We start from the raw sequence: 56,669 nt of genomic DNA on the forward strand, positions 1-56,669 counted from the left end.
GAGCGGACGCTCCCGTTCTCCGGCCTTTCGGCTTTCGCTCGGGGCGACGAGAAGAACATTAGCCCTTCTTCGTTCAGCCGGTCAAATCCGCGTTTCGCGTTCCTGACCAGCGGTAAAACATTCATCAGCGGCAATAGTCAGAGCTCACCCCTACGCCCGGCGAAGGGCAGAGAAATGCGTTCTTGACCATTTCCGAAGATGAAGGCCACCTACCTCGACACCGGCCGCTCACGCGTCCGTTGCTGTCCAGGTCCACCGGCCACCGAAGTGACTGGCGGAGGGCCTCGGAAAACATTACCGGCTCCGGTGTGGGAGTCCAGACCGGACGGGTGCGACGCCGGTCACAATCAGGCAACGACCGCCGCACCCGCCCGGTAGGCCGGGACCTCAGGCCTCCCCCATCACCAACCCCTCGATCGTGTGCTTCTGGCTGATCGGCTCGAGCTGGTCCACCACCGGGCAGACCAGGTGGTCACGAACCCTCTGCGGCAGCGCCTCCCAGTAGGGCCGGGTCACCGCCATGTCGTGCCGCTCGGCATTGCCGGCCCCCGGCGCGTCCACCCCCAGCACCAGCACCGGCCGGGCCTTGGACGAGGAGTTCTTGGTACCGCGGTGGACGGTCAGGGCCGAGCGCGCCGAGATGTCGCCCATCCGCGGGTACTTGCGCACGGCCCGCTCCGCGTAGCGGTCCCAGTCCGACCGGTCGGGAAACATGCCGTGCTTGAAGTTCTCCGCCCAGTCCCACTGGGTGCCCGGCGCGATCTCGAACGGGCCCATGTCCTCGTCGGTGTCCACCGCGGTCAGGTTGAAGGCCAGCGACGTGAGCCGTCCGCCCCGCCGGGTCTCGTCGGGCATCGGGAAGTCCCGGTGCCACGGCTGGTCCATCGCGCCGGCCAGCGGGACGTCGAACCCCAGCTCGATCACCTCGTACCGCGGACCGAGCACCGCCCGGCAGACCTGCCGTACCCAGGGGTGGTCGACCAGGTCGACGAAGCCCCGCATCTGCTCGGGGTGGATCTCGACGTAGTACCGCTTCGGGCCGCGACCCACGGCACCACCGGGCCGCGCCAGAGCCTCCTTGAAGGCGATGTCGATGTCCTCGCGCATCTGTTGCGCCCACTCCCGCGAGAACGCACCTTGTTTCGCCACGATCCCGTCGCCGTAGAGCGCCTCCACGATCGCCGTGGTCTCGCTGTCGGCGCCCTCCGGTACCGGAATCGTGGTGGGCCGCAGGCTGGACAGACTCTTGTTCACATCCTTGTGCACAGTCATCTCCTTATAGGAAACCGCCATCTGCCCCGGGGCAAGGGCAAGCGCTCCCAACGGTCAGATCCGGGCGGCGAACAGCGCCTGCACCCCCGCCGACCCCCGGAACTCGCGCAGGGCCAGTTCGGCGTGCCCCACCGAATACCCGTTGCCCACCAGCATGGTCACGTCGGCGGCGAGCGCCTCCGCCCCCAGCGCCGCGGCGCTGAACGAGGTGGCCATGGAGAAGAAGATGACAGTGCCCCGCTCGGCGGTGGCCAGGACGGCGCCGTGCTCGCACCCGGGCACGTCGACGCAGAGCACCGTGACGTCGGCGGGACCCCCTGCGGCCCGGACCTTCTCGGCCAGCAGCACGGGGTTGCGGGCATCGGCGACGACCACGGTGGTGGCCAGCGGCTGCGGGTCGAGGCGGGAGGCGGCGAGCAGGGCCTGCCGTTCTTCCGGCGAGCGCACCACCCCGATCCGGTGCGTGGCACCGGCCGAGCGGGCGGCGGCCAGTGACAACGACCCGCTCTTGCCGGCCGCCCCGATCACGCACACCACCGAGCCGGGCCGGGGGCTGCGGACCGGCTTGCGGCTGGAGACGACGGTCAGGTCGTCGTTGTCGGGCAGCACCCGCTCCGGGTAGCCGATCGTCATGCCCTTCACCGCCACCTCGCCGACCACGCGCGCGGTGAGCGACGGGGCGCCGCACACGTCGAACACCGCCAGCGCCTGCTCCGAGGGCAGGTCGTCGGGCAGGACCGCGGCGATCGAGCGGCCGAAGAGCACAGCCTGCCCGGAGCAGGGCACCTGTTCGGAGAGCCCGTCCCAGGCCGAAAGGTCGCTCAGTGCCAGCGGTGTGGCGGTCAGCGAGACCAGGGTGGCCACCTGCTGCCCCTGCTTCAGCCCCAGCGGTGACGTCGGCCCGACCTCGAGCACCGTCCCGATCAGCATCCCCCCGGACCCGGTGACCGGGTTGTGCATCTTCCCCCGTTCCTCGACGATCGAGCGCACCGCCTCGCGGATCGCGGCCCCGTCGCCGTCGTGCTCCTGGAACAGCTGGTGATAGCTCGCAGCGTCGAGGTTCAGCCGCTCCACGGCCAGCAGCACCTCGTCCTCCGCCACCGGCGACGTGGCGTCCAGACGCCACGCGGCCTGCGGCAGCACACCCTCCGGCTCGAGCACCCGATGCAGACCCAGCTCATGTCCCATGCTGAAAATCCTCCTGTCAAACTCTCCTGATCCAGCAAATTTTCTCTTACGATCTAGCGGTGACGGAACTCATGGCGGCAGAAATTCCGATCGCCCGGACGGCTCAGCCGTACCGGTACGAGCGGCGAGAGCTGGTCGAGCCGGACTGGACCCGCTTTCCAGGGTGGCGCAACGTCACCCCTGAGGAGTGGTCGAGCGCCCAGTGGCAGCGGGCGCACTGCGTGAAGTCGCTGAAGCAGCTGCACGAGGTGCTCGGATCGATGGCGCCGCCGGAGTTCTACGACGACGTGGCGCAGGACCAGCAGCGGTTCGCCACGATGTCGATGCTGCTGCCGCCGCAGATGCTGAACACCTTCCTCCCCCATGAGGCGAGCTGGCCGACGTCCAAAATTCTGACTGACCCGGTACGGCGCTACATGCTGCCCATGGCCTCCGACCGCCACCCTGTGTGGCCGAGTCACCCGATGGCGAGCCGGGATTCGCTGCACGAGCACGACATGTGGGTGGCCGAGGGCCTGACCCACCGCTACCCCACCAAGGTGCTGGCGGAACTCGTTCCCACCTGCCCCCAGTACTGCGGGCACTGCACACGGATGGACCTGGTGGGCACCTCGACCCCCACCGTCACCAAACTGCGGCTGGCAGGCAAGCCCGCCGATCGCTACGACGCGATGCTTGCCTACCTACGAAGCAATCCTGGGGTACGCGACGTGGTCGTCTCCGGAGGCGACGTCGCAAACGTCCCTTGGAAACAACTGGAGTCGTTCCTGACCCGGCTTCTGGAGATCGACTCGATCAAAGACGTCCGTCTGGCCACCAAGGCCCTCATGGGCCTACCTCAGCACTGGTTGCAGAAGGACGTCCTCGAGGGCGTCGAGCGGGTCGCCCGTCAGGCGCGTCGGCAGGGGGTGAGCCTGGCCGTGCATACCCACGTGAACACGGTGAACTCCGTGACGCCGCTGGTCGCCCAGGCGGCCCGCGCTCTGCTGGAAGCCGGCGTGCGCGACGTCCGTAATCAAGGGGTTCTGATGCGGGGCGTGAACGACTCCCCCGAAGCGCTGCTGGATCTCAGCTTCGCGCTGCTCGACGAAGCCATGATCACGCCGTACTACTTCTACATGTGCGACATGATCCCGGCCTCGGAGCACTGGCGGGTCTCCCTGTCGCAGGCCCAGGAACTGCAGCACGCGATCATGGGCTACCTACCGGGATTCGCCACCCCGCGCATCGTCTGCGACGTACCCCTGGTGGGTAAGCGCTGGGTGCACCAGGCGCACACCTACGACCAGGTGCACGGCATCTCCACCTGGACCAAGAACTACCGCACGTCGATCGAGGCCGCCGACGAGGAGGCCATCACCCGCGAGCACCCCTACTACGACCCCATCGACACGTTGCCGGAGTCGGGGCAGCAGTGGTGGGCCGCTCAGATCGACAGTGGGCGCGCCTCGTAGGGAGTGGACAGCACGATCGTGGTGCGGGTGCGTACCCCGGCCACCGCGCGGATCCGGGCGAGCAGTGCCTCCAGCGCGGCGGGCGTGGCCACCCGCACCTTGAGCAGGTAGTTCTCGTCGCCGGCGACCGAGTAGCAGGCCTCGATCTCGCTGATCGGGACCAGCCGCTCGGGCACGTCGTCGGGGGCCGAGTGGTCCAGCGGGGTGACCGACACGAACGCGGTGAGCGGGAGATCGACCGCCTCGGACTGGACCACCGCCGTGTAACCCCGGATGATGCCGCGCTGCTCCAGCCGCCGTACCCGCTGGTGCACCGCGGACGTGGACAGTCCGGTGGCACGCCCCAGGTCGGTGAAACTCATCCGGCCGTCCTGGGACAGGAGCCGGAGAATCTGTCGGTCGATCTCCTCCATCCGGCGAAGGCTACCGGCACGAACTGACTGGTGGCACAGGGTTTGTGTGCGGGTATCGACACATCGCTCAGCGTCACTCCCGCGGACCGCAGAAGGTGGCTCACAGCGATCGTCCATAGCATTCTCGTAACCACGGGAGGGATGGCAGGATCACCCTCGTGCCAGCATTCCCGGATCCTCGCCCCGAGCTGATGCTGCTCGACGCCGCGTCGCTCTACTTCCGTTCCTTCCACGGTGTGCCCGACTCCTTCACCGCCCCCGACGGCACCGTGGTCAACGCGGTCCGCGGATTCCTCGACTCGGTGGCCTACCTGGTCACCCTGCGCGGGCCGCAGCGCGTGGTGGCCTGCTGGGACAACGACTGGCGGCCGGCCTTCCGGGTCGCCGCGATCCCCTCCTACAAGGCGCACCGGGTGGCCAACCCGCGCACCAACACCGAGGAGGTCCCCGACCTGCTGGTGCCGCAGGTCCCGCTGATCGTCGAGGCGCTCGAACTGCTGGGCATCTGCCGGGTCGGCGCCGACGGCTACGAGGCCGACGACGTGATCGGCACCCTCACCGCCCGCCAGGTCTCCGCCGGGCGCGGTGAGGTGGACGTGGTCACCGGCGACCGGGACCTCTTCCAGCTTGCGGACGATGCGGCGCGGGTTCGCGTGCTGTACGTGGGTCGCGGGGTACGGAAGCTGGAAATGGTTGACGAGGCGTGGCTTTCGGCCAAGTACGGGGTCACCAGTGGGCCGATGTACGCCGAGATGGCCACCCTGCGGGGAGACCCGAGCGACGGCCTGCCGGGAGTGGCGGGCATCGGCGAGAAGACGGCCTCGGGCCTGCTCAAACGGTTCGGTTCGCTGAGCGCCCTGCGCGCAGCCGCCGCCGACCCCGCCTCCGACCTCTCCCCCGGGCAGCGCAAGAAGCTCGTCGAGGCCTCGGACTACCTGGAGGCCGCGCCGGCCGTGGTCACCGTGGCCCCCGACGCGCCCATCCCCGACCTCGACGACGAGCTGCCCTCCACGCCGCCCGATCACCAGGCCCTGGTGGCCTTCGCCGAGAAGTGGGGCGTGGAGAGCAGTGTCAGCCGGGTGGTTCAGGCGATGACCAAGGCCACCGCCTGAACCCTCTCAGGTGTGGGCTCAGGTGCGGGGCGGGCCGGCCGCGACGACGCCGCGGCTGACCGCCTCGACCGCCGCCCGGGCCGTCCTGACCAGGGCCGGGTCGTCGCTGGCCTGGGCGATCTGGCCGAGCAGGTCGATCACCTGCTTGCACCAGCGCACGAAGTCACCGGCGGCCAGGTCGGCGTCGCGCAGGACGGCCTGCAGCGGCTGCCCGCTCGCCCAGCGGTGGACCGCCCAGGTGATGCCCGCGTTCGGCTCGGGAGTGACGTCCAGCTTGTGGGCGCGCTCCTCGTCGTCCAGGTTGGACCAGATCCGGGTCATCGTGTCGAGCGCCACCGCCGGAGCGCCCTTCGGGATCCGCGGGGTGAGACCCTGCTCGTCGCGCCGGGACTCGTAGACCACGGCGCTGACCACGGCGGTGAGACCGGGCACGTCCAGGTCCTTCCAGACGCCCTTGCGCAGGCACTCCGAGACCAGCAGGTCCGACTCGGAGTAGATCCGGCGCAGTTGCTCACCGGCCGGGGTGACCTTGTCACCGGCCAGGTAACCGCGCTCGCTGAGCAGGTCGCAGACCCGGTCGAAGACCCGCGCGATGGTGTTCGTGCGGCCCTCGATCCGGCGGACCAGCGCATCCGTCTCGCGCTTGAGCCGGAAGTACCGCTCGGCCCAGCGGGCGTGGTCCTCCCGGTCGGCGCAGCCGTGGCAGGGGTGGGTGCGCAACTGGCGGCGCAGCCGGTTCAGCTCCTCGTCGTCGTTGTCCGCCTTGGCCTTCTTCGGGCGCTGCCGGCTGACCACGTCGTCGTCGTGCCTCATCGCCCCCAGCGCATTACGCACCGAGGAGGCCAGGTCGCGGCGGTTGGCGGCGTCGCGGCCGTTGAAGTTCTTCGGCACGGTGATCCGGGTGGTGGCCTCGACCGGGACGGGCACGTCCATCAGCGACAGCCGGCGCACCTGGCGCTCGATGGTCAGGATCGACGGACGAGGGCCCTCCAGGCTGTTCCCTCCGGCGACACCGGGGTCGAGCACGACCGCCCAGCCGGGCTTACGCCCGCCCGGCACCCGGATCACGTCGCCCTTGCGCAGCCGCTCCAGAGAACCGATGACGTCGGCGCGCTGGTCCCGGGAGGCGTTGCGGGACAGCTGGGTCTCCCGTTCGCCGATCTTGCGCCGCAGGTTGGCGTACTCCCTGAAGTCGCCCAGGTGGCACTCCATCGCCCCGGCGTAACCCTCGAGCGCCTCTTCCTGCTTGCGCGCCTGCTTGGCCAGCCCGACCACCGCACGGTCGGCCTGGAACTGGGCGAACGACGTCTCCAGGATCTCCCGGGCCCGCGAGCGGCCGACCTGGCTGACCAGGTTCACCGCCATGTTGTAGGTGGGCCGGAAGCTGGAGCGCAGCGGGAACGTCCGGGTGGAGGCCAGACCGCCGACCACCTCCGGGTCGAGCCCGGGCTGCCAGAGCACCACCGCGTGGCCCTCGACGTCGATGCCGCGCCGCCCGGCCCGCCCGGTGAGCTGGGTGTACTCCCCCGGCGTGATGTCGGCGTGGGTCTCGCCGTTCCACTTGACCAGCTTCTCCAGCACTACGCTGCGGGCCGGCATGTTGATGCCCAGGGCCAGCGTCTCGGTGGCGAAGACGGCCTTGACCAGGCCGCGGGTGAACAGTTCCTCCACGACCTCCTTGAAGGCCGGGAGCAGGCCGGCGTGGTGGGCGGCAACCCCGCGGCTGAGCGCCTCGGCCCATTCCCAGTAGCCGAGCACGGCCAGGTCCTCGTCCGGGATGTCGGCGGTGCGCGACTCGACCACGTGCCGGATCTCGGTGCGCTCCTCCGGCGAGGTCAGGCGGATGCCGGAGTACAGGCACTGCTGCACCGCGGCGTCGCAGCCGGCCCGGCTGAAGATGAAGGTGATGGCCGGCAGCAGCCCGGCGTTGTCGAGGGCGTTGATCACCTCGATCCGGCTGGGGGTGGCGTTGGGCCGCCGACCGCCCCGGGCGAACGTGCCCCGGCTCTTGGACCCCCGGGCCGTGGTGCTGCCCCCGCGCCGGCCGCCGGCTCCCTGGAACTGCCGTTCGCGCCGGTTGGCGTCGCGGGTGATCTGCAGCAGCTCCGGGTTCAGGCCGTCGTCCGACTGCCCCTCGGCGAAGAGGTCGTACAGCTGCCGGTTGGCCATGATGTGCTGCCACAGCGGCACCGGGCGGTCCTCCGAGACCACCACCTCGGTGTTGCCGCGCACGGTGTCCAGCCAGGCGCCGAACTCCTCGGCGTTGCTCACCGTGGCCGACAGGCTGACCAGCAGCACGTCGTCGGGCAGGTGGATGATCACCTCTTCCCAGACCGCGCCGCGGAACCGGTCGGCCAGGTAGTGGACCTCGTCCATCACCACGTAGGCCAGGCCGTCGAGGGCGTCGGAGTCGGCGTAGAGCATGTTGCGCAGCACCTCGGTGGTCATCACCACCACCGGGGCGTCGGCGTTGATCGCGGTGTCCCCGGTGAGCAGGCCGACGTTCTCGGCGCCGTGCATCCGGGCCAGGTCGGCGTACTTCTGGTTGCTCAGGGCCTTGATCGGCGTGGTGTAGAACGCCTTGCGCCCGGCGTCCAGCGCCAAGAAGACGGCGAACTCGCCGACCACGGTCTTGCCCGAACCCGTGGGGGCGGCCACCAGCACCCCCCGCCCGTCGGCCAGGGCCTCGCAGGCGTCGATCTGGAACGGGTCAAGGTCGAACGGGTACCGGGCCCGGAAGCGGTTGAGCGGGGTTTTCGCCTCCTCGTTGCGCTTGCGAGACGCGGCAAATCGTTCGGCAGGCGACGTCACCCCGCTTACGCTACCCGCCGGTGCTCGGGAGCGAGAACCGGTATGGCACCCGGCCCCGCTCCCGGCCGCAATCTGTGCTCGGCCAGGGCGCGTTCGTAAGTCGCTGCCGTAGCGAGGAGGTGCCCGGCAGCAGGCATGGACTTACAAGACACGACCTAACTGCGGTCGAGCGGTTCCGGCGCGTCGATCGGCGAGCTGCCCTCGTCCGCACCACTGTTGCCGCCCAGCGGGCTGGCCTCGTCGTCGCCCAGGCCGAACACCGGGTCGTCGGCACGCCGTTTCGCCCGGCGACGGTCGAAGAACAGGCTGACGAACACCGACGCCACGTACAGGCCGACCAGCGGCAGCGCCATGATGATCATCTGCACCGCGTCCGGCGAGGGCGAGACGATCGCCGCGAACAGGAAGGCGAAGAACACCGCGATCCGCCAGTGCTTGCCCATCACCCGGCCGCTGACGATGCCCATCAGGTTCAGCCCGACCAGGAACAGCGGCAGCAGGAAGGCCACGCCGAGGGCGAGGATGAGACGCCCAGCGAAGGTGATCACGGTGCCCGCGTCGGGCTGGTTGAGCGAGCCCTCCAGCGCGAACTCGGCACCGAAGGCCACCGCCTTGGGCAGCACCAGGATGGCGACCCAGACCCCGGACAGGAACAGCGGGACCGCGAACGCGACGAACCACAGCGAGGTGCGGCGTTCCTTCTTGGTCAGGCCCGGGGTGATGAACGCCCAGAGCTCGTAGAGCCAGACCGGGCTGGAGATCACCAGCCCGATGTAGACCGCGACCTTGACCTTGATGTTGAAGGCGTCGGCGATCGCCCGGTAGGTCAGCGTGACGTCCTGACCGTGCTCGGAGGCCTCTTTCAGCGGGCCGATGATGAGGTTGTCCATCACCGGCTCGTACAGGAACCACCCGGCGACAGCACCGAGCACCATCGCGACCACGGCGATGGTGACCCGGCGGCGCAGCTCGGCCAGGTGCTCCCGCAGGGACATCCGGCCCTCGGGGTTCTTCGGACGCCGACTCGGCTTGGACGGCTTGGTCACCGCCACCGGCGGTCAGTTCCTCTCAACAGCAGGGATCGGACGGTACGGCGCAGCTCAGGCGTCGTGCCGGGCCTGGTAGCCGGGCTCCTCGCGCTGCTGCTGGGGCGACATCACGCGGCCCTCCATCGGCGTCTCGCCGGCCTGCAGGGCGTCGGCCTGGCGGCGCAGCTCGTCGGCCTGGGCCTTACGGCGCGCGGCCTCGTCGTCGTTGTCGTCGTCCTTCATCTGCTTGATCTCGGACTTGAAGATCCGCATGGAACGACCGATGCCGCGCGCGGCGTCGGGGAGACGGCGGCTGCCGAACAGGATCACCAGCACGAGGATCATGATGATGATGTGCGAAGGCTCTTTCAGAAAGCCCATGAGCTGTTCCTTCCACTGAACCCGCAGCGCACATTTTGCCCAACGGTCGGTGTCATCGTACGCGGTAGCCGCCCTGCCCGGCAGACCCCCGTTTGCCAGGCAGGCTACCGTTTCCCGCCGCGTCGGCCGGAGTTCGCCCGTCGCGCCAGGAAGCGTTCCTGCCTCAGCTCCAACGGATCGGTGAACACCGCCGGTTCCCGGTCCCGCGACTGGCCCGCCTCGGCGACCTGGTCGAGTTTCGTGCTGATCTCGGCGAACCGGTCGGACGCGGTGGACAGTTCGCCCAGCAGCGCCATCGCCTTGCGCCACAGGCCGAGGCCGAGCACTGCGAGCACACCGGCGGCGGCCAGCACGAGAACGACCCAGACCAGGACCCACCACCACACCGACACCCGGTCAGCCTACTGGTTCGGGTGGGGCAAAAGCCGAAACCGGGCCACCCGTCGTACAGGGGGACCCGGTCGCGGACCAGAACTGCTGCCTCAGGCCGCCGTCTCCGGCGCCTGGGCCCGCGGGCGTGGCCCCTGGGCGGCGGCCGCCGCCGCCAGGAGATCCGCCTGCTCCAGCCAGAGAGCGAAGTCCAACACGTCGTCGTAGTTCAGTGTCGGCCCCTCGTGCTCCTCGAGCACCTCGGCCGGCACGTTCCACGGCTCTGCGACCACCCCACCGGAGATGAGCAGGGCGACCACGTCCCTGCCGGCCGGCTTGCGCACCTCCTCGTGGCACGTGGTGCAGATGAAGGCGTAGTAGGACCAGCTCTTCACGGAGCAGACGACGAGACGCACCTGATGCGGGGTCAACTCAACATCACCGCAGCTCGGGCACGACGCCTTGATCGTCGTCATTTGCGATCCACCTCCAGCAGAGCCGCCATTCATCGTCGAGGGGTTCTTCGGCCACGGCCCGCAACTCCTTAACAGCCGACAGTAATGCCTAGGCCGCCTCGGTGACGCGGGGCGCATCTCTCGTGCTGCGCGTGTCGTTCCGGCGCGGATCGCCACCACCCGGTCGGCCCAGCGCCCCGCCCCGGCCCTGATCTGCACGAAAGGCCATCTATCGGCTCCCGGCCGCACCTCGCGGTATCCGGTGCCAGCCCGTCGGCGGCCCCTCGGACGGCTCAATCTTGATCACGCAAAGTAACTACTTGGGTGAGCCGGGCGCGTCCTCGTCGTAGGCCGCCAGCGCCGCCGAGGCGGAGGCCAGCACCTCGTTGGCCAGCCCGGGCGGCGAGACGATCCGCCCCGCCCCGCCCAGCCGCAGCACCAGCCGCGGGATCCAGTCCGGCGCCGCCACCCGCAGCACCACCCGCAGCCGCCCGCCGGGCAGCTCCTCGGTCTCTTCCACCGGGTAGTACTCGGCCACCCAGCGGCCCCGGGGCTCGACCTCCAGCGTGACCACCAGGTCGTCCGGCGAGGGGGTGAAGAGCTGCTCGTCGCCGGCCCGGGACACCGCCTCGGGCGGAGGGGTGCCGTCCTGTTCGAGCAGGCGCAGCCCGGCCACCCGGTCGAAGCGGAAAAGCCGCACCCCCTCGGCCCGGTGGCACCAGGCCTCCAGGTACCAGCGACCGTCCACGCTGGTGACCTGCATCGGGTCCACGTCCCGCTCGGTGATCTCGTCGCGGGTGGGCACCAGGTAACGCAGCCGCAGCCGGCGGCGCAGGCGCAGCGCCTCGCGGGCGGTGCGCAGGTTCTCCTCCGAGGCGCTGCCGCCCGAGGTCAGGTCGATGTCCAGCCGGTTCGCGGCGGAGACCGCGTCCTGCGCCGCGGCCGACAGCTTGACCAGCGCCGAGTCGACCGCCCGCCGGTCGCCCGGGTCGTTCACGTCGCCCAGGTCGGCCAGCGTGCGCAGCCCGGCGATCAGCGCGATCGCCTCGTCCGGGTCCAGCCGTAACGGCCGGGCGATCGCGTCGGCGTTGCTCAGGTAGATCCGCCCGCTGTCCCACTCGGCCGAGATCAGGTCGTCGGGCATGTGCCCGGGCGTACCGCAGACGAACAGCAGCTCGAGGTCGCGCACCAGCTGCGGCTCGGTGATCTTGAAGTGCCGGGCGGCCTCGCCCAGCTCGACCCCGGGCCGGTTCAGCAGCCAGGGGACCATGGTGAGCAGACGCGACAAGCGCGCGGTGGCAGCAACCGCGCTCATCCCACTCTCACCTGCCCCGCCGTCAGGTCGGTGCGTGCCCCGGCCTGGGCCGCGGCCGCCCCCCGCAGCAGGCGGACCACCTCGGCACGCAGATCGGCCGGCTGCACCGCCACCGCATCGGGCCCCAGCCCGGCCAGCGACTGCGCCAGCATGCCCGCGTCGCCGATCCGGATCTGCAGCTCGTCCCACCCGGGCCGGTCCGCCGCCGGGATCGAGGCCACCGACGCCCGGCGAACCCCGGCGCCGCGCCCGGCGCGCAGCAGCACGGTGGCGATGCGGTCGTCGGCGGGCGGCACGTGCTTGCCGATCATCGACTGCGCGTCCAGGTCCTCGGGGATCTCGTAGGTGCCGGCCCGACCGCGGCGCTTCACGTCGCTCTCGATCCGTGAGAGCCGGAACACCCGCGACGCCCCGCGCCCCCGGTCCCGGCCGATCAGGTACCAGCGGCCGTTGCGGCTGGCCACCGACCAGGGCTCCACCTCGCGCACCGCGGCCTCGCCGTTCGGCTTGCGGTAGGTGAAGGTGACCGCCTGCCGGTCGCGGGTAGCCGCGTACAACGGGCCGAAGGCCGGCTCGGCGGTGCGGATCCGCGGCTCCAGGCCGGCCATGTCCTCGTCGGTGTCCACGCCGAGCGCGGTGAGCTTGGTCAGCGCCCGGGCGGCCGGGCCGGCCAGGCTCGCCTGCTGCCAGACCCGGCTGGCCAGGCCGACCACGGCCAGTTCCTGCGCGTCCAGCTCGATCGGCGGCAGGGCGTAGTCGTCCCGGTCGATCCGGTAGCCCGGCTCGTCGTCGAACCAGCGCTCGTCGGTGCCGGTGACCACCGGGATGCCGAGGTCGCGCAGGTCTTCCTTGTCGCGCTCGAACATCCGGTCGAAGGCCTCGGCGGTGTCGCAGTCGGCGTACTGCGGTACGGCGGCCCGGATCTGCTCCTTGGTCAGCCACCGACGGGTGGCCGCGAGGCAGATCACCAGATTGAGCAGCCGCTCGGTACGCCGCGAGGACACCGCACCCACGCTACCCGAGCGCAGCTCCCGGCAAGGACTCCACGGCCGGACTTGAAGGTAAGGTCACGCGCGTGATCCTGTGGCGAGAGGGCCGTGTCACGTCCGAACGACGCGAATGGGACGGAGCGGTCGAGTACGAGGCCGAGGTGTACTCGGCCGGCGTCTGGACGGCCTGCCGGGCGCTGGTCTACCCGTCGCTGGTCGGCCGGCCGGTACCGGGGCAGCGGGTCCTGCTGAACACCACGGCGCTGGAGCGAGGTCTGGGCACCGGGGGCTACGCCCTGGTCGCCGCGATCCTCGACGAGCTTCCGCCTGATCCTCGGCGCGGCCCCGGGCACCTGGTCAAGGCGCGTTACACGCCGCTGCAGGCGATGGTGCTGGGCGTCGACGAGCAGGAGTCGCCGCACCACGAGGTGCTCGCCGAGGCCGACGACCTGCTGGGGATGCCGGTGGTGGTCGCCGACCTGCACAGCTCCCTGCCGGCGATCCTGGCGGGGCTGCGCCAGGCGGCCCCCTCGGCCCGCGTCGCCTACGTCATGACTGACGGCGGCGCACTGCCGGCCTGGTTCTCCCGCACCATCGCCGGCCTGCGGCACGCCGGCTGGCTGGACACCTGCATCACGGTGGGGCAGGCCTTCGGGGGTGACCTGGAAGCGGTCAGCGTGCACACCGGCCTCCTCGCCGCCCGTCATGTGGCTCAGGTCGACGTGGCGATCGTCAGTCAGGGGCCGGGAAACCTGGGCACCGGCACGAAATGGGGTTTCTCCGGGGTCCAGGCCGGCGAGGTGCTCAACGCTGCGGCGGTACTGAAAGGGCGTCCGGTGGCCACGCTGCGGGTCTCCGGCGCAGATGCCCGCGAGCGGCACCGCGGCGTCTCGCACCACTCGCTCACTGCTTACGGACGGGTGGCGCTGGTGAGCGCGGACGTGGTGGTTCCCGACTTCAGTGGCTTTGAGGACGGGGTGGGCCCGGTTCTCGGGGGCAACCCCGAGTCGGCGCCGGTCGGGGACAACGCTCCTACTCCCCTGGCCGAGCTCGCTCCCCTGATCGACCGCCAGGTGGCAGGCCTCTTCGCGCCCGCCGGTCTGCACCGCGAGGTGCGCGTTGGCGTGGACGGCCTGATGGACGCACTCCGCGAGTGCCCCGTGGGCCTTTCCACGATGGGCCGCAATCTGGCCGCCGATCCGGCCGCGTTCCTGGCTGCGGCCGCGGCCGGGCGGCACGCAGGGGTTCTGCTCAACAGCTGACCGGCTCTGCTGTTGCCCCATGGCCTGGGGCAACAGTGGGGCTCCTTCTTGGCTGACAGCCTGTTATCGCAAGCAGGAGTGAGGCCGGACCGGCGGGACCGGAGCAGGCCAACGCAGGCGTGGGACGGGCCAGCGCGGGCTGAGGCAGGCAGGCGGGTGGGCCTGGCCGGGCAGGCGTGGATCGGAGCAGGCCAACGCGGGCTGGGACTGGGCCGGCGCGGGCTCAGCCAGCGCGGGCTGAGGCGGGGGGCGGGCTGCTGGGGCGAGCTGCTAGGGCAGCAGAACGCGAAGCGCCCCTCGCCGGACGGCGAGGGGCGCTTCGAGCAGCTGGGATCAGCGGGCGTCGACGAGGTCCACGACGAAGATCAGGGTCTCGTTCGGGCCGATCGCGCCACCGGCGCCGCGGGAGCCGTAGGCCATCTCCGGCGGGATCACCAGGCGACGACGGCCGCCCACGCGCATGCCGGCGATGCCCTGGTCCCAGCCGGCGATGACCTGGCCGACGCCGAGACGGAACTTCAGCGGCTCGCCGCGGTTCCAGGAGGCGTCGAACTCCTCGCCCGACGAGAACGCCACACCCACGTAGTGGGCCGTGACCGTGTTGCCCGCGGTGGCCTCCTGGCCCTCGCCGACGATCTCGTCGGTGATCGTGAGCGTGGTCGGCGGTTCGCCCTCGGGGAACTCGATCTCCGGACGCTGGCGCTCGAGACTCATTGTTTCTCCTTAGTTGCTTCACTCGGCCCGGTGGCCGGGCCGAGGCTAGGACATCGGCGGCGCGCGATGTGTCAGGCCAGGCTCAAGAGCGGCTCAGACACCTCGCGGCGCGCACTCAGCCGGTGGCGTCGAGGATGTCGACGACGAAGACCAGCGTGTCGGTGCCCTTGATGCCGGCGTCGGGCTGGCCCTCGGCCCCGTAGCCCTCGTCCGGCGGGACCACCAGCATGACCTGGCTGCCGACCCGCTTGCCGACCAGCCCCTTGTCCCACCCGGAGATGACCCGGCCCGCACCGATCGCGAAGCTCGCCGGGGCACCGTTCTTCCAGGAGGAGTCGAAGGCCTTGCCGCCCGGCCAGATCACGCCGGTGTAGTGCACCGAGATGGTCTGGCCCTTCTCGACCTTCTTGCCCTTGCCGTTGATCAGCGGCTGCACGACCAGCGAGTCCGGCGCGGCACCGTCGGGCACCGTGATCGTCGGCTCGCCGGTCTTGCTGTCGAGCTTGACCGTGGGCAGGCCCTTCTTGGTCACCTTCACCGGGTCGCCGGTGGCGCGCTTGAGCACGTCGGCGGCGCCCTCGATGTCGACCACGAAGACCAGGGTGTCGGTCGGCCCGATGCCCGCGGACGAGACCCCGGAGGTGCCGTAGCCGTCGTCCGGCGGGATCGTGATCAGCATCCGCGAGCCGATGTTGGCGCCCACCAGGCCGGTGACGAAGCCCTTGATCAGCTGGCCGTCCTCCAGGGTGAAGGCGGCCGGCCCGCTGTCGTACGAACTGTCGAAGGTCTCACCGTCGGCACCGTTGATGCCCACGTAGTTGACCGTGACCCGCTGCCCCGCCTCGACCTTCTCACCGTCTCCCGGGGAGATCACCTTGGGCGTGGTCTTGTCCGTCGAGAACGGCGCCGGGACCTCGACCTTCGGGGTCTCGCCGAACTTGCCGGTGACCTCGATCGCGTTGATGTCGGTGGAGGTCTGGTCGGCGGGCTTGTTCCCGCCCCCCTCCGAGGAGGAGTCGGAGCATCCGGAGACCACGGCCGCAGCGGCTACGAGAACCGCACCGGCCCGCAACAGGGCTTTGCGTGAGAGCACGTTCGACCTTCGTCGTGGGAACGGGACGGCGAACACCCTAGGGCATTTTCCTGAGCGTGGAAGATGCCTCGCGTCGCCCGCGGCCACGGGCGCAGTCCGGTCCCGCGCGCCTCGCGGCGGGACCGGACCCGCCTCACATGCTCTGGATCAGCCGCTCGACCCGCTCGTCGACCGAACGGAACGGGTCCTTGCACAGCACCGTGCGCTGGGCCTGGTCGTTCAGCTTCAGGTGCACCCAGTCGACGGTGAAGTCGCGACGCCGCTCCTGGGCCCGGCGGACGAAGTCGCCGCGCAGCTTGGCCCGGGTGGTCTGCGGCGGCACCGACGTGGCCTCGAAGACCTCGATGTCGGCCCCGACCCGCTCCACCATGCCCTTCTTCATCAGCAGGTAGTGCAGTCCGCGTTCCCGGTGAATGTCGTGGTAGGCCAGATCGATCCGGGCGATCCGGGGCGACGACAGCGGCAGGCCGTGCTTGGCCCGGTAGCGCTCGATCAGCCGGTGCTTGATCACCCAGTCGAGCTCGCGGTCGACCAGCGACAGGTCGCCGGTGGAGATCGCCCGCAGCCCGCGCTCCCAGAGGTCGAGGACCCGCTTCACCGTGTCGGTCTGCAGGCCCCGGCTCTCCACGAAGTCCTTGGCCCGGGCCAGGTACTCCTCCTGGATCTCCAGCGCGGTGGCCTCCCGGCCGTTGGCCAGGCGGACCTTGCGCCGGCCGGTGAGGTCGTGGCTGATCTCGCGGATCGCCCGGATCGGGTTCTCCAGCGTGTGGTCGCGCAGCACCACCCCGGCCTCGATCATCCGCAGCACCAGGTCGGTGGCGCCGACCTTGAGCATCGTGGTGGTCTCGGACATGTTCGAGTCGCCGACGATGACGTGCAGGCGCCGGTAGCGCTCGGCGTCGGAGTGCGGCTCGTCGCGGGTGTTGATGATCGGCCGCGACCGGGTGGTGGCGCTGGAGACGCCCTCCCAGATGTGGTCGGCCCGCTGCGAGAGGCAGTAGACCGCGCCCCGCGGGGTCTGCAGCACCTTGCCCGCCCCGACCAGGATCTGCCGGGTGACCAGGAACGGGATCAGGATGTCGGACATCCGCCCGAACTCACCGTGCCGCGAGACCAGGTAGTTCTCGTGGCAGCCGTAGGAGTTGCCGGCCGAGTCGGTGTTGTTCTTGAACAGGAAGACGTCGCCGGCGATGCCCTCTTCGTGCAGCCGGCGCTCGGCGTCGACCTGCAGACCCTCGAGGATCCGCTCGCCGGCCCGGTCGTGGACGACCAGGTGCCGCACGTCGTCGCACTCGGGGGTGGCGTACTCGGGGTGCGAACCGACGTCGAGGTACAGCCGGGCACCGTTGCGGAGGAAGACATTGCTGGAGCGGCCCCAGGAGACGACCTTCCGGAACAGGTAACGCGCCACCTCGTCGGGCGACAGCTTGCGCTGCCCCTCGAAGGCGCACGTAACCCCGTATTCCGTCTCCAGCCCGAAGATTCGGCGGTCCATTCCCTTACTGTAGGTGCCTTCTCGCCCATTGGCACCAGTGTGCGGCATTGCATTGACCGCGGATTCGCCCGGATCGTCCGCGGGGAAACGGGGCAGGTCGCTGCCGGGCCCGGCGAGCCCCCTCCCGCCGGGACCGAACGGCAGCGATCCGGTCATGCCTCGGTTCCGCCCGAACTCTCGTGGGGGTGGCCGGGTTGCTGGTCCGGCTCGGTCGAGACCGGGTCACCGGGCTCGGGGGCCGGGGCGGGCGCGGCCGGCGGCGTCTGGTCGCCGGTGAGCGTGTCGTGCGCCCCGGGCCGGGCGTCGTCGCTGCTGGGGACGTCGGTGGTCGGGTCGTCGGGGGCCAGCAGGGCCTCCAGCAGCGGACCGCCCAGGCGGCGGAAGGCCCGCCGTGGACGGGCCCGGTCGAGCACCGCCACCTCGAGCCGGTCGCTGGTCAGGGTGCGGTCGCTGCCGTTGGTGCTGTCGCGGGCCAGCATCTCGACCGCCAGGGTCAGCGCCGCCGACAACGTCAGACCCGGCCGCCAGCGCTCCTGCATGCCCGTGGAGATGGTGTCGGCCTGACCGCCCATCACCACGAAACCCTGCTCGTCGGCCACGGATCCGTCGTAGGTGAGCCGGTAGATCTGGTCGCCGTCGGGGGTCCGGCCGACCTCGGCGACCGCGATCTCCACCTCCATCGGCTTGGAGTCCTGGGTGAACACGTTGCCGAGGATCTGGGCGTAGGCGTTGGCCAGGCCCCGGGCCGTCACGTCGCTGCGGTCGTAGGAGTACCCGCGCAGGTCGGCGTAGCGCACCCCGGCCACCCGCAGGTTCTCGAACTCGTTGTAGCGGCCCGCCGCGGCGAACGCCATCCGGTCGTAGATCTCGCTGATCTTGTGCAGCGAGCGGGAGGCGTTCTCGGCGACGAAGGCGATGCCGTTGTCGTACTGCAGCACGATGACCGGGCGGCCCCGGGCGATGTTGCGCCGGGCGTAGTCCGCCCGGTCTTTCATCTGCTGCTCGGGCGGGACGTAGAAGGGCATGCTCATCGGGCGTCGCCTCGCTCGGTCAGGGCCTGGAAGGCGGCTTCGGTCTCGTCCTGGCCGAGCCTGCGGTAGCCCTCGGCGTCGACCACCGCGACCACCGGGTAGATCCGCCGGGCAACGTCCGAGCCGCCGGTGGCCGAGTCGTCGTCGGCCGCGTCCTGCAGGGCCTCCAGCACCACCGAGACCGCCTCACCGGCGTCGAGTCCGGGACGCCAGCGCTTCTTCAGCGAGCCCTTGGCGAACAGCGAGCCGGAGCCGGTGCTCTGGTAGCTGTGCTCCTCGAACCGGGCGCCGCTGACGTCGTAGCTGAAGATCCGCCCGACGTTGCGGTCCAGGTCGTAGCCGGCGTACAGCGGCACCACGGCCAGGCCCTGCATGGCCAGCGGCAGGTTGCCGCGCAGCATGGTGGCCAGCCGGTTGGCCTTGCCGTCGAGGGACATCAGGGCGCCCTCGATCTTCTCGTAGTGCTCCAGCTCGACCTGGAACAGCTTGATCATCTCGATCGCCGGGCCGACCGCCCCGGAGATCCCGACGACGCTGTAGTCGTCGGCCGGGTAGACCTTTTCCATCTCCCGGTGGGCGATGTAGTTGCCCGACGTGGCCCGGCGGTCGCCACCCATCACGACCCCGCCGTCGAAGGTGACGGTGACGATGGTGGTGGCGTGCGGGAGTTCGGGCATCACGGCTCCGGCGGGCAGGCTCCGGCCCGGGAGGAGATGGTCGGCGTGGGCGGCGAGGAAGTCTGTGAAAGAGGAGTTGCCCGGGGTGAAGAACGCCTCCGGCAACCGCCCTTCACGGAAGGGATCGGCAGCAGTCACGGGCGAAACCCTATCCAGACGGGCGACGTTCGCTCACCGGGAAGACCGCAGAAGTTTTCCGCGTGCGGCGAACGTCGGTGGTGGTCGGCGGCGGCAGCGGGGGTGGGCCGGGCCGGGCCCGGTCCACCCCGGAGAGCTGCCGTCACTGGCCGCCCTTCTGAACGAATCCCTTGACGAACTCCTCGGCGTTGCTCTCCAGGACGTCGTCGATCTCGTCGAGGATCGCGTCCACGTCGGCATCCGTGGTCTGGGCGGCGGGAGCCGCGGGCGGGGCCTCGGGGGCCGCGTCGTCGGCGGGCTCTTCGTCGCGTCGGGTCGGGCGCTGCTGTTCCTGGCCGGCCATGACTGCCTCCTGCGCTCTGAATGAGTGCACTTCCTTGCAGTGATCCTAGGCATGCGTCCGCGATTTCGGCGCGTGCCATTGCCCACTACTGCGAAGTTTTACTCTCCCGACAACGTGTGACGGCCCGGATTCACTCCGCCGCCAGCGCGTCGACCAGTTCGGCGGCCGTCTCGCAGCGCTGCAGCAGGGCCTCCACGTGTTCCCGGGTGCCGCGGGAGGGGTCGAGGGTGGGCACCCGCTGCAGGGCGCCCCGGCCCGGGATGTCGAAGATCACCGAGTCCCAGGAGGCGGCCGCGATGTTGTCGCCGTAGCGGGCCAGGCAGCGGCCGCGGAAGTAGGCCCGGGTGTCGTGCGGCGGCTCGTGCACCGCCTCGGCGATCTCCGCGTCGGTGACCACCCGCTCGACCTGCCCGCGCGAGAGGAGCCGGTGGTACAGCCCCTTCTCCGGCCGCACGTCGGCGTACTGCAGGTCGATCAGCTGCAGCCGGGCCGCGTCCCAGTTCAGGCCCTCGCGGTTGCGGAACCCCTCGAGCAGGCGCAGCTTGGCCACCCAGTCCAGCTCGCGGGCGCAGAGCATCGGGTCCTGGCCCAGCCGGGTCAGGATGCTCTCCCACCGGTTCAGGACGTCGGTGGTCGCCTCGTCGGCGTCGTCGCCGTAGCGGTCGGCCACGTAGGCGCTGGCCTGCTCGAAGAACAGCCACTGCAGTTCCACGGCGGTCATCGAGCGGCCGTCGCGCAGGGTCAGGTGCTGCTTGAGCGTGGGGTCGTGGGAGATGTCGTGCAGGGTGCCCACCGGGCGCTCCACCGACAGGTCCTGGGTGAACGCCGCGTCCTCGATCATCTGCAGCACCAGGTTGGTGGTGCCGACCTTGAGCAGCGTGGCCACCTCGCACAGGTTGGCGTCGCCGATGATCACGTGCAGCCGGCGGAAGCGGTCGGCGCTGGCGTGCGGCTCGTCGCGGGTGTTGATGATCGGCCGCTTGAGCGTGGTCTCCAGCCCCACCTCGACCTCGAAGAAGTCGGCCCGCTGGGAGATCTGGAAGCCGGTGCCGGTGCCGTCCTGGCCCCGGCCGACCCGGCCGGCGCCGGTGAACACCTGCCGGGTGACGAAGAACGGGGTGAGGTGGCGGACCACGTCGGCGAACGGCGTGGAGCGGCGCATCAGGTAGTTCTCGTGGGTGCCGTAGGAGGCGCCCTTGTTGTCGGTGTTGTTCTTGTAGAGGTTCACCTCGCCCAGACCGGGATTGGCGGCGATCCGCCGGCAGGCCTCGAGCATCACCTGCTCGCCCGCCTTGTCCCAGAGCACCACGTCGCGCGGGCTGGTGACCTCGGGCGAGGAGTACTCGGGGTGGGCGTGGTCGACGTAGAGCCGGGCGCCGTTGGTCAGGATCACGTTGGCCAGCCCCGGGTCCTCCGGGGCGTCGGTGAGCTGGCTGGAGTGGGCGCTCTCCCGGGTGATCTCCCAGCCCCGCGCGTCGCGCAGCGGCGCCTCGTCCTCGTAGTCCCAGCGGGCCCGGCCCGCCCGGCTGCCCAGCGGCGCCGCGTACGCGTTGACCACCTGCGACGACATCAGCATGGCGTTCGCCGCGGGGTCGCCGGGGGCGGAGACCCCGTACTCGGTCTCGATCCCCATCACCCGGCGCGCGCTCATCGGTGCCCCGCCCGGGGTCCGGCCTTGGTACCGCTCATCCAGCCCGTCATGCAGCCAGCCTAGGCTGGCTGTCGAGGACGGGCCCCTCCGGCACGGGTGGGCGCGGGCCGGAGGCGGGTTCGGGCGGGTTCCTCACGGGTTAGGGTCAGTCGAACCACGCTCTACGACTACTGTGCGGCGGTACGAGTCGCGGTGCGTGAACTGTGCGGGCACCGGCGACCGGAGAACCGCCTGCGGCCGAACCCGGTGCCGTCGAGCACGAAGAAGGAGCCTCCCGGTCATGATCCCCTCCCCCACCCGGCAGAACCCGCGCGCGCTGGCCGTGGCTGCCCTCGCCGACCTGGCCTGTGTCCTGGTCTTCGTCACCATCGGCCGCAACTCCCACGAGGAGGGCCTCACCCTGTCCGGCGTCCTCGACACCGGCTGGCCGTTCTGGCTGGGCGTGGTCGGCGGCTACGTGGGCGTGGTGGCCTTCCGGCTGGCCCCGGCCAGCCTGACCGGCGCCGCGATGGTGCTGTTCAAGACCCTGCTCGTGGGCATGGTCCTGCGCAACGTGGTCCAGACCGAGGGCACGCCCACCTCGTTCGTCGTGGTCGCCTCGCTCTTCCTGGCCGCCACCCTGGTGGGCTGGCGGGTGGCCGCGCGGATGCTGGCGATGCGCCAGATCCGCACCTCCACGCGCGCGCTGCAGCCGGAACGGGTTTCCTGACCCCCCCCGAACCGGCGCTCACGAACGTCCTCAAACAAAACTGCTCCGGCCGGCCCACCTCGCACGAGGTGAGCCGGCCGGAACCGTTGTCGGACGTGCCCTACAGGTACTGACCGGTGTTGGCCACCGTGTCGATCGTGCGGCCGGGCTCGGTGCCCTGCTTGCCCTGGATGATCGTGCGGATGTAGACGATCCGCTCACCCTTCTTGCCGGAGATCCGGGCCCAGTCGTCCGGGTTGGTGGTGTTCGGCAGGTCCTCCGACTCCTTGAACTCGTCCACGCAGGCCTGGAGCAGGTGCTCCAGGCGGATACCGCGCTGGCCGAAGTCGAGGAAGTTCTTGATCGCCGCCTTCTTCGCCCGGTCGACGATGTTCTGGATCACCGCACCGGAGTTGAAGTCCTTGAAGTACAGGATCTCCTTGTCGCCGTTGGCGTAGGTGACCTCGAGGAACTGGTTCTCCTCGGACTCCGCGTACATCCGCTCGACCGTGCGCAGGATCATCGCCTCGACCGTGGCGTTGCGCGAGCCGCCGTTGGCGTCCAGGTCGTCCGGGTGCAGCGGGAGGTCCTCGGTGAGGTACTTGGTGAAGATGTCCTTCGCGCCCTCGGCGTCGGGCCGCTGCACCTTGATCTTCACGTCCAGCCGGCCCGGGCGCAGGATCGCCGGGTCGATCATGTCCTCCCGGTTGGAGGCGCCGATCACGATCACGTTCTCGAGCCGCTCGACACCGTCGATCTCGGAGAGCAGCTGGGGGACGATCGTGGTCTCCACGTCGCTGGAGACCCCGGAACCGCGGGTGCGGAACAGCGACTCCATCTCGTCGAAGAACACCACCACCGGGGTGCCCTCGGAGGCCTTGTCGCGGGCCCGGCTGAAGATCAGCCGGATGTGCCGCTCGGTCTCGCCGACGTACTTGTTCAGCAGCTCCGGGCCCTTGACGTTGAGGAAGTAGGACTTCGAGTCCTTCTGCCCCCGGGCCTCGGCCGCTTTCTTGGCCAGCGAGCGCGCCACCGCCTTGGCGATCAGGGTCTTGCCGCAGCCGGGAGGGCCGTACAGCAGGACCCCCTTCGGCGGCTTGAGCCCGTGCTCCTTGTACAGCTCGGGGTGCAGGAACGGGAGTTCCACGGCGTCGCGGATGTTCGCGATCTGCGGGCCGAGGCCACCGATGTCGGAGTAGTCGATGTCCGGGACCTCTTCGAGGACCAGTTCCTCGACCTCGGCCCTGGGCACCTTCTCGTAGGCGAAACCGGCCCGCGGGTCCATCGTCAGCGCGTCGCCGACCTTGAGCCTGACCTCGGGGTCACGCAGCGAGCCGGCCAGGTGCACGACCCGCTCCTCGTCGGCGTGCGCGACCACCAGGGCGCGCCGGCCCTCGTCGAGGATCTCCTTGAGGATGACGATCTCGCCGGTCTGCTCGAAGGCCCGGGCCGCGACCACGTTGAACGCCTCGTTGAGCATCAGCTCCTGGCCCTCGACGAGCTCCTCGACGTCGATCGAGGGGCTCAGCGCGACCCGCATCTTGCGGCCGGAACTGATCACCTCGACCGTGCCGTCCTCGGCCGGGCCGACGTAGACGCCGAAGGTGTTGGGCGGCTGGGCGAGCCGGTCCACCTCGGCCTTGAGCTGGACGATCTGCTCACGCGCGTCGCGCAGGGTGCTCGCGAGGCGCTCGTTCTGGGATCCGAGCTGGTTCACCTGGGCCCGGAGGCGGTCGATCTCGTCGCCCGCCGCCCCTGGAATCCGCGCTGCCGAGAGACGCTCGACCTCCTGCTGGAGGCGAACGATCTCGCGACGAAGCGCGGTCTCGTCAAGGCCGTACCCGCTGCTGTGGTCGGTCATGGCGGTAACCCTCCCGTCCGGCGCAAGGTCGATGACTCGACCCTAGCCCGCCTGCACACCTAACGGCGTGGCGGCGTAAATCCATCCACGAGATGAAATCTCGTGCCCGGCCCACTCCGTCGGCGACCGGGAAAGGAGCATCCTGACACGTTCGGAGTGACAATGGGTGGCTCAATCGTCACCGAGACTTCCACTGCCGGACAGCCAAGGTGACGCAGATCTCCTCCCCTGTTCTCCCGACCGGCCAGGACCGCTCCTTGGACCGACCTTTACCCGCGAACGGCGAAAAATCCAGTCCGGGAAGCCATCAATTAGCAGGATCGAAACCTGGACGCGGGTCGTCGTCGTGTTCCGCGGCGGGGTCGGTGTCCAGATCTTCCTGCAGCGCAACCAGCTCCGACGGCGTGTTGGTGACCTCGCGCCGCACCTTGCGCACCTTCTTGTCGGACACCGGGCGCTCGCCGAGGTCGTCGGCGGTCCACTCGCCCCAGGCCTCGGAGACACCGGCCTCGCCCTCGGAGGCGGCCTTGGCCGGACGCCGGCGACGGGCCGGCGCGGTGAGCCCGTCGGCCATCCGCCGGGTGGTGAGCAGGAAGCCGGTGTGACCGACCATGCGGTGCTGCGGGCGCACCGCCAGCCCCTCGAGGTGCCAGCCGCGCACCATCGACTCCCAGGCCTGCGGCTCGGTGAAACGGCCGTCGGCGCGCAGGGCCTCGGCGGTGCGGGAGAGCTGGGTGGCGGTGGCCACGTAACAGATCAGCACGCCACCGGGCACGAGCGCCTTGGCCACCGCCTCGAGGCAGTCCCAGGGGGCCAGCAGGTCGAGCACGAACCGGTCGGCGTCGGTCTCCACCACGTCGGTGGCCACGTCACCCACGGTGATCTGCCAGGCCGGGTGCTCACCGCCGAAGAAGGTCTCGATGTTGGCCCTGGCGATGTCGGCGAAGTCTTCGCGGCGCTCGTAGGAGTGCACCAGGCCGGTGTCGCCCACGGCCCTGAGCAGCGACATGGTCAGGGCGCCGGACCCAACACCGGCCTCGATGACCCGGGCCCCGGGGAAGATGTCGGCCATCTGCACGATCTGGCCGGAGTCTTTCGGGTACACCACGGCGGCACCGCGCGGCATCGACAGAACGTAGTCGGCCAGCAGCGGGCGCAGCGCCAGGTACTCGACCCCGGCGGTGTTGCGCACGACCGAGCCGTCGGGCTGCCCGATCAGCTCCTCGTGGCGGAAGTACCCGCGGTGGGTGTGGAACTGCTTGCCCGGGGCGAGGGTGATCGTGTGCAGCCGGCCCTTGGGGTCGGTGAGCTGCACCCGGTCACCTTCCCGGAACGGGCCCCGGCGGTGTTCGGCGCCGGTCGGGGCGGGGGGTGCTTCGGTCATGAGGAGCGAGTCTATGGGCGGTGCGGGGGTGGGTGGTGCCGGGTGCCCGGGGGGCTGTTTTTGTTTGAGGACGTTTGTCAGCCCGCCTTCAGGGGGCGACGAAGCGGGCCACGTCTTCCCAGTCGAGAACGCCGACCACCACCTCGTCGGGGCCGAGCACGGCGTAACGGGCGGACGGGGCGTCCTGCAGGGCCTGGATCAGCGACTGCCCGGCCAGGCCGGTGGTGAGCACCGCACCGTCGGGCAGGGCCTCGGCCACCGCGTTGGCCCCGACCTCCTCGGCCCGGGCAGCGGGCACCCCGGCCGCCGCGTGCTCGTCGACGATCGCCGCCGGCCGGCCGTACACGTCGAGCACCACCACGGCCGTGGCCCCGGCCCCGGCAGCCGACATCAGGGCCCCGGCCACCGTGGCGTTGGAGGGGACGGCGACGGCGGGCTGCAACAGGTCGTCGATCAGCGCCGCCTCGGCCCGGATGTTCCAGCGCGCCGCCTCGACCGCCTGCCCGGCCCCGCGCCAGAGCAGGAAACCGACCAGGACCAGCCAGACCGCGCTGCTCATCCGGTGCTCGCCGGTGGCCACCGACCAGGCCGCGTAGACCACCGTGCCGACCGCGACGACCCGCCCGGCGTTACCCGCGAACACGGCTGCCACCAGGCGATTGCCGCTGATCCGCCAGACCACGCCCTCGACCACCCGGCCGCCGTCGAGCGGCAGGCCGGGCAGGGCGTTGAACACTGCGACGACCAGGTTCGAGGTGGCGGTGGCGGCGAGCAGCAGCCGGGCCACCGAGCCGGGCTCGGCCTGCTCCATCGCCCGGTCGGCGCCGAGCGCGATCAGCAGGTTGGACAGCGGGCCGACGACGGCCACCACGATCGCCCGCCAGGGCGAGGCCGAGGGTGCGTCGAAGGCGGTGTGACCGCCCCACAGGTCCAGGACGATGGCCGTGGCCGGGGTGCCGGTGGCGGCCGCCGCCACGGCGTGCGCGGCCTCGTGCACGAACACGCTGAGCAGCAGGATCAGGGCGAAGACGAGGGCGATGACGTAGGTGAGCGGACCGGTCACGTCCACCCAGGCGCGCACGGTGGGGGCGAACAGCGCGGTCATCACCACGGCGATCAGGAACCAGGACGGGCGCAGGTAGACCGGCACCGGGCCGACCCGGCCCAGGCGGATCCCCGACTCGGTGCGCACGGCCTCGTCGGCCGCGCTCATCGTCGCCGCACGTTCGGCGGGGACGGGTGCGGGTGCCGGATCTGCCCACCGGGCCCGGGATTGCTCACAAGGCAGATGTTAGGGCAGGCCGGGCGGGCGCTCACCGGGACATTCCGGACGCCGGGCGCGGGCTCGGTGAACTGTCGGACCCCACGTCTAGGGTCTTCGTATGGCCGCCGCCCTGTCCCCCTCCCGGGCCTCCGACTTCATGCAGTGCCCTCTGCTCTACCGCTTCCGCGTGGTCGACCGTCTGCCCGAGCGTCCCAGCCCCGCTGCCCTGCGCGGCACGGTGGTGCACACCGTGCTGGAGAGCCTGTTCGACCTGCCCGCCGAGCAGCGCACGCTCCAGGCCGCGCGGGATCTGCTGCAGCCTTCCTGGGAGAAGGTGCTGGCCGAGCGGCCCGAGGCGGCGCAGTTGTTCGGGGGGCCGGGCCCGGGTGGTGACGAGCAAGTTGGCGCGGACGGCGAAGAGCGGGCCCGCACGGGCAGCGAAGAGCAGGCCCGCACGGGCGGCCAAGAGCAGGCCGGGACGGGTTCGCAAGACCATAGTGCTGGTTCCGGGGGTGGCGAGGGCTCAGTGGGGCCGGCGAGTGGGGGACGGCCAGCTGAGCAGACCTCTGAGCAGACCTTGGAGCAGACCTCGGAGCAGTCCTCGGAGCAGCCCGCTCTGAGCGGCGACGGGTCCGGGCGGCCGGCAGTGGAAGCAGCCGGGCAAGCACCCGGGCAAGCACCCGAGGAAGCACCCGAGGAAGCACCTGGGGAAGCACGCGGGGAAGCACGCGGGGAAGCAGCCGGGGGCGGCGAGAACCAGGAGAGGCCGGGGGCCCAGGCCGACCTGGAGGCCTGGCTGGCCTCGGCGTCGGAGCTGATCGGCCGCTGGTTCGCCCTGGAGGACCCGACCCGTCTGGAGCCGGCCGACCGCGAGCTCTACATCGAGACCACCCTCGACAACGACCTGGTGCTGCGCGGTTACGTGGACCGGCTCGACGTGGCGGCCGACGGCCGGCTGCGGGTGGTCGACTACAAGACCGGCCGCTCCCCCGGCGAGGCGTTCGAGGCCAAGGCCCTGTTCCAGATGAAGTTCTACGCCCTGGTGCTCTGGCGCACCCGCGGCCGCCTGCCCACCGTGCTGCAGCTGGTCTACCTGGGCAACGGCGAGATCCTGCGCTACGAACCCGACGAGCAGGACCTGCTCGCCGTAGAACGCAAGGTCAAGGCCCTGTGGGAGGCGATCGCCCTGGCCGCCGAGACCGGCGACTGGCGCCCCTCCCCCAGCCGCCTGTGCACCTGGTGCGACCACCACGCCCTCTGCCCCGCCAAGGGCGGCACCCCGCCGCCCATCCCGCCCGAGGCCCGGACCCGGGTGCTGGGCATCACGCCGGAAGAGCCGGAGCAGCCGGTCGGGTCGGAGGAGCCGAAGCAGCCAGTCGAGTCGGAGGAGCCGAAGCAGCCAGTCGAGTCGGAGGAGCCGAAGCAGCCAGTCGAGTCGGAGGAGCCGAAGCAGCCAGTCGAGTCGGAGGAGCCGAAGCAGCCAGTCGCGTAGGGCGCGAGCGAGCAGGGGGCGAGCGAGGGCGCGGCGTACCAGTCTCCCGATTCCGCCAGCCGCCAGCCGCCAGCCGCCAGCCGCCAGCCGCCAGCCGCCAGCCGCCAGCCGCATTGTCCGGACGGCTGCTCGCTCCGGACACAGACGTTCCGAAGCCGCTTCCGCCTTCCCTCCCCGTGCCCCCTCCCCGTGCCCCTCCCGTGCCCTCCCCGGGCCATCTCGTCCTCTGGTTCCCAGGCCCGCCCCCGGCCGTCCCGCATCTCCATCCCCGGCCCATCCGTGCCCAAGGGCCGCCGACGTCGGGTCCCCGGCCACGGGCGTCCGTCAATTCAGGGTTTGGACGGCACCCCACGAGATCCCCTGATCCCGGCCGCACGCTGCTGAGCTGCCCCTACCGGCGTCCCGGAGCCGAGCCGGCCGACCGGTAATTCCCGGCCCGGCCCACCTCCCGGATGACAAAATGTCCGCCGACCGGTGGACGACCCCTGGCCCGGTACGGAGCAAGATCGGGGTTGTACTCAGGGTGGAACCCGAGGTGAGGGGGCTCATGCCTCGGGCGTAATTGGATCACTGCCGGGACGCGCTCGCCGCGGCCCGGCCGAGGTCGGCGTCGCAAGGCGCCTTCGGCCGGCTCGGACCGGTGATCTCTGGGGGGATACGGAGTCCCCATGCTGTGCAGTCCGACGACTCAGGGGAGAACACGGTGGGAACCGAAGCGATCGCGAGAGCGGTTGATCTGCAGAAGATTTACGGTACGGGCGAGGCACAGGTCAAGGCTCTGCGGGGGGTCAGCGTCGACTTCGGCCGGGGTGAGATGACGGCCATCATGGGCCCCTCCGGGTCCGGCAAGTCCACCCTCATGCACTGCATGGCCGCCCTCGACCGGCCCACCGACGGCGAGGTCGAGATCGACGGGGTGCGGGTGCGGGGGCTGAAGGACAAGGCGCTGACGCAGTTGCGGCGGGACCGGCTGGGTTTCATCTTCCAGTCGTTCAACCTGGTGCCCACGCTGACCGCCAAGGAGAACATCACGCTGCCGCTGGACATCGCCGGGCGCAAGGTCGACCAGGAGTGGTTCGACCGGGTGGTCGACACCGTCGGTCTGCGCGACCGGCTGAGCCACCGCCCCACCGAGCTCTCCGGCGGCCAGCAGCAGCGCGTCGCCTGCGCCCGGGCCCTGGTCAGCCGCCCGGCGATCGTCTTCGCCGACGAGCCGACCGGCAACCTGGACTCGCGGGCCAGCGCCGAGATCCTCTCGTTCCTGCAGAACTCGGTGCGCGAGTTCGGCCAGTCGATCGTGATCGTCACGCACGACCCGGTCGCGGCCGGGTACGCCGACCGCGTGCTGTTCCTGGCCGACGGCGAGATCGTCGACGAGATGGCGGCGCCGACGGCCGACAAGGTCCTCGAGCGGATGCGGGGCTTCGACGCCGTTGGGCGGCGTAGCTGACATGCTCAAGGTCACCGTCAAGGGAATCTTCACCCACCGGCTGCGTTTCGCGCTCACCGCGCTGGCCGTCTGCCTGGGGGTGGCGCTGGTCGCGGGCACGCTGGTGCTCAGCGGCAGCATCAACCGCACGTTCGACGGCATCGTCGAGCAGACCTCGGCCGGCACCGACGTGCAGGTGCGCGGGGCCGAGCTGGAGACCACCACGTTCGACGGCACCCGGCAGCGCGAGCCGCTGCCGCTGTCGTTGCGCGAACAGCTGCAGGCGGTGGACGGGGTCGAGCGGGTGGCGGCCGACATGGGCGGCACCGCGATCCTGGTCGGCGAGGACGGCACCGCAGCCCGCAACGGCGGCGCCCCCAACCTGGGCTTCGCCTACTACCCCGACGACCCGGTGGTCGAGCTGACCGACGGTCGCGGCCCGGAGAAGAAGGGCGAGGTGCTCGTCGAGAACACCACGCTCGAGCTGGCCGGCCTGAAGGTCGGGGACACCACGCGGGCGCTGATCCAGAACGACCCGCAGGACGTCACCATCACCGGCTCGTTCGACTTCGGCTCCGGTCTGGCCGGCGCCACCCTGGTGCTGCTGGACGAGCAGACCGCGATCGACACCTGGGCGCCCGACGGGAAGGTGCCCTCGTTCACCCTGGGCGCCGACGACGGGGTCAGCCAGGAGCAGCTGCGCGACGCCGTGTCCTCGGTGATCCCGGCCGGCGCCGAGGCGATCACCGGCTCCGAGTACTACGACGAGCAGAAGGACGCGGTCGCCTCGGGGATCGGCTTCATCACCACGTTCCTGCTGGTCTTCGCCTCGATCGCGGTGTTCGTGGGCGCGTTCATCATCGCCAACACGTTCTCCATGCTGGTCGCCCAGCGCACCCGGGAACTGGCCCTGCTGCGGGCGGTCGGGGCCTCCCGCGGTCAGGTGCTGCGGGTGGTGCTCGGTGAGGCGGCGATCCTCGGCCTGGTCGGCTCGCTGATCGGCCTCGGTCTGGGCGTGCTGCTCGCGGCCGGGCTGCAGGCTCTGGTCGAGACCTTCGGCCTGGAGATCACCGGTGGTCTGCCGGTCAGCGTGAACACGGTCGTGATCAGCCTGCTGGTGGGCCTGGTGGTGACCATGCTGTCGGCGGTGATGCCGGCTCTGCGCGCCGCCAAGGTGCCGCCGATGGCTGCGCTGCGCGACGACGCGCAGGTGCCTCCGGGCGGGGTGCTGCGGCGCGGCATCATCGGCCTGGTGCTGGTGCTGCTCGGTTTCGCCGCGGTGCTGCCGAGTTCGCTGGGTGACGAGCCGAACTGGCCGCTGATCGGCCTGGGCGCCGCTCTGCTGCTGCTCGGCCTGCTGGTGGCCGCGCCGTGGCTGACCCGCCCGGTGGTCCGGCTGGTGGCGGCGCCGTACACCCGGATCTACGGCACCGTCGGCCGGCTGGCCCGGGAGAACGCGCTGCGCAACCCGCGCCGCACGGCGACCACGGCCAGTGCGCTGATGATCGGCCTGGCCCTGATGTCGAGCGTCGGGGTGTTCGCCTCCTCGGCCAACGCCAGCGTGGCGGAGGCGGTGGAGACCGACCTGTCGGCCGACTACGTGCTGAGCACCGGCGGGGCGAGCGTCATCCCCACCACGGTGGCCGACGAGGTCGAGAAGCTCTCCGGGGTCACCTCGGTGGCCACCGTGCGGGACGTGCCGATGCAGATCGACGGCGACGGGGTCTACGCGGTCGCCGCCGAGGCCCGCGCGATCAGCGAGAACATCAAGGTCCAGGTGAACGCGGGCTCGCTGGACGCGCTCGACTCCGGTCAGGTGGTGATCAGCCAGAGCATCGCCGACGACCGGGGCTGGAAGGTCGGCGACCAGCTGCCCCCGGCCGACATCGGCACCCAGGTCGGTCAGGAACTGACCGTCGGCGGGATCATCGAGGACTCGCTGCCGCTGGACAACGCCCAGGTGCTCTTCCCGATGGAGCTGTACTCCGAGGCGGTCCCCCCGGCTCAGCAGGGTGACTTCCTGCTCTACGTGAAGTCCGACGGGGCCGACTCCGCCGGGCTGCGCGAGGAGCTGACCAAGACCGTCGAGCCGTTCCTGGTGGTCTCGGTGCAGGACGGCGAGGAGTTCGCCGACGCCCAGGCGGCGCAGATCAACCAACTGCTCTACCTGATCTACGCCCTGCTCGCGCTGAGCGTGCTGATCGCGGTGCTGGGCATCGTGAACACCCTGGCCCTGTCGGTGTTCGAGCGCACCCGGGAGATCGGGCTGCTGCGGGCCGTCGGGATGAGCCGGCGTCAGCTGCGGCGGATGATCAGCGCCGAGTCGGTCAGCACCGCGGTGTTCGGTGCGGTGCTGGGCATGGCGCTGGGCCTGGTGCTAGGGCTGGTGCTGCAGCGGGCCCTGGTTTCCCAGGGGCTGGAGACGCTGTCCATCCCGTGGGCGACGCTGGTGGTCGTCCTGGTCGCCTCGGCGATCGCCGGGATGTTCGCGGCGATCATGCCGGCCTGGCGCGCGGTGCGCCTGGACGTGCTGCGGGCCATCACCGCCGAGTAACCCGACCACCGATGGACGTCCGCCCGCCCCGATCGGGGCGGGCGGACGTCCATTGTTCGAAGTTTTTCAGGAGAGCAACTGGCCCAGGTCCTTGGCACTCCAGCCGGCCAGGGTCTCGACCACCGTGCGGCCGGGGCCCTCGGGCACCGGCACCAGATGCTGCACGGCCAGCACGGGAACCCCGGCGGCCTCGGCCGAGGCGATCCCGGTCAGGCTGTCCTCGATGGCCACGCACTGGGCCGGGGCCAGCCCGAGCAGCTCGGCGCCCTTCAGGTAGGGCTCCGGGTGCGGCTTGCCCCGGGTGACCTCGTCTCCGGTGACCAGGAACCGGAAGAACGAGCCGGGCAGGGTGCCGACGATCGCCTCGGCCATCTCCCGGTACGACATGGTGACCAGGGCGCAGGGCACGCCCAGTTCGTTGAGCTCGGTGAGCAGCTCGCGGGCGCCGGGCCGCCAGGGCACCTCCACGGCGATCCGCCGCACCACCCCGGTGGTGAGCCGGTCGATGATCTCCTCGGCGGGCAGGGTGACACCGCCGTGCTCCTGGATGTAGTGCGCCGAGTCGATCAGCGCGTTGCCGATCAGGTTGTGCGCGTGCTCGTCGGACCAGGTGCCGCCGAACTCGGAGACCAGCAGGTGCTCCTCGGCCATCCAGTACGGCTCGGTGTCGACCAGGGTCCCGTCCATGTCCCACAGCACCGCCGCGGGCAGGCCGGAAGCCCTGAGGTCGGCGGGGTGGGCGGGAGCGGAGGGGTTCGGCTGGGGGGAACGGCTGTCGTTCACGATGCTGTGGTTCTCGCCTCTGGGGGTGGACGGTGCGCGGACGCGGCCGAGCCGGATTCTTCGGCGAGTCTAGAGCGTTGGGGACAGCCATCCGCAGGAGAGCCCGGGCGCCCTTAGGCTGGGGGCCGCGACGGGCCCACCGGGCCCACCGGCTGCCGGATGACGAAGACGACGAAGATGTGAGCGAGGAGAAGGCGTGACGGATCTGTCGGGCGTGCCGCCGCTGCGGGACCCCGTGATGGTGGCTGCCTTCGAGGGCTGGAACGACGCGGGCGAGGCCGCCAGCGGGGCGATGGCGCACCTGGAGAAGGTCTGGGGGGCGCAGAGCGTCGGCGAGCTGGATCCCGAGGAGTACCACGACTTCCAGGTGAACCGGCCCAGCGTGGGCGTGGACGAGGACGGCCGGCGCTCGATCACCTGGCCCACCACCCGCCTGTACTGGGCGCGGCCGCCGGGGGCGAGCCGGGACGTGGTGATCGTGCGCGGGATCGAGCCGTCGATGCGCTGGCGCCGCTTCGTCGGGGAGGTGCTGCAGTACGCCGACGACCTCAAGGTCGGCACCCTGATCACGCTGGGCGCGCTGCTGGCCGACGTGCCGCACACCCGGCCGATCCCGGTGACCACCACCAGCGACGACGAGCGGCTGCTGGACAAGCTGGCGGTGGAGCCCTCCCGGTACGAGGGCCCGACCGGGATCGTGGGGGTGCTGCAGGACACGGCGACCAAGGCCGGGCTGCCCAGCCTCTCGCTGTGGGCGGCGGTGCCGCACTACGTGGGGCAGTCCCCCTCGCCCAAGGCCACGCTGGCCCTGCTGCGGCGGATCGAGGACGTGCTCGACGTCACCGTCCCGCTGGGCGACCTGCCCGAGGACGCGCGGGCCTGGGAGCGCGGGGTGGACGAACTGGCCGAGGAGGACACCGAGATCGGCGAGTACGTGCGCCAGCTGGAGCAGGCGAAGGACACGGCCGACCTGCCGGAGGCCAGCGGCGAGGCGATCGCCAAGGAGTTCGAGCGGTACCTGCGCCGGCGGGACCCGGGTGACGAGGGTCCCAAGCCCGGCATGATGTGAGAACAGGAAAGGCCCGCTGCGGCGGGCCTTTCCTGCGTTCAGCTGCTCAGAAGCGCACGCCGAGGAGGGCGTCGACGGTACGCCCCACCAGACCGGGGGCAGCATCCACCGAGGTGTCCCCGCCGAGCGTCGCATCCACCCAGGCGTCGACCGCGGCCAGGGCCTCAGGCGCGTTCAGGTCGGTGCCGATGGCCTGGCGTACGGCGGCCAGCACCGGCTCCGGGTCGGCGCCCTCCTGCCGGGACATCGCGTCCTTCCAGCGCTCGAGCCGGGTCTGCGCGGCGCTGAGGTTCTCGTCGGTCCAGTCCCAGCTGGTGCGGTAGTGGTGGGCCAGCAGGGCCAGGCGGATCACCTGGGGATCCACGCCGGCCTCGCGCAGCTTGGACACGAACACCAGGTTGCCCCGGGACTTGCTCATCTTCTCGCCGTCCAGGCGGACCATGCCGGCGTGGGCGTAGTGCTGGGCGAACGGCGCCTGGCCGGTGATCACCTGGCCGTGCGAGGCGCTCATCTCGTGGTGCGGGAAGAGCAGGTCGTCTCCCCCGGCCTGCACGTCGAAGCCCATCCCGAGGTGCTCCAGGGCGATCGAGGCGCACTCGATGTGCCAGCCCGGCCGCCCGGCACCCAGGGTCTCGCCCTCCCACGAGGGCTCGCCCTCACGGGCCACCCTCCAGAGCAGAGCGTCCAACGGATGACGTTTGCCCGCCCGGTCGGGGTCTCCGCCACGCTCGGCGAAGGTGACCCGGGCCTCGTCGTCGGACAGCCGGGCCACCCGGCCGAAGTCCGGGTCGGTGGTGACGTCGAAGTACACGTCCTGCGCGCCCGGGTGCAGCGCGTCGGGCGTGGGCACCAGGTAGGCCTTGCCCGCCTTGACCAGGTTCTGCACCGCGTCGACGACCAGTGGGATCGCCTCCACCGCGGTCATGAACACCCGGGGGGCGAGGACGCCCAGGGCGATCATGTCGTCCTTGAAGCGCTCGGTCTCCCGGTCGGCCAGGGCCCGCCAGTCGTCGCCGGTGGCGTTCGCGCGCTCCAGCAGCGGGTCGTCCACGTCGGTGACGTTCTGCACGTAGAAGACCTCGTGCCCGGCGTCCCGCCAGGCGCGGTTGAGCAGGTCGAAGGCCACGTAGGTGGACGCGTGCCCGATGTGGGTGGCGTCGTAGGGGGTGATCCCGCAGACGTAGATGCGGGCCTCACCATCGGGCTGCGTGGTGACCAGCTGCCGCTCGGCGGAGTCGAAGATGCGGACCGGGGCACCGGTGCCGGGCAGACGGGGGACGGCGGGAGAAGGCCAGGGGATCACGTCCGGAGCCTAACCGACACCCCGCGGGCCTGTCTGTGCAGGTCCCGGGCGGGTTTTGGGAATAAAACGCAGTTCGTCAGAAGGGTGGCCAGGGGATCGCGGCCCAGTCTCCCGGCGGCTTCGGGAACCGGCCCCGACGCAGCAGCTGAGCGGCCCGCCGGGCGGTCCGGTCGATCTCGTCGCCCTCCAGCAGACCGGCCAGGACCGTGCGCAGCTCACCGTCGCCGGTGAGGTCGGTCACCAGGGCGTCGAGAAGCTCACAGGCCTCTTCGCCGAGCCTTTCACCCGCCCAGCCCCACAGCACGGTGCGCAGCTTGTCGTCCAGGTTGAAGGTGAGGCCGTGGTCGACGCCGTAGAGCCGGCCGTCGGTGCCGCGCAGGATGTGCCCGCCCTTGCGGTCGGTGTTGTTGGCCACCGCGTCGAACAGGGCGATCCGCCGCAGCCCGGGATCGTCGGCGTGGGCCAGGACCACCGGGTCGCCGGCCGCGTCCTCGGCCACCAGCACGCGCTTCCAGTCCTGAGGCAGCGCCTCGGGGGCCACCACGTCGACCACCCCCGCACCCGGCTCCCCCATCACCGGCTCGACCGCCAGCGGCAGGCCGCCCAGGCCGGTGGCCGGCTCGTGGTCGGCGGGCGCGTTGATCCACAGCTGCACGCTGCCCGGGCCGAACGGGCCCTCGCGCAGCACGGTGGGCGGGACCACGTCCAGGCCGGTGTGCGCGGACAGCACGTAGCTGGCCGTCTCGCGCAGGCCCAGGGTGCGGGAAGGGAAGTCCCACAGCGGCTTCTCGCCCGAGATCGGCTTGTACACGCAGCCGGTGGCCACCCCGTCCAGGCTCACCGCCGCGTAGAGCGTGGCGTTGCTGGCCCCGGCGATCCGGCCCTGGATCTCCAGTTCGCCCTCGGCCAGCAGCTTGAGCAGTTCCGGCTCTTCCATCCGCGCGATCAGCGCCGGTACCCGTTCGCCCGGGGGCAGATGTGCCCCTCCGGATCCAGCGGGAACGTGCAGAACGGGCAGGGCGGGCGGCCGGCGCCGACCACCGCCAGGGCGCGCTTGGCGAAGGCCCGCGCGGCGGCCCCGGCCAGCGAGACCCGCAGCACCGCCCCCTCGGCGTCCTCGTCGTTGTCGGGCAGCTCGTCCTCGTCCTCGTTGAGGTTCTCGCCCGCCTCGAAGCACTCGATGACGACCCGCTCGAGCTCGCCGTCCCAGGCCAGGCTCATCGTGCCGACCCGGAACTCCTCCTCGATCGGGGTGTCCAGCGGGGCCGTGTCCTCGGTGCGGGTGGGCGCCAGGGCGGGCACGGTGGCGTTGCCCTGGCTGCGGCGCAGCACCTCGTCGAGCAGTTCGTCGACCCGTTCGGCCAGCACCGACACCTGCTGCTTCTCGAGCTGCACGGTGGTCAGCCGGTTACCGGCCCGGGCCTGGAGGAAGAAGGTGCGGGACCCGGGCTGGCCCGTCGTCCCCGCGACGAACCGGTCCGGCGACTCGTACTCGTACACCTGGCGCGGCATGAGGCGACCCTATGACTTTCCGGTCGCGCTCGCCGCACCGCCGCTGCCGCCGCCGACCGCGGCGTCCGACTCGGCCAGGCCCTCCTGCCCCGCCGGCGGCGGAACCGGCACCAGAGCAGCCAGATCCACGCCGGAGTCGTTGACCCGTACGGCGAACGGGCGCAGCGGTGTGAAACGGATCACGGAGACCGAGCAGGGGTCGACCACCAGCCGCTGGAACTGGTCGAGGTGCATGCCGAGGGCGTCGGCCAGGATCGCCTTGATCACGTCGCCGTGCGAGACCGCCAGCCACATCGCGTGCTCGCCGAACTCCTCGGCGACCCGGGCGTCGTACTCGCGGACCGCGGCGACCGCCCGGTGCTGCATGTCGGGCATCGACTCGCCGTCGGGGCCCGGGAACGTCATGGCCGAGGGATGCGCCTGGACCACCGGCCAGAGCTTCTCCTGGGCCAGTTCCTTCAGCGGGCGGCCGGTCCAGTCGCCGTAGTGGCACTCGCCCAGGCGGTCGTCGGTGAGCAGCGCCGGGCCGTCGGGTCCCAGCAGCGCCGAGGCGGTCTCCTGGCAGCGCTGCAGCGGGCTGGCCACGGCGAGCCGGAGGGGGATCTTCTCGAGCCGGGCGGCGAGGGTGCGGGCCTGGGCCTGACCGGTCTCGTCGAGACCGACGCCGGGGGTCCAGCCGGCCAGGACGCCGGAGGCGTTGGCCGCCGTGCGGCCGTGGCGGACCAGGAGAACTGTGGGCACGGGTAGAGCCTAGTTCGCCCCTTGGGGCAGGCGCCGCCGGGCACTGCTGCACGCTAAGTTGGCCGTTTATGGAGCAGCGCTACGTGGGCCGCACCGGTCTGCGTGTCTCCAGGCTGGGCCTGGGCACCATGACGTGGGGCCGGGAGACCGATCCGGACGAGGCGGCCGACCAGCTGAGAGATTTTCTCGAGGCCGGCGGGACACTGGTCGACGTGGGCAGCCGCTACGGCGCCGGGGCCTGCGAGGAGACGCTGGGCAAGCTGCACCAGGCCCACGGGGTGCGCGAGGAACTGGTGATCTCGGCCAAGGCCGTGGTGCCGCTGCACCGCCAGGGCCCCGACCTCTCCCGCCGTTCCCTGCTCGCCGCCCTCGACGCGTCGCTGAACCGGCTGGCCACCGACCACGTGGATCTGTGGACGGCGCCGGGCTGGAGTTCCGCGGTGCCGCTCGAGGAGACGCTGTCGGCCCTGGAGACCGCCGTGCGCTCGGGCCGGGCCCGCTACGCCGGGGTGGCCAACGTCGACTCCTGGCAGGCGGCGCTCGCCGCCACCGGGGGGCAGCCCCTGGCCGCCGTGCACACCGAGTACTCCCTGGTGCAGCGCCAGGCCGAGAACGAACTCATCCCCGCCAGCCAGCACCTGGGCCTGGGGGTGATCGGCTGGTCCCCGCTCGGCCGGGGCGTGCTCACCGGCAAGTACCGGCACGGCACCCCGGCCGACTCGCGCGCGGCCTCGGCGCACCTGGCCCAGTTCGTCGAGCCCTACCTCGACCGCTCGTCCCGCCGGATCACCGATGCGGTGATCGCGGCGGCCGACGGCCTGGGCTTCTCCCCGCTGGAGATCTCGCTGGCCTGGGCCCGCGACCGCCCCGGCATCAGCTCGGTGCTGCTCGGGGCGCGCACCGGGGCCCAGCTGCGGCAGGCCCTGGGCAGTGAGGACGTGCAGCTGCCGGTCGAGATCCTGGGCGTGCTCGACGAGGTCTCGCTCTCAGCCCTGTGATCGAGGTGGACCGGGTGGTTCCCGGTGAGCTGGGCCACCCGGTCCGCCTCGTCAGACCCTCGTCAGACCCCGGCGGGGAGGCTGAACTCGCCGCTCTCCGGTTCCAGCACCCGCACCTCGGCGGCGCCGATGTCGAAGAACATGCCGACCAGCTCGAGCCGGCCGGCCTCCACCCGGCGGCGCACCAGCGGGTGTTCCATCAGGTGGCGGAGCTGGACGACAACGTTGACCTCGGCCAGCCGGGCAACGTCGTCGGTGCCCGCCTGGGCCCGGAACGCGCTCAGCGACTCCTCGGCGTGGGCGAGCCAGCCCGGTAAGGCCCCCTCAGCCTCGGCCGACGGCTCCAGCAGCGCCCGCATGGCCCCGCAGCCGGAGTGCCCGCAGACCGCGATGGTGGTCACCCCGAGCACCCCCACCGCGTACTCGACCGCCGCGAGGGTCGAGTCACCCGGATCGGAAGGCCTTACCGGCACCAGGTTTCCGACGTTGCGCACGGTGAACAGGTCACCCGGGCCCGAGTCGGTGATCAGGTTGGGCACCACCCGGGAGTCGGCGCACGTGATGAACAACGTGCTGGGCGACTGGGATTCACGCAGTTCGTGCAGAACTCCCCGCATCCGGGGGGCGAGGCGATCGTGGAAGTTGCCCACCCCGTCCATCAGTTGGCTCGGGGTCTCGGGCTCTTCGGGGTCGCTGTCGGACGAGATCTCGACCTTGCCATGGCTCCACGGCGCCGACGGCATCGCGCCGTCCAGAACCCTTCCCCGGGGCGGCTTCCCACCACCGACGACCTCGCTCAGCACGGCCGCACCCTGTTCCCGGACCGTCACCGTGCCACCCGCCCGGCGATGCTCCTGCACCCAGCCGAGCAGGTGTTCCGAAGCCGCCTGGTCGAGGAAGTCCAGCTCGACGTCGAGCCGGACCGGCGCCCCCTCAGGGATGCTGCCCAGCCGCCGGGCCAGACGGGGCAGCGCCACGAAGGTCAGCGTGCCGGTCAGGACCACCCGCCAGGTGCCTTCGGCGGTACCGGCCGGGATGACCTGCACCTTGGCCGCGATCGTGCGGCGGGCCGCGAAACCGAGCGCCACCAGGATGCCCAGGAGCACCCCTTCGAGCAGGTTCAGGACCAGCACCCCGGCCAGGGTGACCACCCAGACCGCGCCCTCGCCGTGCCGGTGGGCACTGCGCAGGTGGCCGAGATTGACCAGCCCGATGCCGATCACCACGAGGAGCCCGGCCAGCACCGACAGCGGGATCTGTTTCACCACCGAGACCAGGACCACCGAGAACAGCGCGACCCAGACCGCGTGCAGCACGGCCGACCATTTGGTCTTCGCCCCGGCCCGCACGTTGGTGGCGCTGCGCACGATCACCCCGGTGACCGGCAGCCCGCCGGCCAGGCCGGAGAGGATGTTGGCCGAGCCCTGGCCGAGGAGCTCACGGTCGAGGTCGGCCCGGCGGCCCTGGTGCATCTTGTCCACCGCGACCGACGACAGCAGCGTCTCCACGCTGGCCACCAGGGCCACGGTGAGCACGCCCACGCCGACCGAGAGCCAGGCCTGCTCGGGCAGTTCCGGCAGCTGCAGGGCGGTGAGCAGGTTGCCGGGCAGATCGACCCGCTCGACCGCGAACGGCAGCGAGGCGAGCGTCATCAGGGTGACCGAGGCAAGTGGCGCCGGCACCTGACCGAGCGGGCCCAGGTGCCGGGTGAGCCGGGGCCACACCAGGTTCAGGGCGATGGTGCCCACCCCGAGCAGCGCCGAGGCGGTGTGCAGGGTGAGGACCTGGCCGGGCAGTTCGAGCATGCTCTCCAGCGCCGAGCTGCGGGAGTCGGCCCCCAGCAGCACGTGTAGCTGGCCGACCACGATGGTCAGGCCGATCCCGGCGAGCATGCCGTGCACCACGGCCGGCGAGATGGCAAGCGCGGCCCGGGCCACCCGGGTCAGGCCGAAGCCGATCTGGACGACTCCCGCCAGCACGGTGATCAGGCAGGTGACCCGCCAGCCGTGCTCGGAGACCAGACCCGCCACCACCGCGGTGAGACCCGCGGCGGGACCGGTGACCTGGAGGGGGGCACCGCCGACGAGACCGGTGACGATGCCCCCGACGACGGCAGCGATGATGCCGGCCACCACGGGGGCACCGGAGGCGACGGCGATGCCGAGCGACAGGGGCAGGGCGACCAGGAAGACGACCAGGGACGCCTCGATGTCGGCCCGCCAGTGTGGCTGGGGTTCAGTGTGTTCAGTGGCTTCGTGCCCGTCGGGTTCTCCGGCCGACAGCCGGGAGGGAGTGACGGTGGACGTGGATTCCTGGCTCATGGACTTCTCTCCTGGCGTCGTTCGCGGCGTCTGGAGGTGCATGGCAGTACTGGATCGCGTTGCATCGGGCGTCCATGCCCAGAATTCGTCTCAGAAATCACCAAGAGTTAGTGACTGAGGACTGTCAGTGACCAGCCTGCGGGCGGAAGTGGGCCCTGGTCAATTCGAAACGCGTGAGAATGCGTTAAGACTGCCGGGTTTTCGACTTCTACCCGGGCGAAAGATGTTTCCGGAGAGGGACTTACGCGTTACCGGGAAGTTTCCGCAGAGGCCGGCGGGAGGTCGGCTCCGGGCATGACTGATCCCGGCCTCACCCTGGGGTGAGACCGGGACCGGTACCGGGACTCAGGCGCGCGGGGCGGTGGCGGGCCGGCCGGTGCCGTCGCCCACCTCGTCGTCCGCGTCCTCGTCGTCCTCGTCGTCGTCCTCGTCGTCGTCCTCGTCGTCGTACTCGTCGAGGTCGTCGTCGTCCTCCCCGTCCTCGTCGTCCTCGTCGTCGCTCGCCAGGGCGTCCTCGGCGTCGTCGTACAGGACGAACGGGGTGACCTCGTCGAACGCGTCGTAGAGCGACTCGTCGTAGGTCTCGAAGGCGTCGGCCAGGGTCTGGTAGGCCGCGACCACCGATGGGTCGGCCTCACCGGCCCGCCGGGAAGCTGCCTCGAGGTGCGCCTCGAGAGCAGCAATCAGGCGGTCAAGAGCAGCTCGGGGCTCCGTCGTCATGGCATGACCGTATCGGTTCGTGATGACATGGTCCGACGTGGCTGCCCGCGGACACGGGCGGATCAGCAGAACACGTGTCGGTGACCGGTCCGGAATATCGGCGAAGAGAGCTGCCTTGAGCGATGACGTGCGAGATCCAGCCACCCGGGTGCGCCCGGCCGACCCGTCGGCCACCCCGTTCTCACCGGACTACGAGTACCGGATCCTCTCCCTGCCCCGCGGGACCGGGCGGGCCGAGGCCCGCCAGCTGCTCACCGAGCAGGCCGAGTACGGCCGCTGGGAGCTCGCGCGGGTGCAGATCTCGTTCGGCGGCGGCCGGCGGGTGTGGCTGCGCCGCCGGATCATGCGGGTCGAACGGACCCTGTGAGGCCCTTCCCGGGACCCGCGCGACGCGGGTCCCGGGAACGACCGTCAGACCAGTTGCAGGAACCGGTCGAACGCCCGCACCCCGAACCGCAGCGACTCCAGCGGCACCCGCTCGTCGACGCTGTGGAACATGCCGGCGAAGTCGAGGTCGGCCGGCAGCTTCAGCGGGGCGAACCCGTAGCCCCGGATGCCCAGCCGGCTGAACGCCTTGTTGTCGGTGCCGCCGGAGAGGCAGTAGGGCAGCACCGCCGCGCCCGGGTCCAGCTCCAGCAGCGACTGGCGCATGGCCTGCACCAGCCCGCCCTCGAAACCGGCCTCCAGCGCCACGTCGCTGTGCAGCACCTCGACCTTCACGTGCTCACCGGCCAGCTCGGTCAGGGTGCGCATCAGCTCGTCCCGCTGACCGGGCAGGAACCGGCAGTCGACCAGGGCCGAGGCCTGGCCGGGGATGACGTTGTGCTTGTAGCCGGCCTCGAGCACGGTGGGGTTGGCCGTGTTCTGCACCGTCGCCTCGAGCCAGCGCGCGGTGCTGCCGAACATCTCGCGCAGCTTCTCCACGTCCACCTCCTGCCCGGTCAGCAGCTGGACGCCGGTCTGCTCGTGCACGCCCTCGAAGAACGCCTGCACGGTCGCCGGGATCACCGTGGGCCACCGGTGGGCGCCGATCCGGGCCACGGCCTGGGCCAGGTGTGTGACCGCGTTGTCGCCGTTCACCTGCGAGCCGTGCCCGGCCCGGCCGGTGGCCACCAGACGCACCCAGGCGATGCCCTTCTCGGCGCTCTGCAGCAGGTAGGTGCGCCGGCCCTGGAGCTCCACGGAGAACCCGCCGACCTCGCTGACCGCCTCGTCCACGCCCTCGAACAGGCCCGGGTGGTTGTCCACCAGCCAGCTCGAGCCCTTGACCCCGCCGGCCTCCTCGTCGGCCATGAAGGCCAGCACGATGTCGCGCGGCGGGCGCCGGCCCTCGTGCCGCATCTGGCGGATCGTGGCCAGGATGATCGCGTCCATGTCCTTCATGTCCACGGCGCCGCGGCCCCACAGGCAGTCGTCGACCACCTCGCCGGAGAACGGGTCGACCTGCCAGTCCTGCTTCTGCGCGGGCACCACGTCCAGGTGACCGTGCACCAGCAGGGCGGGCCGGTCGGAGGCCTCCCCCGGGATCCGGGCGACCACGCTGGTGCGGCCCGGCTCGCTCTCGAACACCTGCGGCTCGATCTGGACGTCGGCCAGCAGCCCGGCCACGTACTCGGCGGCCTTGCGCTCGCCCGGGCCGCTGTTGTCGCCGTAGTTGCTGGTGTCCATCCGCAGCAGGTCGCGACAGATCGTCACGACCTCCTCGGAGGCCGGGGCCCGCTCGCCCGCGAACTGCGGATCGGCTCCGGCCGGCACAGGTGCCGCTGGCCTTCTCATGACGTGGACCTCCACACGGATCGCGTCGGACCGGACTGATCCGGGCCGGTCCGGCCACGGTACACACGCGGGAGGAGGTCAAGCGCCCAGCCCGCCCCGCCGATCCTGTGCTCGACGATCCGGGCCGACGCCCGGGCCCCGCGACCGGGAGAGGCTGGGTGCCGACTGCGGCCGTCCGCCTGCGTGGCGGCAGCGAGGAGGTGGGGGCCGGCCGGCTGCTCGCCCGCTCGGCCCTGCTCCTCGGGCTGACCCTGGTCACCGCCCTGGTGCTGGCCCAGGTGACCTTCCGGCTGCTGCGCGACCCGGACCTGGGCGCCTCGGTCTGGTGGCCGCTGGGCGGCGTGGCGGTGGCGCTGCTGGCCCGCCTGCCCACCCGCGACTGGCCGGCCGCCCTGACCGGATCGGCCGTCGCCCTCTTCCTGACCGGTGTCGACACCCACTACGGGGTGGCCGCGGCGCTGGGCCTGGCGCTGGCCAACGGCGGGGAGCTGCTGCTGACGGCGCTGCTCGCCCGGCGGGCGTTCCCCCGCGGCGTGCTGCTCGACTCCCCCACGGCCGGCATCCGCTTCGCCCTGTGCACCGTCTCCGGAGCCATGGTCGGCGCCCTGGTGTTCACCCTCACCCAGGTGCTCGACGGCGCCGGCCCGGCCTGGCCGCTCTTCCACGGCTACCTGCGCGCTCACCTGCTCGGCCTGCCGATGGTCTCGCCCCTGTTCCTGGTCGCCCCGGCCGAGGGCCGCCGGCGGCTGGACCTGGAGTGGGCCGCCCAGCTGGCCCTGACCGGGGCGGTCGCCGGCGGGGTGTTCGGCACCGGCCAGACGGTGGTGCCCTCGTTCGTCTGCGCGGTGCCGCTGATCTGGGGCGGGCTGCGGCTGGGCCCGCTCCGGGCGATGGGCTCGCTGCTGCTGATGGCCCTGATCGCCACCGTCGGCACCCTGCAGGGCAGCGGCCCGGTGGTGCAGGAACCGCCCTGGGCGCAGACGCTGGCCGTGCAGGTGGTCCTGTTCGCCGCCACTCTGTGCACGCTGTGCGTGGTGCTGACCGCCGCCGAGAAGTCGGCGCTGCTCCGGGCCGCGCGGGACGACCGCGCCGACCTGGCCGAGGCCGAACAGATCGCCGGCACCGGGACCGCCGTCTGGGACCTGCGCACCGGCGAGACCCGCTGGAGCGAAGGGCTCTACGCCCAGCTCGGGCGCTCGCCGGACAGCGTCTCCCCCGCCCCGGAGGCCTACCTCGAGAACATCCATCCGGACGACCGGGGCGTGGTGGCCGCGACCCTCGCCCGGGTGCCGGACGCCGAGCGGCTGCCGAACATGGAGTTCCGCCTGCTGCGCCCGGACGGCACCGAGCGGATCATGACCGTGCGCAACCGGATCGACCGGGATCCGGACGGCACCGCGGTCCAGGTGCGTTCCACCGTGCTCGACGTCACCGCGACCCGCGAGGCCGAGGCCGCCCTCCGGCGCACCCACCGGGCGCTGGACGCCGTGGCGAACGTGGCCATCGTGGGGATCGACCCGGCCACCCACCTGATCACCTTCTGGGGCCGGGGCGCGCAGGAACTGCTGGGCTGGACGGCCGAGGAGACGATCGGCCGGCGCACGCCGCTGATCTACCATCTGCCCGCCGAGCTGGACCGGGCGATGGCCGAGACCGGCCTGACCGACCCGGTGCGGGCGGCCGCCGAGGTGATGGCCGCCGGTGCCCGCCGCTGGACCTGGGTGCGCAGGGACGGCAGCCACTTCGCCGGTCACGGCTCACTCACCACCGTGACCGGCCCGGACGGGGAACCGGAGACCCTGATCGGGGTGATCGTGGACCTCGGTCCGGTCTGAGGGTCACGCTGCGCACCCGCCCCCGGCGCGCCGCCGCACGCCGGATACGGCAGGCTTCACCCTGTGTACTACGTCGGAGTGGATCTTGCCTGGGGCGAGCGCAAGCCCACCGGGCTGGCCGTGCTGGACCAGGACGGCGGTCTGGTGCACGTCAGCACCGCCCAGAGCGACGAGGACATCCTCGCGGCGCTCGCGCCCTACACCGCCGGCGACTGCCTGGTCGCGATCGACGCACCGCTGATCGTCCGCAACGAGACCGGCAACCGGCCCGCCGAGGCCGCCCTGAACAAGGACTTCGCCCGTTTCCACGCCGGCGCGCACCCGGTGAACACCACCAAGCCGGAGTTCTCCGGCACCCCGCGCGGCGCCCGCATCGCCTCGGCGCTGAAGCTGGACCTCAACCCCCGTTCCGGCCGCGGCCGCCGGGCCGTCGAGGTGTACCCGCACGCCGCCACCGTCGCGCTGTTCCGGCTCGGCCGGACGCTCAAGTACAAGGCCAAGCCCGGCCGCACCCGGGAGGAGCTGCAGTCGGAGCTGCTGCGCCTGATGAGCCTGGTCGGGGGGCTGGCCGGGGCCGAGCCGGCGCTGCACACCGACCGCCCGGGCTCGCGCTGGCCGGAACTGATCGAGGCCGCCACCGGGGCCGAGCGCAAGAGCGAGCTGCGGGTGGTCGAGGACCAGGTGGACGCGGTGATCTGCGCCTACGTGGCGCTCTTCACCGCCCGGCACCCGCAGATGGTCACCGTCTACGGCGACGTGGAGAACGGCTACATCGTCACCCCCACCCTGCCCGAGGGACTGGAGCCCAGCACCCACGAGGACGTCACCGCCGAGGACCCGGTCTCGGTCGCCGTGCGCGAGTACGCGCTGCGCCAGCCCGCCCTGGTCGAGGCCGCCGACCGGTTCTGCGTGCTGGTGAAGTCGATCCTCGACGAGGCCGGGATCAACTACCTCAGCGTCACCGGCCGGGCCAAGGCGGTGGCCTCGTTCGCCGGCAAGGCCGCCCGCCGCACCGCGGACGGCGAGCTGGTCTACTCCGAGCCGCTGCGCGAGATCAACGACCAGATCGGCGTGCGGGTGATCACCTACGTGCAGGACGACGTGGCCACCGTGGCCGACGTGATCCACGACCAGCTGCTGGTCAAGCGCGACCGGGACATGGGCGAGGAGACCGCCCGGCAGGGCCGTTTCGGCTACCGCAGCCGGCACATGCTGATCGCCCTGGACGCCGCCCGCGAGGGCCACTCCGAGTACGAGCCGCTGCGCGGGATGGCCGCCTCGCTGCAGGTGCGCACCGTGCTGCAGCACGCCTGGGCCGAGTTCGAGCACGACATCCGTTACAAGGGAACGGTTCCCGCCGAGCAGGCGCCCGAACTGGACCGCCGGTTCACGCTCGCCGCCGGTCTGCTGGAGCTGGCCGACCAGGAGTTCTCGATCATCCGCGACCGGCTCGCGGCCAACCGGGTGCTGCCCGGGGAGGAGCCGGCCGGGAGCGGGGAGACCACCGGCCGGGACACCGCCGACGACGACTCCCGGATCGGGGCCCGGGAGCTGGCTGCGTTCCTGGCCGGGCAGTACCCGGAGGCCGGCTGGTCGCGCACCGAGCACTACACCTGGATCACCGGGCTGCTGGCCGAGCTCGCGATCACCTCGCTGCCGGAGCTCACCGAGGTGCTGGTGCCGGTCAACGAGCTCGACCTGAACGCCCGGATGGACTACAAGTACCCGCCCGGCGCGGTCCGCCGGCTGGACGACGCGCTGCTGGCCGCCTTCGGCGAGAAGTACGTGGCCCTGCCCGGCAACGCCGACCGGCGGGGTCTGCTGAAGTCCCGCCTGGAAAAGCTGCAGGCTTCCACTGAGTGAAAGCCCGGCACCACGTCCGCCCGAGCCATGAGGTGCACTGACGCCATGCGTACCCAAGTCGCCATCATCGGTGCCGGCCCGGCCGGGCTGCTGCTCTCCCACCTGCTCGACGCCCAGGGGATCGAGTCGGTGGTGATCGAGACCCGCAGCCGCGAGTACGTCGAGGCGCGGATCCGGGCCGGGATCCTCGAGCAGTCCACGGTCGACCTGCTCACCGAGGCCGGTCTGGGTGAGCGCCTGGCCGCCGAGGGCGATCCGCACCGCGGCATCTACCTGCAGTGGCCCGAGGAGCGTCACCATCTGGACTTCGTCGAGCTGACCGGGCGGGCGGTCACGGTGTACGGCCAGACCGAGGTGCAGAAGGATCTCGGGAAGGCCCGTGACGCCGCCGGGCAGCAGATCGTCTACGAGGTGAGCGAAACCGCCCTGCACGACTTGGGCACCGATCGTCCTTACGTCACCTACACCGACAACAATGGACGTCCGGCGCGCCTGGACGCGGAGGTGGTGGTTGGGTGCGACGGGTCTTTCGGGCCGAGCCGCTCCGCCGTGCCGGAGGCGGCCCGGCAGACCTGGCAGCGTGCCTACCCCTACTCCTGGCTGGGGGTGCTGGCCGACGTCGCCCCCTCCACCGACGAGCTCATCTACGCCTGGCACCCGGACGGTTTCGCCCTGCACTCGATGCGCTCGTCCACCGTCAGCCGGTTCTACCTGCAGGTGCCGACCGACACCGACGTGGCCCAGTGGTCGGACGAGCGGATCTGGGAGGCCCTGGCCACCCGCCTGGGGCACGGCCAGAACGGCTGGCAGCTCACCCCCGGGCCGCTGACCGACAAGAGCGTGCTGCCGATGCGCAGCTTCGTGCAGCAGCCGATGCGGCACGGGCGGCTCTTCCTGGCCGGCGACGCGGCCCACATCGTGCCCCCGACCGGGGCCAAGGGCCTGAACCTGGCCGTGGCCGACGTGGCCCTGCTCGCCCCGGCCCTGACCGCGCTGCTGCTGAAGGGTGACCGCGGCCCGGCCGAGGCCTACTCCGCCGACGCGCTGCGCCGGGTCTGGCGCTGCACCCACTTCTCCTGGTGGATGACCACCATGCTGCACACCTCGGCCGACCCGTTCGAGGCCCAGCTGCAGCTGTCCCAGCTGAGATGGGTCACCAGCAGCGAGGCCGGCGCCCGGGGCCTGGCCGAGAACTACGCCGGTCTGCCGATCGGGTTCTGAACCCGGTCACCTTCGGTCACCTCGGGCGGGCCCGGCCCCGCCAGGAGGGTGACCGGGGTGGCGGTTTCTCCACCTGGCCAGTGCCGGGGCCGAACGCACGACCATGCGCCTCGACGCCGCAGGCCGGTATCTGCTGGTGGCCGCCGTGCTGCTCGGCTGCTACTGGCTGGCGCCCGCCGGCGCCCCGCGAGCCGCGTTCCAGGTGGCCATCAGCGTCAGCAGCATGCTCGCCGTGCTCGCGGCCGCCGCATGGGACCGGCCCCGCCGGCTGACCTGGCTGATCTTCGCCACGGCCCCCGGCCTGAGCGCGGTCGGTGACGGCTTCATGGCCTGGCACCAGCTGCGCGGCCTGCCGGTGGACTACCCGAACCTGGCCGACGCCTGCTGGCTGACCGGCAATCTGACCGCCGCCACCGGCCTGGCCCTGCTGCAGCGCGGCAAGCGGGTGGACGCGGCCGGGCTGCTCGACTCCGCCGTGGTCACCGTGGGCGGGGCCCTGGTGCTCTGGGTGGCCCTGTTCACGCCGTTCCAGGGCGGTCTCGACCTGGCCGAGACCGTCGGCCTGCTGTACCCCCTGACCACGATCACCATGCTGGCGGCCGCGATCTGGCTGGTCACCAGTGTGCCCGCACCGCTCGAGGGCCGGGCCACCGCGGCCCTGACCGCCGGGGTGCTGCTCGGCCTGGTCGGCAACGTGATCTACGGCGCCAGCGGTGGCACGCTCGACCCCCAGCACCGCTGGTTCGAGACGTTCTACCTCCTGATGTACGCAGGCTGGGGCTTCGGGGCCGTGCGCGCGGCCACCGTCGCCGCCCGCCAGGACATGACCCCCTCCTGGGCGATCTCACCGGTGCGGCTGGTCACCATGTACGCCTCGCTGCTGGTGGTCCCGGGCGTGCTGTTCCTCGACCACGCGCGCGACCTGCGGCTGCCTCTGCTGCCGATCGCGGTGGTCTCCACCCTGCTGTCGTTCCTGGTGCCGGCCCGGCTCTGGCTCTCCACCCGGCAGCTGCGGGTCTCCACCCGCCAGCGTGACGCCTACAGGGACGACCTGGAGCACCAGGCCGCCCACGACCCGCTCACCGACCTGCCCAACCGGGCCTACATCCGGGAACTGCTCGGGGCGCTGATGCACCGGGCCCGGCGCGGCGGCGAGGAGGTCGCCGTGCTGTTCGTCGACCTGGACTTCTTCAAGCGGGTGAACGACCGGCTCGGGCACGCGGCCGGCGACGAGGTGCTGCAGACCGCCGCCCGGCGGATCCGGGGCGCCCTGCGCCAGGGCGACATCGTCGGACGGCAGGGCGGGGACGAGTTCGTGGTGCTGATCGACCCGGTGCCCGGCCCGGCCGAGCTGGTGGAGATCGCCGAGCGCATCCTGGACACGGTCGGCGCCCCGATCATGACCGCCGGCGGCCGGGCGGTGATCAGCGCCAGTGTGGGCATCGCCCTGGCCCGGGACGGCCAGATCGACGCCGAGCAGCTGCTGCAGGACGCCGACCTGGCCGCCTACCGGGCCAAGAGCCACGGCGGCGGGCGGGTCGAGATGTTCGACGACGCGCTGCGGACCGGGCTGCAGGCCCGGGCCCGGCTGGAGGACGAGATCCGGCACGGCCTCGCCACCGGCGAGTTCGAGCTGCACTACCAGCCGGTGTTCGAGGTCGCCGGGGGCCGGCTGCACTCCTACGAGGCGCTGATCCGCTGGCACCATCCCGAGCGCGGCCTGGTACCGCCCGACCAGTTCATCCCGACCGCCGAGGAGAGCCTGCTGATCTGCGAGATCGGCCGCTGGGTGCTGGCCGAGGCGACCCGCCAGCTGGCCGTCTGGACCCGGCAGGACCCGGCCGGGCACGGCGGGGTGACGATGGCGGTGAACATCTCGGCCCGGCACCTGGCCTCACGCACCCTGCTCGAGGAGGTGGGCCGGGCCCTGGCCGACAGCGGGATACCGCCCGCCCGGCTGACTCTCGAGATCACCGAGACCGTGCTGCTGGACGAGCCGGCCGCCGACACCCACCTGAGCGACCTGCGGGCGCTGGGGGTGTCGGTCAGCCTGGACGACTTCGGCACCGGCTACACCAGCATCGGGCAGCTGCAGAAGCTCCAGGTCGACACCCTGAAGATCGACCAGAGCTTCCTGCGCTCGGGTGAGGAGGCCGGTCAGCAGCTGGTGCAGCTGATGGTCACCGCGGCCCACGCGTTCGGCCTGGACGTGGTGGCCGAGGGGGTGGAGACCCAGGAGCAGCTCGACCGCCTGGGCCGGATCGGCTGCGAACTGGCCCAGGGCTACTACCTGGGCCGGCCCCGGCCGGCCCGCGACATCCTGGTCACCGGCGGCGTCAGCGCAGCGAACGGCTGATCCCCTCGGCCGCCACCTGCAGCGCCGCGATCATCCGAGGCTTGTCGCGCTTCAGCGAGGGCACCACCATGCCGAGCGCGGCCACCACCTCGACCGGCCCGCCCGAGCGCGAGCGCACCGGCACCGCCACCGAACAGCCGCCCAGGCTCATCTCCTCGACGGTCTGGGCGTACCCCTCCCGGCGCACCCGCTCCAGCTGGGCGCCGATCCGGCCGGGCTGGGTGATCGTGTACGGGGTGATCCGCCGCAGGTCGGCCAGCACCCGGCGCTGCACGTCGGCCGGGGCGTGGGCGAGCAGGACCTTGCCCACCCCGGTGGAGTAGAGCGGCAGCCGGGAACCGATCTCGCTGACCACCGGCACCGACTGGTGCCCGGCGAGCCGGTCGACGTAGAGCACCTCGTCGCCGTCGCGCACCGCCAGGTGCACGGTGGCCAGCGTGGCGGCGTAGATGTCGTGCAGGAAGGGCGAGGCCACCTGGCGCAGCCCGGTCTGCACCGGCGCCAGCAGCCCCAGGTCCCAGATCCGCCGCCCGATCACGAAATACGTCGAGCCCGGGGCCTGCCGCTCGAGGGCACCCCACTCCAGCAGCTCACCGGCCAGCCGGTGGGCCGTGGCCAGGGGCAGGCCGGCCCGGCGGGCCAGCTCGGTCAGGGTGAGCCGGCGGTGGTGCTCGTCGAAGGCGCTGAGCAGGGCCAGGGCCCGCGACGTCACGCTCACCGGTGCGCTCACGATCCCACCTTTCGGCCCGCTCTTCCACTGAACGGAAGTCTCACCTGTCCGGGCCGCCTTGTAAACGCCTAACTTCACGGCATGCCCACCCCGTCGTCGGACGCCGCCGTGGCGACCCAGGAGCAGATCAGCGCCGAGATCGCCGCGATCGAGAAGGCCCACGCCGCAGCCGCAGTCGCGCTCCCCCAGCCGGCGCTGGACTATCCGCCCTACCGCAGCAGCATCCTGCGCCATCCCACCAAGGACCTGCACCACGCCGACCCCGAGGGGATCGAGCTCTGGGCCCCCTGTTTCGGCCACCAGGACGTCGACGCGCTCGAGGCGGACCTGACCATCCAGCACTCCGGCGAGCCGATCGGCGAACGCATCGTGGTCACCGGGCGGGTCACCGACGGCGACGGCCGGCCGGTGCCGCACCAGCTCGTCGAGATCTGGCAGGCCAACGCGGCCGGCCGCTACGTGCACCAGCGCGACCAGCACCCGGCCCCGATCGACCCGAACTTCACCGGGGTCGGCCGCTGCCTGACCGACGAGACCGGTACCTACCGCTTCACCACGATCAGGCCCGGGCCCTACCCCTGGAAGAACCACCAGAACGCCTGGCGCCCGGCGCACATCCACTTCTCGCTGTTCGGAACGGATTTCACCCAGCGCCTGGTCACCCAGATGTACTTCCCGGGCGATCCACTCTTCCCGCTCGACCCGATCTACCAGTCCATCACCGATCCCCGCGACCGTGACCTGCTGGTGGCCCGCTACGACCACCAGGTCACCCGGCCGGAGTGGAGCACCGGCTACCGCTGGGACATCGTGCTGACCGGTTCGCACCGCACGCGTTTCGAGGCGGAGGGCGACGACGAATGAGCACGCCCACCCCGGGCCAGACCGTGGGCCCGTTCTACGGCTACGCCCTTCCCTACACCGGCGACTGCGAACTCGTCCCGCCCAACTCCCCCGGCGCCGTCCGGCTTCACGGCACGGTCCGCGACGGCAACGGGAACCCGGTGCGTGATGCGCTGATCGAGATCTGGCAGCCCGCTCCCGACGGCTCGGTCGTGCGCCAGGGCGGTTCGCTGCACCGCGACGGCTTCACCTTCACCGGCTGGGGCCGCGCCAGCACCGACAACACCGGCCATTTCACCTTCAGCACGCTCGGTCCCGGAGGCGAGCAGCCGTTCTTCGCCGTCACGGTGTTCGCCCGGGGCCTGATGGACCGGCTGTTCACCCGCGCCTACCTGCCCGGGCCCGATCTGGACGAGAACGCCTTCCTGGCAAGTCTTCCCGAAGAACGCCGCCGCACACTGATCGCCACGGCCGAGCCCGACGGCTGGCGGTTCGACATCCGGCTCCAGGGCGAGGACGAGACCGTTTTCCTGCACTTCCCCGGCCACCGGCCAGGAAATGTGGCCACCGGCGCGGCAGACTGACGCACGTGGACAGCCTGTTCTGGCCCGGCGCCGAGCGCGCCGGGGACCTGATGACGCCGGCCGCGCTCGTGCGGGCCATGGTCGAGGTGGAGCGAGCCTGGCTGGAGGCCCTGGTCGCCGCCGGTGTCGCTCCCGCCGATGCGGGCGGCCAGTTGGGTGCCTTCGAAATTGAAGACGCCCGGGGCCTGGTCGCGAAGGTCGCCTCCGGTTCGGAGGCGGGTGGCAACCCGGTGATCCCGCTGGTGCGGCTCCTGCGGCAGCAGTTCTCCGGCCAACCCGCCGCGAAGTGGCTGCATCGCGGCCTGACCAGCCAGGACGTTCTCGATTCGGCGCTGCTGGGATGCCTGGGCCGGGTGCTCGCCCAGGTGCGGGCCGAACTCGACGGCCAGATCGCGGCGGTGGCCCGTCTGGCCGATCGGCACCGGGCCACCCCGATGGCCGGGCGCACCCTGACCCAGCACGCGGTTCCCACCACCTTCGGAATGAAGGCCGCGCAGTGGCTCACCGCCCTGCTCGACGCCCGCGACGGTCTGGACCGGCTGCCGCCCCTGCCCGTCCAGTTCGGTGGAGCGGCCGGCAACCTCTCCGCCGTGGTCGAACTGGCCCGGCTCGCCGGTTCTCCCGATCCGGCGGCGACGGCCGTCACGATCCTGCGGACCGCGGCCCAGACCCTGGATCTTCAGTTCCGCACGCCCTGGCACACCGCCCGGGCACCGATCACCGCCGTCGGTGACGCCCTGGTGGGCTGTTGCGACGCGTGGGGCCGGATCGCCCGTGACGTGATCGAGCTCGGGCGCCCCGAGATCGGGGAACTGGCCGAACCGGTGGCCGAGGGCCGGGGCGGCTCCTCGACCATGAGCCAGAAGCGCAATCCGGTGCTCTCGGTGCTGATCCGGCGTACCGCCCTGAGCGCCCCCCAGCTGGCCGCCACCCTGCACCTGGCTGCCGCCGAGGCGGTGGACGAGCGGCCGGACGGCTCGTGGCACGCCGAGTGGCCTGCCCTTCAGTCACTTTCACGAGGTGCGGTGGTGGCCGCGGCGCAGGCCGGGGAACTGCTGGCCGGGCTCGAGGTCTCGCCCAGTCGCATGGCCGAGAACCTGCAGGCGGCCGGCGAGGGCATCCAGGCCGAGCAGAGGAGTATGGCCCAGCTCTTCCCCTCTCCCAACCAACCCGAAACCTATCTGGGGCTGACCGATTTCGTCGTGGACGACGTCCTCAATCGGGCCCGTGAAACCAGGGAGCGCAGATGAACCCCCTCGACCGCGACCAGAGCGTCGGCGAGCGCATCGACGCCGGAACGGTGGTGCGCCGCGAGGTGCTGGGCGCCGAGCACGTCGACCGGGCCACCGCCGCGGCGACCGAATTCACGCGCGACTTCCAGCAGTTCATCACCGACTACGCCTGGGGCGGTATCTGGACCCGGCCCGGGCTGGACCGGCGCAGCCGTTCGATGATCACCCTGACCGCGCTGATCGCCCGGGGCCATCACGAGGAACTGGCCCTGCACGTGCGGGCGGCCCGCACCAACGGCCTGACCGACGACGAGATCAAGGAAGTCATTCTGCAGAGCGCGATCTACTGCGGTGTGCCGGACGCGAACACCGCCTTCCGGATCGCCCAGAAGGTGCTCACCGAACTGGACGCGCCGAGCTGATCACACGCCGAGGGCGATCCGCACGCCGATCATCACCATCACCACCGCGATGATGCCGTCCAGAATCCGCCAGGCCATCGGCCGAGAGAACACCGGCCGGAGCAGTCGCGCCCCGAAACCCAGTGCACCGAACCACAACACGCTGGCCAGGATCGCCCCGGCCACCCACCACCAGCGGCCCACCGACTGGCCGTTGGCGATCGAGCCGAGCAGGATCACCGTGTCCAGGTACACGTGCGGGTTGAGCCAGGTCAGCGCGAGCATGGTGACCACCACCCGGCCCACCCGCGCCGGGCTGCCGCTCTCGGCCACCTCGAGCACCTCACCCGAGGGCCGCAGGGCCCGGCGTGCGGCAGTCAGGCCGTACCAGAACAAAAAGGCCGATCCGAGAACGCGAATCACGGTGAGAGCCACTGGCGCGCTCTGCACCACCGCGCCCACCCCCAGCACCCCGGCCAGGATCAGGACCGCGTCGGAAACTGCGCAGATCACCACCGCCGGCGCAACCACCCCCGATCGCTCGGCGATGCCGAGGCGCAACAGGTAGGCGTTCTGGGCGCCGATCGCCACGATCAGGGTCAGACCCGTCATCAGACCAAGGACGGCGGGCACGAGGGTCGCACTCATGTCACCGAAGGTAGGAGCCGGGTGGGGTGAAGTACAGCTCATCTTTCTGAAGCTACGTAAGCTCTGCTTATGCGATTCCACCGCGACCACCTCGAGACGCTGCTGGCGGCCGTGGACGAAGGCACCTTCGACGCGGCCGCGGTGCGGCTCAACATCACCGCTTCGGCCGTCTCCCAGCGGATCAAGGCGATGGAGCAGGCCGCCGGGCGGGTGCTGCTGCAGCGCACCACGCCGATCCGGCCCACCGCCGACGGCACGGTGGTGGTGCGGCACGCGCGCCAGGCCCGGCTGCTGGAAGAGGAGACGGCGCGGGCTCTTTCGCCCGCCCCGGTCGGCGCGATGCCCTCGATCGCGCTCGCGGTCAATGCGGATTCACTGGGCACCTGGTTCCTGGGCGCCCTGGCCGACGTGCTGCAGGACACGGCGGTGGTGTTCGACCTGTATCGCGAGGACCAGGAGCGCACCTCAGACCTGCTGCGCTCGGGCACCGTGATGGCGGCGGTGACCGCCGAGGCCGCCCCGGTGCAGGGCTGCTCGTCGGTGCGACTGGGGACGATGCGCTACCACGCGGTGGCATCGCCCGGATTCGTCGCGCGGCACCTCGGCGGGGGCGCCGGCGACCTGGCCCTGATCGACCAGGCCCCGCTGGTGGACTTCGACCGTCAGGACGGGCTGCAGCAGGCTTTCCTGAGGCGCACCGTCGGGCACGATCCGCGTTCACCGCGGCACTACGTGCCTACCTCGGAAGACTTCGCCCGGGCGGTGAAGGCCGGTTTCGGCTGGGCGATGCTGCCCGACCAGCAGTGCTTGGACGACGTGGCCGCCGGGCGGCTCGTGCTACTGGCTCCCGACCGGCCTGCCGGGGTCGAACTGCACTGGCAGCGCTGGAAACTGGAGTCTGCACTGCTGGACCGGATCAGCCGCGCAGTGCGGGAACAGGCGGGGCGCGAACTGCTCTGAGATCAGCCGATGGCCTGGTCGAGCACCGCGATCATGCGCTGCGGGGGCGCGTCGGCCACCAGCGCCCAGACCAGTTTGCGGCCGCGCTCGAGGCACCAGCCCATCTCCAGCGCCATCGACGAGATCAGGCGCAGCCCGAGCCCGCCCACCGCGTTCACGTCCGGGCCGGGCGAGGCCGGGATCCGGTCGACCGCGGCATCGGAGACCACCAGCAGCCATCCCCGGCTGCCCCGGGACAGCGAGGCCGACACCGGTGACCTCCCGTGCCGCAGGCCGTTGATGGTGAGCTCGCCCATGGTCATCGCCACCCGCTCGCTGGCGGCGGAGAAGACGTGCCCCGAAGGGTGCGCGGCGTTGTGCGACTCACCCGCCGCCGCCACGGCGTTGCGGGCCTCGTCACGGGCCCGCACGGATCCCTCGACCGAGTCGATGACCCAGTCGAGCCGCTGCGCCCAGAAACCGATCGGCGGCCGACCCTCGGCCAGGGTCGCCGCACTCATGACTGACTGGCCGAGATGTCGCCGGCCTGCTGCTGCTCGGGCAGCCAGCGGGCCAGGTCGCCCGCGCCCACCAGGGTGATCAGCTCGGCCACCCGGCGGGAGGGGCCCTGCAGCAGCAGCTCGGCCCCGGCGCTGCGCAGACCGGCGGCCAGGCGGACCACGAACGAGATGCCCACCGAGTCCATCATGGTGACCTGACGTACGTCCATCACCGTCTGCCGGCCCGCGTCGATCGAGAACCGGCCCGCGTACTCCAGGTCGTCGCTCACCCGGACGTCCACGTCGCCGTAGAGAATGACCAGCGTGCAGTCGTCCTGCGCGAGCACGACCACGTCACCCGGGGCGTCGTGGTCCGGCCCAGAGGTCTGGTGGTTCCGGGACACCTTCGCCTCCTTGTCTGCCCCGTGGCA

At 71.4% G+C, this 56,669-nt stretch carries 51 protein-coding genes and 2 pseudogenes; 21 read left to right on the forward strand and 32 right to left on the reverse strand.

What is annotated here, in order from left to right; translation table 11 throughout:
* Window positions 1-186: hypothetical protein (locus QSK18_RS25990; RefSeq protein WP_285624345.1), on the forward strand; the 186-nt coding region annotated here is incomplete at its 5' end.
* A 201-nt stretch (window positions 187-387) separates the two neighbouring features.
* Here the strand turns inward: QSK18_RS25990 and QSK18_RS25995 are convergent.
* Window positions 388-1,272 carry a phytanoyl-CoA dioxygenase family protein gene (locus QSK18_RS25995; RefSeq protein ID WP_408623833.1) on the reverse strand — a complete coding sequence of 295 codons (885 nt, stop codon included), beginning with the start codon at window positions 1,270-1,272 and terminating at the stop codon, window positions 388-390.
* A 54-nt stretch (window positions 1,273-1,326) separates the two neighbouring features.
* Complete coding sequence (kdd, locus tag QSK18_RS26000; protein ID WP_232813021.1) at window positions 1,327-2,460, reverse strand: L-erythro-3,5-diaminohexanoate dehydrogenase; 1,134 nt, start codon at window positions 2,458-2,460, stop codon at window positions 1,327-1,329.
* Window positions 2,461-2,531: 71 nt separating this feature from the next.
* On the opposite strand from kdd, the gene QSK18_RS26005 reads away from it, so the two are divergent.
* Window positions 2,532-3,914, forward strand: a complete 1,383-nt coding sequence (locus QSK18_RS26005; RefSeq protein WP_352396655.1) for a KamA family radical SAM protein — start codon at window positions 2,532-2,534, stop codon at window positions 3,912-3,914.
* On the opposite strand, the gene QSK18_RS26010 is transcribed toward QSK18_RS26005, so the two are convergent.
* Window positions 3,887-4,327, reverse strand: a complete 441-nt coding sequence (locus QSK18_RS26010) for an Lrp/AsnC family transcriptional regulator (RefSeq protein ID WP_232813023.1) — start codon at window positions 4,325-4,327, stop codon at window positions 3,887-3,889. The genes QSK18_RS26005 and QSK18_RS26010 overlap by 28 nt on opposite strands.
* A 191-nt stretch (window positions 4,328-4,518) precedes the next feature.
* On the opposite strand from QSK18_RS26010, the gene QSK18_RS26015 reads away from it, so the two are divergent.
* Window positions 4,519-5,439: a 5'-3' exonuclease gene (locus tag QSK18_RS26015; RefSeq protein WP_352396656.1), complete on the forward strand. Its 921-nt coding sequence runs from the start codon at window positions 4,519-4,521 to the stop codon at window positions 5,437-5,439.
* 18 nt (window positions 5,440-5,457) lie between these two features.
* On the opposite strand, the gene QSK18_RS26020 is transcribed toward QSK18_RS26015, so the two are convergent.
* The 7 genes from QSK18_RS26020 to QSK18_RS26050 all read right to left on the reverse strand — a co-directional run bounded on the left by QSK18_RS26020 (window position 5,458) and on the right by QSK18_RS26050 (window position 12,802).
* Window positions 5,458-8,250, reverse strand: a complete 2,793-nt coding sequence (locus QSK18_RS26020; protein WP_285624363.1) for a DEAD/DEAH box helicase — start codon at window positions 8,248-8,250, stop codon at window positions 5,458-5,460.
* Between the two features lie 155 nt (window positions 8,251-8,405).
* The gene (gene tatC / locus QSK18_RS26025) at window positions 8,406-9,302 is read right to left on the reverse strand and encodes a twin-arginine translocase subunit TatC (RefSeq protein ID WP_232813026.1); all 897 of its coding nucleotides are present in this window, start codon (window positions 9,300-9,302) and stop codon (window positions 8,406-8,408) included.
* 48 nt (window positions 9,303-9,350) lie between these two features.
* A complete protein-coding gene (gene tatA / locus QSK18_RS26030; protein WP_232813027.1) occupies window positions 9,351-9,659 on the reverse strand; it encodes a Sec-independent protein translocase subunit TatA in 309 nt (102 codons plus the stop codon).
* 104 nt (window positions 9,660-9,763) lie between these two features.
* On the reverse strand, window positions 9,764-10,051 hold the full coding sequence (locus QSK18_RS26035) for a hypothetical protein (RefSeq protein ID WP_232813028.1): 288 nt from the start codon (window positions 10,049-10,051) through the stop codon (window positions 9,764-9,766).
* A gap of 90 nt (window positions 10,052-10,141) precedes the next feature.
* Window positions 10,142-10,423, reverse strand: coding sequence for a hypothetical protein (locus QSK18_RS26040; protein WP_232813029.1), 282 nt, complete (start codon window positions 10,421-10,423; stop codon window positions 10,142-10,144).
* Window positions 10,424-10,799: 376 nt separating this feature from the next.
* A complete protein-coding gene (locus tag QSK18_RS26045; protein ID WP_232813030.1) occupies window positions 10,800-11,798 on the reverse strand; it encodes a helix-turn-helix transcriptional regulator in 999 nt (332 codons plus the stop codon).
* Window positions 11,795-12,802 carry a helix-turn-helix transcriptional regulator gene (locus QSK18_RS26050; RefSeq protein WP_232813031.1) on the reverse strand — a complete coding sequence of 336 codons (1,008 nt, stop codon included), beginning with the start codon at window positions 12,800-12,802 and terminating at the stop codon, window positions 11,795-11,797. The genes QSK18_RS26045 and QSK18_RS26050 overlap by 4 nt, the downstream gene beginning before the upstream one ends.
* A gap of 71 nt (window positions 12,803-12,873) precedes the next feature.
* On the opposite strand from QSK18_RS26050, the gene QSK18_RS26055 reads away from it, so the two are divergent.
* Complete coding sequence (locus tag QSK18_RS26055) at window positions 12,874-14,049, forward strand: DUF3866 family protein (protein WP_232813032.1); 1,176 nt, start codon at window positions 12,874-12,876, stop codon at window positions 14,047-14,049.
* A 333-nt stretch (window positions 14,050-14,382) separates the two neighbouring features.
* Here QSK18_RS26055 and QSK18_RS26060 read toward each other — a convergent pair whose 3' ends face one another.
* The 7 genes from QSK18_RS26060 to dop form a co-directional block, all read right to left on the reverse strand.
* The gene (locus QSK18_RS26060) at window positions 14,383-14,763 is read right to left on the reverse strand and encodes an FKBP-type peptidyl-prolyl cis-trans isomerase (RefSeq protein ID WP_232813033.1); all 381 of its coding nucleotides are present in this window, start codon (window positions 14,761-14,763) and stop codon (window positions 14,383-14,385) included.
* A gap of 115 nt (window positions 14,764-14,878) precedes the next feature.
* Entirely contained in the window at window positions 14,879-15,856 is a 978-nt protein-coding gene (locus tag QSK18_RS26065; RefSeq protein ID WP_232813034.1) for an FKBP-type peptidyl-prolyl cis-trans isomerase, read from the reverse strand.
* A gap of 133 nt (window positions 15,857-15,989) precedes the next feature.
* Window positions 15,990-17,351 carry a Pup--protein ligase gene (gene pafA, locus QSK18_RS26070; RefSeq protein WP_232813035.1) on the reverse strand — a complete coding sequence of 454 codons (1,362 nt, stop codon included), beginning with the start codon at window positions 17,349-17,351 and terminating at the stop codon, window positions 15,990-15,992.
* Window positions 17,352-17,503: 152 nt separating this feature from the next.
* A complete protein-coding gene (gene prcA / locus QSK18_RS26075; protein WP_232813036.1) occupies window positions 17,504-18,382 on the reverse strand; it encodes a proteasome subunit alpha in 879 nt (292 codons plus the stop codon).
* Window positions 18,379-19,197, reverse strand: a complete 819-nt coding sequence (gene prcB / locus QSK18_RS26080) for a proteasome subunit beta (RefSeq protein ID WP_232813037.1) — start codon at window positions 19,195-19,197, stop codon at window positions 18,379-18,381. The genes prcA and prcB overlap by 4 nt, the downstream gene beginning before the upstream one ends.
* A gap of 142 nt (window positions 19,198-19,339) precedes the next feature.
* Window positions 19,340-19,540, reverse strand: coding sequence for a ubiquitin-like protein Pup (locus tag QSK18_RS26085; RefSeq protein WP_231442057.1), 201 nt, complete (start codon window positions 19,538-19,540; stop codon window positions 19,340-19,342).
* A gap of 130 nt (window positions 19,541-19,670) precedes the next feature.
* Window positions 19,671-21,191: a depupylase/deamidase Dop gene (dop, locus tag QSK18_RS26090; RefSeq protein ID WP_232813038.1), complete on the reverse strand. Its 1,521-nt coding sequence runs from the start codon at window positions 21,189-21,191 to the stop codon at window positions 19,671-19,673.
* 280 nt (window positions 21,192-21,471) lie between these two features.
* On the opposite strand from dop, the gene QSK18_RS26095 reads away from it, so the two are divergent.
* Complete coding sequence (locus QSK18_RS26095; RefSeq protein WP_232813039.1) at window positions 21,472-21,900, forward strand: DUF3054 domain-containing protein; 429 nt, start codon at window positions 21,472-21,474, stop codon at window positions 21,898-21,900.
* Between the two features lie 100 nt (window positions 21,901-22,000).
* Here QSK18_RS26095 and arc read toward each other — a convergent pair whose 3' ends face one another.
* The 3 genes from arc to QSK18_RS26110 all read right to left on the reverse strand — a co-directional run bounded on the left by arc (window position 22,001) and on the right by QSK18_RS26110 (window position 26,337).
* Window positions 22,001-23,740 (reverse strand): proteasome ATPase, encoded by a 1,740-nt coding sequence (gene arc, locus QSK18_RS26100; RefSeq protein WP_285624388.1) that lies wholly within the window; start codon window positions 23,738-23,740, stop codon window positions 22,001-22,003.
* Window positions 23,741-24,047: 307 nt separating this feature from the next.
* Window positions 24,048-25,124, reverse strand: a complete 1,077-nt coding sequence (locus QSK18_RS26105) for a tRNA (adenine-N1)-methyltransferase (RefSeq protein WP_232813041.1) — start codon at window positions 25,122-25,124, stop codon at window positions 24,048-24,050.
* 88 nt (window positions 25,125-25,212) lie between these two features.
* Window positions 25,213-26,337, reverse strand: a complete 1,125-nt coding sequence (locus QSK18_RS26110) for a site-2 protease family protein (protein WP_232813042.1) — start codon at window positions 26,335-26,337, stop codon at window positions 25,213-25,215.
* Between the two features lie 208 nt (window positions 26,338-26,545).
* Between QSK18_RS26110 and QSK18_RS36315 the strand changes: the two are divergent.
* The 4 genes and pseudogenes from QSK18_RS36315 to QSK18_RS26125 all read left to right on the forward strand — a co-directional run.
* Window positions 26,546-26,683, forward strand: a pseudogene (locus QSK18_RS36315) (PD-(D/E)XK nuclease family protein); the annotation flags it as partial.
* A 321-nt stretch (window positions 26,684-27,004) separates the two neighbouring features.
* Window positions 27,005-27,682, forward strand: a pseudogene (locus QSK18_RS36050) (RecB family exonuclease); the annotation flags it as partial.
* 901 nt (window positions 27,683-28,583) lie between these two features.
* On the forward strand, window positions 28,584-29,330 hold the full coding sequence (locus QSK18_RS26120) for an ABC transporter ATP-binding protein (RefSeq protein ID WP_232813044.1): 747 nt from the start codon (window positions 28,584-28,586) through the stop codon (window positions 29,328-29,330).
* A gap of 1 nt (window position 29,331) precedes the next feature.
* On the forward strand, window positions 29,332-31,863 hold the full coding sequence (locus QSK18_RS26125; RefSeq protein WP_285624398.1) for an ABC transporter permease: 2,532 nt from the start codon (window positions 29,332-29,334) through the stop codon (window positions 31,861-31,863).
* 66 nt (window positions 31,864-31,929) lie between these two features.
* Here the strand turns inward: QSK18_RS26125 and QSK18_RS26130 are convergent, their stop codons facing one another.
* Window positions 31,930-32,646: an HAD family hydrolase gene (locus QSK18_RS26130; RefSeq protein ID WP_285624401.1), complete on the reverse strand. Its 717-nt coding sequence runs from the start codon at window positions 32,644-32,646 to the stop codon at window positions 31,930-31,932.
* Between the two features lie 196 nt (window positions 32,647-32,842).
* Here QSK18_RS26130 and QSK18_RS26135 point away from each other — a divergent pair, with 196 nt between their 5' ends.
* Entirely contained in the window at window positions 32,843-33,715 is an 873-nt protein-coding gene (locus tag QSK18_RS26135; protein ID WP_285624404.1) for a PAC2 family protein, read from the forward strand.
* A 46-nt stretch (window positions 33,716-33,761) separates the two neighbouring features.
* Here the strand turns inward: QSK18_RS26135 and mshC are convergent, their stop codons facing one another.
* The 4 genes from mshC to QSK18_RS26155 all read right to left on the reverse strand — a co-directional run bounded on the left by mshC (window position 33,762) and on the right by QSK18_RS26155 (window position 37,271).
* Window positions 33,762-35,018: a cysteine--1-D-myo-inosityl 2-amino-2-deoxy-alpha-D-glucopyranoside ligase gene (gene mshC / locus QSK18_RS26140; RefSeq protein WP_285624407.1), complete on the reverse strand. Its 1,257-nt coding sequence runs from the start codon at window positions 35,016-35,018 to the stop codon at window positions 33,762-33,764.
* A gap of 76 nt (window positions 35,019-35,094) precedes the next feature.
* Complete coding sequence (locus tag QSK18_RS26145; RefSeq protein WP_232813048.1) at window positions 35,095-35,955, reverse strand: SCO1664 family protein; 861 nt, start codon at window positions 35,953-35,955, stop codon at window positions 35,095-35,097.
* Between the two features lie 8 nt (window positions 35,956-35,963).
* Window positions 35,964-36,530: a DUF3090 domain-containing protein gene (locus QSK18_RS26150; protein ID WP_232813049.1), complete on the reverse strand. Its 567-nt coding sequence runs from the start codon at window positions 36,528-36,530 to the stop codon at window positions 35,964-35,966.
* A gap of 9 nt (window positions 36,531-36,539) precedes the next feature.
* A complete protein-coding gene (locus QSK18_RS26155; RefSeq protein WP_232813050.1) occupies window positions 36,540-37,271 on the reverse strand; it encodes a histidine phosphatase family protein in 732 nt (243 codons plus the stop codon).
* A 68-nt stretch (window positions 37,272-37,339) separates the two neighbouring features.
* Between QSK18_RS26155 and QSK18_RS26160 the strand changes: the two genes are divergently transcribed.
* Window positions 37,340-38,269 carry an aldo/keto reductase gene (locus QSK18_RS26160; RefSeq protein ID WP_232813051.1) on the forward strand — a complete coding sequence of 310 codons (930 nt, stop codon included), beginning with the start codon at window positions 37,340-37,342 and terminating at the stop codon, window positions 38,267-38,269.
* 62 nt (window positions 38,270-38,331) lie between these two features.
* Here QSK18_RS26160 and QSK18_RS26165 read toward each other — a convergent pair whose 3' ends face one another.
* Entirely contained in the window at window positions 38,332-40,590 is a 2,259-nt protein-coding gene (locus tag QSK18_RS26165) for a SulP family inorganic anion transporter (protein ID WP_285624414.1), read from the reverse strand.
* Between the two features lie 345 nt (window positions 40,591-40,935).
* A complete protein-coding gene (locus QSK18_RS26170; RefSeq protein ID WP_232813053.1) occupies window positions 40,936-41,310 on the reverse strand; it encodes a primosomal protein in 375 nt (124 codons plus the stop codon).
* A gap of 115 nt (window positions 41,311-41,425) precedes the next feature.
* On the opposite strand from QSK18_RS26170, the gene QSK18_RS26175 reads away from it, so the two are divergent.
* Window positions 41,426-41,677, forward strand: a complete 252-nt coding sequence (locus QSK18_RS26175; protein WP_232813054.1) for a DUF5703 family protein — start codon at window positions 41,426-41,428, stop codon at window positions 41,675-41,677.
* Between the two features lie 44 nt (window positions 41,678-41,721).
* Here QSK18_RS26175 and QSK18_RS26180 read toward each other — a convergent pair whose 3' ends face one another.
* The gene (locus QSK18_RS26180; RefSeq protein ID WP_408623871.1) at window positions 41,722-42,978 is read right to left on the reverse strand and encodes a M20/M25/M40 family metallo-hydrolase; all 1,257 of its coding nucleotides are present in this window, start codon (window positions 42,976-42,978) and stop codon (window positions 41,722-41,724) included.
* 266 nt (window positions 42,979-43,244) lie between these two features.
* On the opposite strand from QSK18_RS26180, the gene QSK18_RS26185 reads away from it, so the two are divergent.
* The 4 genes from QSK18_RS26185 to QSK18_RS26200 all read left to right on the forward strand — a co-directional run bounded on the left by QSK18_RS26185 (window position 43,245) and on the right by QSK18_RS26200 (window position 50,361).
* Window positions 43,245-44,921, forward strand: coding sequence for a PAS domain-containing protein (locus QSK18_RS26185; protein WP_285624421.1), 1,677 nt, complete (start codon window positions 43,245-43,247; stop codon window positions 44,919-44,921).
* Window positions 44,922-44,984: 63 nt separating this feature from the next.
* Window positions 44,985-46,784 carry a DUF429 domain-containing protein gene (locus QSK18_RS26190; RefSeq protein ID WP_232813057.1) on the forward strand — a complete coding sequence of 600 codons (1,800 nt, stop codon included), beginning with the start codon at window positions 44,985-44,987 and terminating at the stop codon, window positions 46,782-46,784.
* A gap of 45 nt (window positions 46,785-46,829) precedes the next feature.
* Window positions 46,830-48,005 carry a 4-hydroxybenzoate 3-monooxygenase gene (locus QSK18_RS26195; protein WP_232813058.1) on the forward strand — a complete coding sequence of 392 codons (1,176 nt, stop codon included), beginning with the start codon at window positions 46,830-46,832 and terminating at the stop codon, window positions 48,003-48,005.
* A gap of 103 nt (window positions 48,006-48,108) precedes the next feature.
* Entirely contained in the window at window positions 48,109-50,361 is a 2,253-nt protein-coding gene (locus QSK18_RS26200) for a putative bifunctional diguanylate cyclase/phosphodiesterase (RefSeq protein ID WP_285624426.1), read from the forward strand.
* On the opposite strand, the gene QSK18_RS26205 is transcribed toward QSK18_RS26200, so the two are convergent.
* A complete protein-coding gene (locus QSK18_RS26205) occupies window positions 50,342-51,091 on the reverse strand; it encodes an IclR family transcriptional regulator (protein ID WP_232813060.1) in 750 nt (249 codons plus the stop codon). The two genes, QSK18_RS26200 and QSK18_RS26205, sit on opposite strands and share 20 nt — an antisense overlap.
* 81 nt (window positions 51,092-51,172) lie before the next feature.
* On the opposite strand from QSK18_RS26205, the gene pcaH reads away from it, so the two are divergent.
* The 4 genes from pcaH to pcaC are packed head-to-tail and all read left to right on the forward strand — an operon-like array spanning window position 51,173 to window position 54,172.
* Complete coding sequence (gene pcaH / locus QSK18_RS26210) at window positions 51,173-51,955, forward strand: protocatechuate 3,4-dioxygenase subunit beta (RefSeq protein ID WP_232813061.1); 783 nt, start codon at window positions 51,173-51,175, stop codon at window positions 51,953-51,955.
* Window positions 51,952-52,518 (forward strand): protocatechuate 3,4-dioxygenase subunit alpha, encoded by a 567-nt coding sequence (gene pcaG, locus QSK18_RS26215; protein ID WP_232813062.1) that lies wholly within the window; start codon window positions 51,952-51,954, stop codon window positions 52,516-52,518. The genes pcaH and pcaG overlap by 4 nt, the downstream gene beginning before the upstream one ends.
* A gap of 5 nt (window positions 52,519-52,523) precedes the next feature.
* Window positions 52,524-53,768, forward strand: coding sequence for a lyase family protein (locus tag QSK18_RS26220; RefSeq protein ID WP_232813063.1), 1,245 nt, complete (start codon window positions 52,524-52,526; stop codon window positions 53,766-53,768).
* On the forward strand, window positions 53,765-54,172 hold the full coding sequence (pcaC, locus tag QSK18_RS26225; protein WP_232813064.1) for a 4-carboxymuconolactone decarboxylase: 408 nt from the start codon (window positions 53,765-53,767) through the stop codon (window positions 54,170-54,172). The genes QSK18_RS26220 and pcaC overlap by 4 nt, the downstream gene beginning before the upstream one ends.
* Here pcaC and QSK18_RS26230 read toward each other — a convergent pair whose 3' ends face one another.
* Entirely contained in the window at window positions 54,173-54,799 is a 627-nt protein-coding gene (locus tag QSK18_RS26230; RefSeq protein ID WP_232813065.1) for a LysE/ArgO family amino acid transporter, read from the reverse strand.
* Window positions 54,800-54,868: 69 nt separating this feature from the next.
* Between QSK18_RS26230 and QSK18_RS26235 the strand changes: the two genes are divergently transcribed.
* A complete protein-coding gene (locus QSK18_RS26235; RefSeq protein ID WP_285624435.1) occupies window positions 54,869-55,759 on the forward strand; it encodes a LysR family transcriptional regulator ArgP in 891 nt (296 codons plus the stop codon).
* A gap of 2 nt (window positions 55,760-55,761) precedes the next feature.
* Here QSK18_RS26235 and QSK18_RS26240 read toward each other — a convergent pair whose 3' ends face one another.
* Window positions 55,762-56,259, reverse strand: coding sequence for an ATP-binding protein (locus QSK18_RS26240; RefSeq protein ID WP_232813067.1), 498 nt, complete (start codon window positions 56,257-56,259; stop codon window positions 55,762-55,764).
* Complete coding sequence (locus tag QSK18_RS26245; protein WP_232813068.1) at window positions 56,256-56,642, reverse strand: STAS domain-containing protein; 387 nt, start codon at window positions 56,640-56,642, stop codon at window positions 56,256-56,258. The genes QSK18_RS26240 and QSK18_RS26245 overlap by 4 nt, the downstream gene beginning before the upstream one ends.
* Window positions 56,643-56,669: the final 27 nt, after the last annotated feature.

It is taken from the genome of Kineosporia sp. NBRC 101677 (assembly GCF_030269265.1).
GTDB lineage: Bacteria > Actinomycetota > Actinomycetes > Actinomycetales > Kineosporiaceae > Kineosporia > Kineosporia rhizophila.

Excerpts from the sequence above, each read along its gene's own strand:
- QSK18_RS25995 (WP_408623833.1), bottom strand. The coding sequence starts at position 1,272 with ATGACTGTGCACAAGGATGTGAACAAGAGTCTGTCCAGCCTGCGGCCC.
- kdd (WP_232813021.1), bottom strand. The coding sequence starts at position 2,460 with ATGGGACATGAGCTGGGTCTGCATCGGGTGCTCGAGCCGGAGGGTGTG.
- QSK18_RS26005 (WP_352396655.1), top strand. The coding sequence starts at position 2,532 with ATGGCGGCAGAAATTCCGATCGCCCGGACGGCTCAGCCGTACCGGTAC.
- QSK18_RS26010 (WP_232813023.1), bottom strand. The coding sequence starts at position 4,327 with ATGGAGGAGATCGACCGACAGATTCTCCGGCTCCTGTCCCAGGACGGC.
- QSK18_RS26015 (WP_352396656.1), top strand. The coding sequence starts at position 4,519 with ATGCTGCTCGACGCCGCGTCGCTCTACTTCCGTTCCTTCCACGGTGTG.
- tatA (WP_232813027.1), bottom strand. The coding sequence starts at position 9,659 with ATGGGCTTTCTGAAAGAGCCTTCGCACATCATCATCATGATCCTCGTG.
- QSK18_RS26045 (WP_232813030.1), bottom strand. The coding sequence starts at position 11,798 with ATGAGCGCGGTTGCTGCCACCGCGCGCTTGTCGCGTCTGCTCACCATG.
- QSK18_RS26060 (WP_232813033.1), bottom strand. The coding sequence starts at position 14,763 with ATGAGTCTCGAGCGCCAGCGTCCGGAGATCGAGTTCCCCGAGGGCGAA.
- pafA (WP_232813035.1), bottom strand. The coding sequence starts at position 17,351 with ATGGACCGCCGAATCTTCGGGCTGGAGACGGAATACGGGGTTACGTGC.
- prcA (WP_232813036.1), bottom strand. The coding sequence starts at position 18,382 with ATGAGCATGCCCTTCTACGTCCCGCCCGAGCAGCAGATGAAAGACCGG.
- QSK18_RS26085 (WP_231442057.1), bottom strand. The coding sequence starts at position 19,540 with ATGGCCGGCCAGGAACAGCAGCGCCCGACCCGACGCGACGAAGAGCCC.
- dop (WP_232813038.1), bottom strand. The coding sequence starts at position 21,191 with ATGAGCGCGCGCCGGGTGATGGGGATCGAGACCGAGTACGGGGTCTCC.
- QSK18_RS26095 (WP_232813039.1), top strand. The coding sequence starts at position 21,472 with ATGATCCCCTCCCCCACCCGGCAGAACCCGCGCGCGCTGGCCGTGGCT.
- arc (WP_285624388.1), bottom strand. The coding sequence starts at position 23,740 with ATGACCGACCACAGCAGCGGGTACGGCCTTGACGAGACCGCGCTTCGT.
- QSK18_RS26105 (WP_232813041.1), bottom strand. The coding sequence starts at position 25,124 with ATGACCGAAGCACCCCCCGCCCCGACCGGCGCCGAACACCGCCGGGGC.
- QSK18_RS26110 (WP_232813042.1), bottom strand. The coding sequence starts at position 26,337 with ATGAGCGCGGCCGACGAGGCCGTGCGCACCGAGTCGGGGATCCGCCTG.
- QSK18_RS26125 (WP_285624398.1), top strand. The coding sequence starts at position 29,332 with ATGCTCAAGGTCACCGTCAAGGGAATCTTCACCCACCGGCTGCGTTTC.
- QSK18_RS26145 (WP_232813048.1), bottom strand. The coding sequence starts at position 35,955 with ATGGAAGAGCCGGAACTGCTCAAGCTGCTGGCCGAGGGCGAACTGGAG.
- QSK18_RS26150 (WP_232813049.1), bottom strand. The coding sequence starts at position 36,530 with ATGCCGCGCCAGGTGTACGAGTACGAGTCGCCGGACCGGTTCGTCGCG.
- QSK18_RS26160 (WP_232813051.1), top strand. The coding sequence starts at position 37,340 with ATGGAGCAGCGCTACGTGGGCCGCACCGGTCTGCGTGTCTCCAGGCTG.
- QSK18_RS26165 (WP_285624414.1), bottom strand. The coding sequence starts at position 40,590 with ATGAGCCAGGAATCCACGTCCACCGTCACTCCCTCCCGGCTGTCGGCC.
- QSK18_RS26170 (WP_232813053.1), bottom strand. The coding sequence starts at position 41,310 with ATGACGACGGAGCCCCGAGCTGCTCTTGACCGCCTGATTGCTGCTCTC.
- QSK18_RS26180 (WP_408623871.1), bottom strand. The coding sequence starts at position 42,978 with ATGGACACCAGCAACTACGGCGACAACAGCGGCCCGGGCGAGCGCAAG.
- QSK18_RS26195 (WP_232813058.1), top strand. The coding sequence starts at position 46,830 with ATGCGTACCCAAGTCGCCATCATCGGTGCCGGCCCGGCCGGGCTGCTG.
- QSK18_RS26200 (WP_285624426.1), top strand. The coding sequence starts at position 48,109 with ATGCGCCTCGACGCCGCAGGCCGGTATCTGCTGGTGGCCGCCGTGCTG.
- pcaH (WP_232813061.1), top strand. The coding sequence starts at position 51,173 with ATGCCCACCCCGTCGTCGGACGCCGCCGTGGCGACCCAGGAGCAGATC.
- pcaG (WP_232813062.1), top strand. The coding sequence starts at position 51,952 with ATGAGCACGCCCACCCCGGGCCAGACCGTGGGCCCGTTCTACGGCTAC.
- pcaC (WP_232813064.1), top strand. The coding sequence starts at position 53,765 with ATGAACCCCCTCGACCGCGACCAGAGCGTCGGCGAGCGCATCGACGCC.
- QSK18_RS26230 (WP_232813065.1), bottom strand. The coding sequence starts at position 54,799 with ATGAGTGCGACCCTCGTGCCCGCCGTCCTTGGTCTGATGACGGGTCTG.
- QSK18_RS26235 (WP_285624435.1), top strand. The coding sequence starts at position 54,869 with ATGCGATTCCACCGCGACCACCTCGAGACGCTGCTGGCGGCCGTGGAC.
- QSK18_RS26240 (WP_232813067.1), bottom strand. The coding sequence starts at position 56,259 with ATGAGTGCGGCGACCCTGGCCGAGGGTCGGCCGCCGATCGGTTTCTGG.